The following is a 57,671-nucleotide window of genomic DNA, read 5'->3' as shown; positions in this document are numbered from 1 at the left end:
AGTAGGAGCACTTGGTGGCGCATTATTAGGGGGATTTTTCTGCTCAATGATTGAGCACGATACAGATGATGATGGTGTTGTTGATAGTAAAGATAAATGTCCAGCAACACCACGCGGCGTTAAAGTAGACTACAATGGTTGCCCAATTGATTCAGATAATGATGGGGTTCCTGATTATCGTGACCAGTGTCCAAACACACCATTAAATACTCAGGTCGATAATAGAGGCTGTACATTAGATTCAGACAATGATGGCGTAGCGAACATGAAGGATCATTGTCCAAATACACCTCCTGGCGTAAAAGTTAATGCCATTGGCTGCTCAGAGGCTCTTGCTCTTGAAGGTGTTCAGTTTGAGTTTAATTCCGCTAGATTAACAAGTACCTCTCATGAGTATCTATCGAAAGTTGCAGATAAACTCCGCTTACACAAAAATACTAAATTAGAAGTTTCTGGCCATACTGATAATGTTGGCAGTAATCGCTACAATATGCGCCTTTCACAGCGTCGTGCAGAAGCCGTACGTAATTTCCTTGTTTCTCGTGGAGTCAACAGCAACAACCTTAGCGCTGTAGGCTATGGCGAAGAAAAACCAATTACCAGTAACAGTACAGAAGCTGGCCGAGCAATGAATCGTCGTGTCGAGCTCAATGTCGTAGATCATTAATAAACAATAAGCGTAAAAAAACACCCATCACATGATGGGTGTTTTTTTACAAAATGAATCATCTGTAGATTATTACTAATATTAACTCTTGATTGGTAATGCGGGTAATCGACTAGCTTGCAAACTCTCTTTGATACGTTTCAAGTGCTTTTGAAAATCAACACCACGCTTCAGTGTTACCCCTGTAGCCAAAACATCCAATACCGTTAAGTGAATTATACGAGAAGACATTGGCATATATATATCAGTATCTTCTTGAACGATTACATCAATCGTTAACGAACATTCCTTAGCCAAGTATGAGTTTGGCGCAGTGATGCCAATTACTGTTGCCCCACTTTCCCGAGCAATTTTTGCAATCTCAACCAACTCTCGAGTTCTGCCCGTATAGGAAATGATAACAATGACATCCCCTGTGTTGGCTACAGAAGCCATCATACGCATCATCAATACATCATCATAAGCCATAACCGGAATATTAAAACGGAAAAACTTATGCTGAGCATCCATGGCAACAGGGCCTGAAGCACCAAGCCCTAAAAAACTGATCTGCTTGGCTTGAATCAAAAAATCCACAGCCCGATTAATCACAGATGCATCCATAGACTGAAGTGCTGCATCCAGACAGGCCATATTCGTCGTAAAAATTTTCTGTGTATACTCTTCAGCCGTATCATCAATTTCTACACTACGACTAACATAAGGGGTACCACTGGCCAGGCTTTGGGCCAATTGCAACTTAAAATCTGGGTAACCTTTTGCATCAAAGCTGCGACAAAAACGGTTAACAGTAGGCTCACTGACACTTGCTGCCTGAGCAAGTGCAGCAATACTATAACGCGTAGCGGATTGTGGATCTTTCAAAATGACATCAGCCACTTTGCGTTCAGAACGATTCAAATGTTCAAGGTTTTCGCGTATCCGCTCTATAAGATTGGATGACTGACTGGGTAAGGCCATAAGCAAATACAGATTTTGTTTAATTTACTAAATACTAGATGCTCCATCACACAAACGACAGCAAACCTAATCACTCAAATTTCAAATGAAAACTCAGTTAAAGCAAGCAAACCATAGGGGACTGCAGCATAATTGAGCTATAACACTGTCAACAATCAGGCAATGGATATGAATGCGGCTATGATAGCTTGAAGCCTATGCTTAAGCTACCTAACAATCGCCAATGAAGGGTAATTAAACCACAACATGCCAATATGTAGTAAACTTTACAAAATTATTTGCAAAACAACCATTCAATAGCTAACATTTGATCACTTTTGTAATTTTATAACCACATATCAAGTTACAAGTTACCGCAAACAGGTTGAGTTCATGTCCACAGTAGCCAAAACAAAATGTGATATCGCACTTTTTGGCGCCCAAGGTGACTTGGCACTACGTAAACTCTTTCCTGCGCTTTATCAGCTCGATAAAGCAAACCTGCTAGCCCCTCAGTTAAGAATACTTGGTTTAGCCCGCTCTCCGATTGATCAGGAAAATTTCTTAGAGACCGTTCGCATTCACCTACGCAAATTTACACCCACGAGCGAAATAGATGAGACTGTTCTCGCCCGCTTTCTTTCAAGACTGTTTTATTTCCGAATTGATTTTACTGATAGCACAGCTTATCAAGCGCTTCACCAAAAGCTGAGTGAAACCGATAACCCTTTAATTTGTTACTTTGCAACACCCGCTGCTATCTATGGTGAAATTTGCAAAAACCTCCATAACGCAGGCAGCATTAATAAACAAACACGTATCGTATTAGAAAAGCCAATTGGTTATGACCTAGCATCCTCTAAAACGATTAACGATGCCGTAGCAAAGTACTTTACTGAAGAGCAGGTTTACCGAATTGATCACTATCTTGGGAAAGAAACCGTTCAAAACCTAATTGCACTACGATTTGCAAATAGTTTATTTGGCTCTCAGTGGGATCATAATCATATTGATCATATTGAAATCACTGTTGCAGAAACAATAGGCATTGAGCACCGCTGGGGATACTTTGACCGTGCGGGTCAGTTACGCGATATGGTACAAAACCACTTGCTGCAATTATTGTGTTTAATTGCAATGGACCCGCCGAATGATTTAAGTGCTGACAGCATTCGCGATGAGAAAGTGAAAGTACTTAAAGCACTCAAGCCCATTGATACACACTCGCTAAACCACCACGTCATTAGAGGACAATATTGCGCAGGCAGTGTCCAAGGCGAACCTGTTCCAGGTTATTTAGACGAATCTGATAGCCAAAACGCTCAAAGTTGTACAGAAACATTTGTAGCTATCAAAGCACAAATTTGTAACTGGCGATGGGCAAATGTGCCTTTTTATCTAAGAACGGGAAAGCGTATGGCAGAAAAGCTTTCTCAAATCATTATTCATTTCAAAAGGCCACCCCATTACATTTTTGCCCCTGAGCAACGCGATATTGTTGAAAATAAACTCATTATTAGACTGCAACCTGATGAAGGTATTTCTCTTCAAGTTTTGACTAAAGATCAAGGCCTGGAAAAAGGAATGCGATTAAAACCAGGCCCACTCAAGCTTAATTTTTCAGATACATTCCATACCCAACGTATTCCAGATGCCTATGAACGACTGTTTTTAGAGGTTATGCAAGGCAGCCAATACTTATTTGTTCGCCGTGATGAAATTGAGTACGCCTGGGTATGGTGTGATCAAATTATCAATGGTTGGCTGAGCCAAAATGCTCGCCCACAAAAGTATCCCGCAGGCTCCTGGGGCCCTATTTCTTCAATAGCAATGATTACCCTTGATGGAAAGTCCTGGCATGAAGACTCCGTTTGAACAAGTACTTACAGACGTGACAGCCAAGCTGCAGCATCCCTTGCTTAGCTTCAGTGATAGTGAAAAGCTGGTCATCGCGTTGACTGATACCATCTCAGATACTTTGCAAATGAGCTTAAACGCTCGTAATCAGGCAACACTTGTTGTATCTGGTGGCAGCACCCCCATTCCATTGTTTAAGAAACTTGCTGCCTACGATCTAAACTGGGCCAATGTGAATGTCACCTTAGCAGATGAACGTTGGGTTGATGAAAACCATGATGATAGTAATACTCAACTGGTTAAAACACAGCTACTACAAAAAAGGGCTTCAGCTGCCAGGTTTATCGGCTTAAAAACACCGGCAGTTGATATCGATAGTGGACTGGATTCTTGCTCAACAGCACTGAAGCAGCTACCACAACCTTTTGATGTGGTTATTTTAGGTATGGGTAATGATGGTCATACTGCTTCACTTTTTCCAAATACCACCACGCTGAAAGAAGGACTTAGCCCAGCAACAGATAAACTTTGTCTGTCATGCCAACCGCCTACAGCACCTCATCAACGTATTACGTTGACATACCCGCTACTGTCCAGCGCTAAACAGGTGATACTGCATATTGCTGGAGAAGACAAACTGCTTACATTACAAAAAGCGTTAGCAGCTAAAAATCAAGCTGATATGCCTATTCGTGCATTTTTACAAGATCCATCCATTAATTTTGTTGTTTATTGGAGTCCTTAAGCTCATGCGCTCAGGATCAAACATGGCAAACTTAACACTGGCAACGCAGGTGACCGAGCAGATAGATACGATCTGTCAACAATCGCCCATAATGCCAGTGATTACTATTAATGACATTTCCGAAGCGCTGCCACTTGCTACTGCACTCCTCGATGGTGGTATTTCAATATTGGAAATCACCCTGAGAACGCAAACAGGTTTAGATGCTATCAACGTTATTCGTAAAGCACTTCCTGAAGCCATTGTTGGTGCTGGTACCGTAACCAATCCAACTATGTTAAACGCTGTAGCTGATGCAGGCGCTCAGTTTGCTATTAGTCCAGGTTTAACCCAGGAACTGTTACTGGCTGGCATTGACTCAACAATCCCTTTACTACCAGGCATAGCAACACCTTCTGAACTTATGCAAGGACGGCAACTAGGATATCAGCGTTTTAAATTTTTCCCCGCTGCTGCAGCAGGTGGTATTCCGGCTCTAAAAGCCCTGGCTGGCCCCTTTAATGATGTACAGTTTTGTCCGACAGGTGGCATTAATGCTGATAATGCGAGTAAATACCTCGCATTACCCAATGTTATGTGTGTGGGTGGATCATGGGTTGTTCCAAGTGATGCCGTTCGTAACAAAGACTGGCAGCGAATTACTGAACTCTGCAAACTGAGTATTCAGACGCTAAAACAAAGTTAATTGTTTTCATCGTTATTCAGCTGTCCTCTGAATAACGTGTCTCCTTCCCATTAATGGGAAACTGCTCTAGGACAAGTGTTGTTTAACACTACTCTTGGCATTTTAACTCCGCTTTATGCGGAGTTTTTTTTATCTTATAAATTTAAATAGCGCTTTTTGTACACCCTGTACTAAACCATTAAACAGCACGATTAACCCAACCTTTCTGAAGAAAGCAAGCCCTGAGTAGCACCTAATAAACCAGGATATTCAGCGAGTACAAGGTATGTAGGGACTGCACTTAGGTATTCTCTAAACCGTCCTTTTTCAATAAATGCATTTCTAAACCCACTCTGCACAAAGTACGCTTTAAATCTAGGAATGATCCCTCCAGCAATATAAACACCACCCAGTGCACCAATAGTAAGTGCAGCATTGCCTGCAACAGAACCTAAAATCTCAGAAAACAAATCCAGTGTTTGAGAGGCTATTTTATCTGAACCTTTACAACCCGCTGTTGTGATATGAGATGGATCAACCACTGAAGCCTGTTGCCCTGAAACGGCTGCCAGGGCTTGATATAAATTGGCCAAACCACTTCCTGACAGTATTCGCTCAACAGAAACATGCTCAAAACACCTATGCAAATACCGCCAAACTTCAACCTCTAACTCATTTCGAGGAGCAAAATCGACATGCCCTCCTTCTGTAGGAATAGGCAGCCAACCCTGCTGTGTTCTCACCAGGCCAGCAACCCCCATTCCTGTTCCTGGTCCCAACACCAGCTTAGGTTTATCATCAACAACTTTTCCCTCTCCAACCTGACAGAGATCCTCAGAGGGCAGCACCGGCAAAGCAAGGGCGAGTGCAGTAAAATCATTAATAACACGAAGCTGCTGTAATCCTAAACTGGCTTTCAATGTCTGCTTATCAAAGTGCCAATGATTATTAGTCATATGGACTTGAGCATTATGAACTGGGCAAGCAAAAGCAAGACAAGCTTTATCAGGTGAGGCACTTTGCTGAGCTAAGTAATGAGTTATCGCTTGGTCAATATTGTCATAATCTTTACAAGCTAAAACTTGAATCTGCTGCAACGATTGCGTTGTTAAATCAAACAATGCGAAACGGGCATTGGTCCCGCCAATATCCCCCACTAATGCAACTTGAGATGACACTGCTACCTCCTCACTACTATATATTCATTCATCAACAGTATGCTCAACCAATTACAACATAAAGCCAGATCTTTTTATTTTATACGCAAAGTGAAGGATAAAAATTATTTACCTTCATTAGCAAAATCAAAAACCGTTGCTCCTAATTCTGCACCACCCACCACCTGTCGCATTTGAGCAAATAGTTCTCGTCCCATTCCATGATGAAAATCAGATAAGTCTGCAACAACTGGTATGCGCTGTTGCCACTCCTCTGTAGAAACCTTAACCGTTAACTCACCCAGCTCTGCATCCAAACAAACAATATCACCATTTTTTAACTTAGCTAGCGGCCCTCCTTGTGCAGCTTCAGGATATACATGAATAGCTGCAGGCACTTTCCCTGAAGCACCAGACATACGACCATCAGTGACAAGTGCTACTTTATAACCTTTGTCTTGTAATACACCTAAAAATGGCGTTAATTTGTGTAGCTCAGGCATTCCTGTTGCCTGCGGTCCCTGAAAGCGAACAACAATGATATAATCCTGGTTCAGCTCACCACGCTGAAAGGCTTCAGCCATAGCTTCCTGACTATGAAAAATAATGGCTGGCGCTTCAACGACTTGATGCTCTTTAGCAACCGCAGATACTTTGATCACACCACGACCCAGATTACCCTTCAGTAGCCGTAAGCCTCCTTCTGCACTAAAAGGCTCACTCGCAGACCTCAATACATCAAGGTCATGAGATTCCTCAGGCCCTGAACGCCAGATAAGTTTGTTGCTTTGCAAGATAGGCTCTTGTGTGTATGCATCTAACCCTTTACCAATGACTGTATCCACATCGTTATGAAGTAGGCCAGATTGTAAAAGGGTGCGAATTAAAAATGCCATGCCACCTGCCGCTTGAAAATGGTTGATATCTGCCTGTCCATTTGGATATATTCGCGTTAACAAAGGAACAACTGTCGATAGCTCAGCAAAATCATCCCAGGTAATCTGTATACCTGCCGCTCGAGCAATTGCTACTAAATGCATGGTGTGATTGGTGGAACCACCTGTTGCTAATAAGGCGACAACTGCATTTATAACCGACTTTTCTGAAACGACCTTCCACATAGGTGTGTAATTTTCCGTCAAAGCAGTGAGTCGCGTCACCTGACGAGCAGCTTCACGAGTCAACTCATCACGCAATGAGGTCTCAGGGTTAACAAATGATGCGCCAGGTAAATGCAAACCCATGATCTCGATCAATAACTGATTACTATTTGCTGTGCCATAAAATGTGCAGGTACCAGAAGAGTGGTAAGATTTAGATTCCGCTTCAAGCAGCGCTTCACGACCAACCTTGCCTTCTGCGTAAAGTTGACGCACTCGGGCTTTTTCCTTGTTTGGTAACCCTGATGGCATTGGTCCTGCTGGCACAAAGATGCAAGGCAGATGACCAAAGCTTAATGCGCCAATCAAAAGCCCAGGCACAATTTTATCGCAGACGCCAAGGCAAAGGGTCGCGTCAAACATGTTGTGAGAGAGTGATATCGCAGTTGCCATCGCAATCACATCTCGACTGAAGAGGCTAAGCTCCATGCCTGGTTGCCCTTGAGTAACACCGTCACACATCGCAGGTACACCACCCGCGAACTGTGCAACGGACCCAAGCTCTCGAACGGCTTCTTTAATAAGGGCAGGGTATTTTTCCAGCGGCTGATGCGCAGATAGCATATCATTATATGCTGAGACTATAGCTACATCAGCTTGTGTTGAGAGCTTAAGAATTTGTTTATCCTGCGGCTGGCAAGCAGCATAACCATGAGCTAAGTTTCCGCATGAGAGTGTGGAACGCTGAGGACCTTGCTTTGCAGCTTGCTGCATCCGCTCGATGTAGGCTTTACGGCTTGCAGAACTTCGGGCAATGACCCGTTGAGTAACGCTTGCGATTGTAGGGTGCATTACGCTTCCTCATCAGTCAAAAGTAAGATAACGTTTTCAAATGGTAATATTACATAACTTATCACGGATTTCTCAGTAGTATTTATTGTCGAAAGCCCATTTTATTTGTAATATTACCAACATAATATAGCAGTCTTTGTAGGAGGATTCTTCCATGACCATTCGTGTTGGTATTAACGGTTACGGTCGCATTGGTCGCAACGTGCTTCGTGCTCTTTATGAGAACGGCTACCGCGATCGTATTCAAGTTGTTGCTATCAACGACTTAGGTGATGCTGAAATTAATGCTCACTTAACTCGTTATGACACCGTACATGGCCGCTTCCAAGGCGAAGTTCGTACTGAAGGCAGCACAATGGTTGTCAATGGTGACGAAATCCGCATTACTTCTGAGCGTGACCCATCTAAGCTTGATTGGGGTTCTCTAAATGTAGACGTTGTTTATGAGTGTACAGGTATCTTCACTAGCCGTGAAAAAGCCAGTGCTCACCTTGCTGCAGGCGCTAAAAAAGTCATTATTTCTGCACCAGGCTCTAACGTTGACGCTACTGTTGTATATGGTGTTAACGACAACGTACTACGCCAATCTCATGAAATCATTTCAAACGCTTCATGTACTACTAACTGTTTAGCACCAGTTGCTAAAGCACTGAACGATACAGTAGGTATTGACAGCGGTTTGATGACAACTATCCACGCTTATACTAACGATCAAAATCTATCTGACGTATACCACAGCGATATGTATCGTGCTCGTGCAGCTACTATGTCTATGATCCCAACTAAGACTGGTGCAGCCGCTGCAGTAGGCCTAGTATTACCTGAGCTGAATGGTAAGTTGGATGGTATGGCTGTTCGTGTACCAACAATCAACGTTTCTTTGGTAGACCTCAACTTTGTTGCTAAGCGTGAAACTAGCGTTGAAGAAATCAACGAAATTATGAAGAAAGCTGCCGATGCATCTCCAGTTTTGGCATACAACATTGAAAAACTGGTTTCTATCGACTTTAACCACAGCACTGTTTCTTCTACGTTTGATGCAACTCAAACACGCGTTAATGGTAACCTAGTTAAAGTTATGGCCTGGTACGACAACGAGTGGGGCTTCTCAAACCGTATGCTCGATAACACCATCGCATTAATTAATGCACCTGCATAAGCGTAGGAGCATAAGCCATGGGAAGCATTCGTAGAACTAAAATCGTAGCCACCTTAGGTCCTGCCTCTAATGACTTAGCAACATTAGAGAAAATGATCAAAGCTGGCGTTAATGTGGTTCGCCTGAATTTCTCACATGGCGAACCTGAAGATCACCTGAAGCGCGCGGAACTGGTACGTGAAGCCGCTAAACGTCAAAATGCTTTCGTGGCGATTCTTGGGGACCTTCAAGGTCCCAAGATTCGTATAGCACGATTCCAAGAAAGCAAAGTTGAGCTGGAAGTCGGCCAGACGTTTACTCTGGATAAATCTCTGGACAAGAATGCTGGAGACAAAGAACGTGTTGGTATCGACTATGAAGCATTAATCGCAGACTCCCGCCCAGGTGATATTCTGTTATTGGATGATGGCCGTGTTGAACTTCGTGTGACAGGTGTTACTGAACATGAAGTCATCACAGAAGTGCTGATTGGTGGTCCTCTCTCCAACAACAAAGGTATCAACCGCCAAGGTGGTGGTTTATCTGCCAAAGCCCTCACGGACAAAGATAAAGCTGATATCAAAGTCGCCGCCCAAATCGGTGTTGATTATGTAGCAGTTTCTTTCCCTCGTTCAGCAGAAGATATGGATGAAGCTCGTCAACTTTTGCATGAAGCTGGCTCTAAAGCGGGTTTAATAGCCAAAATTGAACGTGCTGAAGCGGTTGCTGATGATGAAGTACTTGACTCAATCATTCGTGCTTCTGAAGGGGTTATGGTTGCTCGTGGTGACTTAGGTGTTGAAATTGGCAATGCAACTCTCGTTGCTGTGCAAAAGCACATTATTGATCGCTCCAGAAGCTTGGATCGCGTGGTAATCACTGCGACTCAAATGATGGAATCAATGATCAATAGTCCAATGCCAACTCGTGCTGAAGTTTCTGACGTGGCTAACGCCGTTTTGGATGGTACAGATGCAGTAATGTTGTCCGCTGAAACAGCTGCTGGTAAATACCCAGTGCAAACTGTTGAAGCAATGGCTAGTGTTTGTGTAGGTGCTGAGTTACACCCTGCAGCACACCGTTCAAAACACCGCCTGGATGAGCCCTTCCAGAATATTGATGAGTCCATTGCTCTCGCAGCAATGTACACAGCTAACCATCTGCAAGGTGTAAAAGCGATTATTTGTATGACCGAATCAGGGGCTACTCCTCTGTTAATGTCTCGAATTCGCTCTTCTATTCCAGTGTTTGCCTTTTCTCGGCATAAAGATACGCAAAACCGTGTTGCCCTTTACCGTGGCGTAATGCCAATTCCATTTGAAACTGACACTATCCCAGGTAAAGAAGTTAACCGTAATGCAATTCAAGCACTCAAAAATGCAGGTCATGTAAGCACTGGTGATTTAATTATCATCACTAAAGGTGACCGCGCCCACTCTCAAGGTGGAACTAACACACTTAAAGTATTGTGTGTTGAGTAATGTTGTTCATGACATTGTGAATGACTGCATGACACTTATCCCCGTAAGGGGATAGTGATTTTGTTTTGAAGTAATATGCTCGCCATATTACTTCTGGGATGCCAAGCATCCCATTTCTCCCAAGTGCAAGGCTGTTATTCAGTCCTGTGGACTTTACAGGGACCATTGAGTCCCTGTCCTTTTTAAAAAGCTGTAGACTAATGGCTTTCCAGTGCCCCGCCTTTAATGCCATATTTTTTATCTATATTGTGTAAAACCTGAATCGCTTTAATAACGCCCTGCTCCTGTAGTTTTAAATAGTGCTCCTCAAACTTAGATACAACATGGTCAATATCAGGCCATGTTTTAGAAAACCCAATAAATAAATCATGTGTTGAGAGTACAGGCGACATAGCTTGTATATTCCTATACTGATGACCATAGTGAGATTTTAATGAATATTCAAATACTTCAGCAGTCGCAATTAATGCATCTAAATTACCTGAGAGCAAAGCATCAACAATAACTGTTTGGCTTGCATCGACTGTAGCAACCAGCCCTCTGCTATCAAGAAAACCTTTTGCTAACGCATCATTTGTAACAACCCCCAAGCGATACCGAGACAAATTATCAAGCATTAATTGATTTCTTTTGTTATATCGTTGGTAAAGACAAACAGTGCTTTTAGCAAGTGGAGGGGAAAACCTGAAGTGAGCTTCACGATCTTCTGTAAAATAAAGACCAATAATTCCTGTATACATCCCTTTTTTGGCTTGGGCTAATGCTCTTTTCCAACCAATATAGTCAATCCTGACTTGATATCCTGCTGAGTTTAAAACACTCTGCAAAACATCAACCATATATCCCTGCCGCAATAAACTAGGCCCAAAATACGGTGGCCATGGTTCTGTTGCAAAGATTAATAGCGGTCGCTCAGAAGCAAAAGATGGCTGGTAAACGATAACAGTAAAGATGAAAATAATAATCAGGTAGGTAGACTTCAAACTTACAACCCACAGCAAAGTAAACTCAATTGTTAGCAACTATAGTCAAGAATACATACTTACACAGCTGACTATCAGTTAAATAAGTTATCTAACACGTTTGAAGTAGAATGATATTGACTGAGTGTTAATTAATTTCCCATAGCGGCTTTTACAACGGCTACCAACCGGTGAGCGGCCGTCTCAGGCGTCATACTTGGATCTTTAAAAAAAGCAGTTATTACCTCGTAAATAGCACCCCCCGTATCAGATGTTGTCGCCATATACTGAGTATAACTTGGTAATAAATTCTCTGTTTTAGCCGCTGCTACCAATGACTGATGAGATAGTTGGGCACACTCATCAAACTGATCTAATGGAACATCATTTCGGACTGGAATTGAGCCTTTACGTAAATTAAAGGCTTTTTGAAAATCCGGATTCATAATTATTTTTGCTAATGCTGCTTGTGCTTTTTGCTTTTCAGGATCTTGCACATCAAACATCACAAAACTATCAATATTATAAATAAAGCTATCTTCAGTACCTGGAGCAGGAATACAGGTAAAATCCACCCCCGCCACTTTTCCAGCAGCCAAGAACTCACCTTTCACCCAATCCCCCATTATTTGCATTGCCGCACGACCTTCAATAACCATCTCTGATGCAGCATCCCAGTCCCGACCTTGTGCTTCATCATCATAGTAAACACTTAAACGCTTGAATTGTTTTAAAACCTTAATCATTTTCTGACTTTCAAGCGTATCAATATCATTTTCGACAAAGGCTTTATGGTAAAACTCACTACCGCCGATACCAAGCGCAACTATTTCAAAAATGATGGCCTGCTGCCATGCCTGATTACTTAGAGCAATAGGTGTAATACCTTTCGCCTGAAGCTTAGTGGCAACTTCATTTAGCATGACCCAGGAGGTAGGAATGGGCAGATTATATTTTCGGAACACATCCTTATTCAGCCAAATCCAATTAACCTTGTGAATATTAAAAGGGACTGCGACAAACTTACCATTATGCTGCATTATCTTAGAAACAAAAGGCGGTAATAGTGCAGACCAGTTTTGGTCTTGGCTCACAGAAGATAAATCAGATAAGAATCCCAATTTAGCCCATTCTTGAATTTCCTTACCTTTTATTTGAGCGGCTAATGGTGGGTTAGCGGCTAACACTCGAGACTTCAAAACAGTCATTGCTGTTTCTCCCCCACCACCTCTCACACTTGAGTCTACCCACTGGTAACCAACATTTGCCATTGCCTTTTTAAGCTCATTGACAGCACGAAATTCTCCTGCGGAGGTCCACCAGTGCAAAATTTCAACTTCTTTTGCAGCCCAAGAGGTTTGGGCAATTAACACTAATAACGAAGCTGTGGTGTGCTTTAGCCAATGACTCATCATTTACATCTCAATTAATTTTATATGTTGTAGGCTAAACAGCGAGAACTCAGGTTACAGCACTTATTCATCCTGTAAATTGAGGGTTAATTTATTTTCGGGGCAACGTCAACTCGGCGATTAACCCACCCTCTGGATGATTTTTTAAAATGACTTCTCCACCATGCGCTCGAGCAATACTACGAACAATGCCTAAACCTAATCCTCTTATACCTGATTTAGAGATATTTCCCTGACTACGATAATAAGGCTCGAATACCTTTTCCAAATCATCTTGCTGCAATCCTGGACCATAATCACGGATAGTAATGATGAGTTTTTGTGGAGAATCAACAACAGAGACTTCAGCTCGTTTGCCATAAGCAATAGCATTATCCAGTAAATTAGTTAGTGCTCGTTTAATTGCTAATGGTTTACCGATAAACATCTTACAATTATTGCCTATCAAACTGACTTCATGCCCAGCCATTGAAGCATCATCTTTTAACCGCCTTAGCATAGCCATAATGTCGATAGGCACCTGGTTTTCATGAACATCAGTCTCTTTTACACACTGCAAAGCCCCTTTTACCATTAAATCTAAATCGGCTAAATCCTGACAAAATCGTTCTCGCTGCATATCATCAGGTAACATTTCTGCCCGTAAACGCATTCGAGTGATAGGTGTTTTTAAATCATGGGAAATAGTTGCAAACAATCGTGCTCTATCATCAATATAACGCTGTAACCGATATTGCATTGCATTAAAGGCTTTTGCAGCCCGAACCATTTCCTGACTTCCCTCTTCAGGTAAAGGTGGCTGTTCAAGATCTCTCCCAAGCTCATCTGCAGCTTTTGACAGCCGCTCTAATGGTTTAGCCAGCCACGTCACAACCCAAAATGACACCATTAACAAAACGATCAACATCAAACCTAAAAATATCAGCCGCTCTGTGGATAAAAACTCTCGCTCAGAAATAAACGAAGGGTGAGGTATTAAAGCCGCCACATATAACCATTCACTCTCTGCCACCTTAATTTGTATCACCAGAATAGGTGGCGTTAACGGTTTCATTAACAGGCTATGATGTGCCCAGCGTGGAGGCAAATCTGTCAACAACACATCATTATTAAACACATGAAGGGTATCTGGATCAGAAAACTTGACAATAATCTGCTGATTTTTACCTAGCTCTTTCCTTAGCACTTTATTGAACTCACTGATCACAATATGGTGAATCCGTTTTTCTGGAAAGTCATTAATTAAAATAAGCTCTTTATTAATACTGACAAAAAAACGGCTTCCTCCCATATTACGCAACTGATCAAGAACAATATGCCGGTATTTCACAGGAAGAGAATTAAAAAATTTAACGGTTGAGGCCATGCTTAATGCCATATGCTCGGCCATTCGGCTGACTTCCTGCTCCTCAGCAAAGCGTGCCTGAGTCATCCAAATAGCACTACTAATCAGTTGCACTGCTGCTATGGCAAGCGCTAATACACTGGCTAAACGCCCTACTAACGATTTCGGCCAAAAGCGTCTAATCCAACTCATCAGCAACACTGACTTCTACAGCAAGCACATAGCCTGCGCCACGAACGGTTTTGATAATTTGAGGATTTTTCCCATCATCACCTAACCGATGCCTGAGTCGGCTGACATGAACATCAATTGAGCGATCAAAGGGGCTGGACTCCCTACCTCGGGTCAAGTCAGAGATCTCATCACGCTTGAGGATACGTTGAGGATTCTCAAGAAAAAGCATTAATAGTGCAAAGTCAGCGCCAGTGAGTGGGTACTGTTGTTCTCCTTCACGCACTAACTGCCTGCTTGTCGTATCTAATGTCCACCCAGAAAACTTGTAATAACGAGGACTGGTAGTAGGCTTCGTATCAACGGGTTGCTGGTGGGTCTCAACCCGGCGCATAATAGCCTTGATTCGGGCTAGTAACTCTCTTGGGTTAAAGGGCTTTGCCATGTAGTCATCAGCCCCCATTTCTAACCCAACAATCCGATCTGCATCATCAGAACTTGCCGTTAACATAATGATGGGTACCAATGACACCTTACGAATCTTTTGACACAGCGTAAAACCATCATCACCAGGCAACATAACATCTAAAAGGACGATATCGATATCTTCATCAGGAAACTGTTCAAATAGTGAGACACCATCAGCCGCCTCTAACACTGAAAATCCCGAACGCTCAAGGTATTCTCGCAATAACGTTCTAATTTCAGTATCGTCATCAACCACTAGTATTTTTTTGTTTTTATGCATATTAAGCCAAAATAAAACTATACAACCGTTACAAAAGTTTACCCACTCAGGCAACATCTATGGGGCATAGTCAATGAAAGACTGTGCTTAGGTAAACTTAATTTGTTACTCTCTGCAATCAACTATGATACCCCAGTAAAGGTATGAAACAATCTGGGCAGATGTTTTAAATACTATAACAAAATAACCACAGGAACACTTACCTACTGTTTCGAAGGCGAATAATTTCATATTCTTCTTTCGCCCAGCGCTCATCGCTTTGTAATCTAAACAGCTCACTTCGGATGTGAAACGCTCTCGAACGTAAGCGGCTCATCGAGTCCACTAGCTCTGATCGCTTTTGGGCATGATTCCCTTCATCTATAAGTTCTCGTTCTTTTGACCTAAGCTCAGTTCTTAATGAACTAAGGTCCTGCCTTAACGTTGAAAGTCTTTGCTTAATCGCATACCAGCGCTGTCTAGCCTGATACACGTTATAACCCCTTTGATAACCAGATAAAAAGCGTTTTTCTGAAAGGGCAGGACAGACACCTTGATATTGTTTTCCTTGTTCTCCTACTGCATACCCTCGGGAAACAGTGCAGTAATGCTGCAAACCTAATTGATAACCCGCTTGATATGCTTGCAAGTCAGGAACAACTCCATAGTCAGAACAATCTTTACGATAAGCACCAATTCTGGAGCTTAAATAGCCTTGAGTACCATCTTCAAACCCCACTGTGTGCCAATCAGCCATCCGACACTCGCTTTCTGTCATAACACTACAACCATTTACGAGTAATAACAGCAGAGCAAAAGCGAAAGAGTATAAATTGCTTCGCATAAAAATATTTACTCAGATCTTGTTTATGAAATTAATACTATACTCAATACAAAAAAAATTAGAGATGACTGTCTAGTAGTACATAACAGGTAACCTACCACTTTCAACTTACACTTGCTGTTAACACTCAGAGAAAATGACATTCTTTTTATATAAAACCAAAAAACCAAAAGCATTAGTTCAACATGTACAAACGTATTTAAAATAAGATAAAAATGCTAGAGAAATGGAACTTGCAATGTATATTTACTTATTAAAAGCCTTATTTATCTCTACTTCAGTTACTCATAACGTTATGAAACAGTTTCCTGGCACTTCTAAACATGAGTAGAGTCTACTTATCAACAGCTCGTTATTCTTTTTTACTATAATTATTTGCAATATGTTTTTTAATTGGTGGGCACTGTGTTTCAGCGTTGCAAAAAATACGTATACATTTTCTGTTGTATGGCTCTACTTTCAGGTTGTGGGAGCCAACCTTTTCGCGTAGAAAATCTTGCAAAATCTGATACCGACTTTGTCGCCGACACTGTTCGAGCAGAAATACGAAAACACCTAGCAACGCTTATGGAAAAATTATATAAGCGAAACCCTCGGGAGCTGTATAAATCTGGAGCAACAATAAAACAACGCCAAGCCCTTCTTTTTGATCACTATGGTCCAGTACGTTTACCTGAACTAAAACGAAAAGCAGGTACAGATGCAATCCTTCTCGCATTTGATGGCTCATTTACAGGTGACCGGGTCATGGCAATGATGGCTGGCTTAACAGATATGATTCGACAAAGCTATGACTATCATGATGAATTTTTCATTCTGGATGAACTAGACCAACAGAAACTATATAACAGCGCTCGAAACTTAGAAATTCTTGCCTGGCGTTTACAATCTCGAAAAAACACTTCTGGCAATCCATTCTTAATTACCAACTCCTTACAGCAGGATGCTATCAACCTTAGCTTTGAACGGCTTTTTGGTAAAATGATTATGCTGCAAGATATGATGGCACAGATCGTATCCAGCAAAAATGACCGAACAATCAACTTCTTGGTGAGAGGGGTAGCAACAACAACATTTCTTCCTATCTAGCCCAAGCCTACCTGGCAACTTTAATACTAACTAATGCAGTATAGCCACTCAATTAGCTATGAAGTCATAGTTGGTTGAGTACAGCTTTTTTGACTACATTTAACAATGTAGCCACCTAGCTGGCAGCTTATGGGGCACTCCATGAACCTGAAACGTATTCGTAATCATCACCTCCCCATTCACCGACTATTAATCTTGTCTTTTGAAGGTGATATTTACATGGCTGAGGTTCAAATTCATGACCGAAAATTCTTGGTTTTAAATGACAAAGATAATAAACCGCGAGTCTTTCCAAGCTTATCCAGCGTAAGAGATGCATTCAATGGGTTAGCTGTGTGTGATACTGAACATATACACTACTCAGCTTATGATGAAATGATAGGACTGAGCAACCATGACAGTGAAGGTATGGGGCAAAAAGATTTCTTCCCAATCAACAACCAAAGCCTTCATTGACCTTTAGTTGATTAGCAGCTCTATGTCATGCTACTGCTAAGGACGATAATCCCAGCGCCATAAAATACCATGCTTTGCTTTAAGACGTTCATAGCTTCCATCAAGTATGAGCTCTCTTAAACTATCATCAAAGTCATTCACCAAGGTCTCGACATGCTCATTCTTTTTACTGAATCCAGCATAGAGATTATTTTCTGACAACGGTGTTGGCAAAAATGCAACTAGGTCTTGAAGTTCAGGGGCCTTGTGAGCAATTTCAAAACGAGCGACAAATTCATCTTCTAGCGTCAAGTCTATTCGACGCTTAACAAGCTTGTACAAATTCACCAGGAATGTTCTTTCTGAAGATTTATTAAGCACAGGACTACTATCAAACTGAGGCTCATACGCATAGTCACGGACCACACCAATCTCATAATGTCTCAGGTCAGCAAAGTCTGTGCTAACAATCTTACTATCCACACGCTTAATAAACTTAACCCGGTTTGTCATATAAGGCTTGGAAAAGGTCAGCTTTTCTGCTCGCTCATCGCTGTACCAAACATCAAGTAACGCATCAAATGTGCCTTCATAAGTACCTTTTTAATGCTCTTGACCAAGGAAGTATAATGACATCAACCTCATAGCCCTTTCTCGACATGGCAACAGTAAACAACTCCGGAGAAAAGCCTTTGTTGAGTAGTTGTGTACCTGAATAAGGTGCCCACTCTGTTGCAGCAATTACCAGTGGTTCACTCCCACTCCATGCAGGAGCTACAAATAACACTACAAAGAATAAAGTCCACTTACTCACCATATTCTGACATCACTAATATCAACCTTTTCACTCTTTAGCATAGAACACAAGCAATGCTCTTCGCGAAGGATTTAAAGGCATGTCAAATGCTTAGTGTTCATAATTAAGAAGACATTATTGACTTCAAAAACTGAATTACTAACCGGTTAAAAATGGTTGGCTTTTCTGCATGCAGCCAATGACCTGCATTTTGTATTATTTTTACACCTGCTGCAGGAAACAGAGACAAAATAACCTCCTGGTGGCGTGGCAGTATGTAGTCGGAAGTACCACCTTTAATGAACAAAACGGGCTTTTCATAAGATGACTCACTACTCTGCCCTGCCATGATATGTTCATAATGCTTAGCAATAGCAGAAAGGTTCATTCGCCACTGAAAACCAGAAGCTGACGTTTTAACTAAGTTTTTTAACAAAAAGCTTCGCACCGCCGCTTCATTGACATAGGCAGATAAATCCTGGTCAGCCTGAGTTCTTGAGGTAATACCTGACAGTGTCAGCGCTTGAAGTCCAGCGAAAACCTGCTGATGATGTGGCAAGTAACGAATGGGTGCAATATCAGCAACGATTAACCCTGAAATACGATCAGGTGCTCGTAAGGCAACCTCCATAGCAACCTTTCCACCCATTGAGTGCCCCAGAATCATAACTTGAGTCAAGCTAAGCGAGTCCAGAAACCGAATGACGTCATTGGCCATTAACTCATAGTTCATCATTTCATGGTGAGGTGAGCGACCATGGTTGCGTAAATCAACGGAATAAACAGAAAATTCCTCCGCTAGCGCCTTAGCCACAGAGCCTAAGTTTTCTAGCGAACCAAATAGACCATGCAATAAAACCACTGGCGGGTTGCCTTGAAGCCCCTGGTGACGATAATACAGATCAAGCATACTGCCTCGAAAAACTGTGTTGGTTATTTAACCTTTGCGGTCAATTTTGCTTTAGCTATGCGTATAATCACTAACAAGGTTTAGTGAAAACAACCGTAATATAACATTACTAACAATGAGCGACTTACTCTTATTAACCTTTGAAGCTGAAGAAATGGTCAATAAACTTCAGTAAGTAGTGGAAAATCACATTGACGACACCATATTAAGCTAAACAGTTGCTATACACCAACCAAACAATAATTAGAGCACGAAGTATCAAGTGAACAAGCCATCCCTTCCTTAGGGCAGGTAAAGATTAAACTGCAAAGTTACTCACTAAATAAAAAATTATTGTTCATCTATTGCAACATCAAAAGCCTACAAAGGTCAGATCATTATATCTACAATTAACTTCACTGTTTTTTCTATGATTCGCTTATAAAATGCGACGATTAAACTAGATATAAAGCTAAAACTACCACTTTAACCAATACTGATTAAAACATCACAATATGGACAAAATTAGAGCAGACTTAAGCAATCGATGATATATTTTGCAGAAGGTTACTAAAGTTAAAATAATCTTTTTTGATGCAATGATTTTTAACTACTTACCTTAACGTAAAAGTTACCCCTTACGATAATTTATTTAGAAAACAAAGCATTTATCACTATACCTAAAACAATACGGAAATTACGAACTGAAAAGTATTCATTATTTTGAATAATACAATACCTTTCATACTGATCACACTTTATACAAAGGATCTGCATTAATGAAGTTATTACTCTCTACAGCATTGAGCATTATTATCTCTTTTTGCTGGAGCAACCTTGCCTTGGCTGAAGCTCGCTCAAATCAAAATGCCACTGACGCAGAAATCCGCCAAGAAGCTGCAGAAACCTGCAAGGAATGGGCAAGAGAAGATAAAGTTCCAGCAGAAAAGCAGGAAAACTACACTAAAAAATGCATTGCCTTTCTAATGGGTGAAGCCGACGACTTTAACCCTTAATCAAATTTCTAACTGCTGTGTAGATTTGCAAAAAAAGAACGCTCTGTTACAAAGCTGATTACACTTTTCTTTCTTTAACTATACGTCGCCAACATGCTAAACCATATAGCCTAAGCGGTTAAGTCACATTTAGCCTGCCCAGGCGCGACGTACTAGTTACTAAAATGAGCGTTTCTTATTAGTGTTTGCTTAACACTGAAATGAACGGTTTTGAGTCCCTTTAAAATAACGCCTATCGATTGCCAAAAATTAGTGTGTTTGTAATTGACATTAGCTGAATTTTGGCATATTGATTACCTTGAACCAACTCAGGATTACTGGTGGTTTACTCACTATAGAAATGCTATAGGTTAGTCACATTCGATAGGATATGGCCAATGAGTACTGCTACACTCAGTCAAAGCTTTAACACCGCCAAACGCTTCTTTGATGATGCACATTTTCCTTATGGATTTCAGCGGTCCGGCTTTTTCTCAATAAGAGAAGCTAACACTCTGACTTCTTTGGGTGATGCCTTAAAAGCACTCAGTGAGGGTTCTCGAGAACCACAGTCAGAGGAAGAAGCAAACTTTGTCAGGGTCGTTCGTGGTGAAGAAGCACCTTCAACCTTTGTGGAAAAAACATGGATAAAGTATCTCAATAAAATCAATATGGAAGATGCTTATACTGCTGTTTATTTTGATGAGGATTAGTTCCTCTAAATAGATAAGAAACGATTATTTTAGCTGTCAGATGTTTCATGCTACAGGCGATTGTATGGACAGCTCTATTTCACTCAAATGACAGGTTGATGGTAAACGTAAAAATGTAAGTATCATTACTATATTATTTTTACAATAGTACTTTTATATAAACTAACCTAAGGCTTACCACCATGGATTGTGGAAATGCTTCCTTTGCAAAAATAATTAACCAACTTTCCCCCAGCCGCTAACCCAATTTAGCGACTGGGGATTCGTAAATAAACAATGATTAGCTTTCAAACAAGCCTCAGAATTTAAACCCCTCTGTCTATTAAATCCTGATATAAGCCCACAATTTTGTTTAGCTCTCTAACAATAGAGCCCATTGATGATGCAACCAAATGCGGAACAAACTGCTTTTCATGATATTTACTCATTCCTGTTTTAGCATATATCCAATGTGACTTTATTTTTTTGGTAGCATTATTTATATCGGCGACATTAGTACTATTTTTACCAAGTAATATCACACCCACATGAAACTCTTTATTAAATTTGGATAATGCATCTTCTATTTGTGGATCTCTAAATCCCCAAGTATAAGCCGTATAATATAAAGCCATCTGTTGCGCTAAAATTCTTTGTTTAGCTGTTGCCATCAACATGTTTTTATGGCGTGATGAAATACCTTGAGCTACGGTTTCTACAAATTGACTACAGCTTTTATATAATTCAACATTTCTTACTAGCAACTGTTCTCCACCATACTTAGTTGCTTTTTTCGTTAAAAATGGCTTAGTCTTTTGCCAGTCTTGGTCAAGCTTTTCCATAGCACTTTTTAAACTTTCTGATAATTCCTTTTTCTTAAAATCTTTGAGCATGTTTTCAAAAGCTTTAATACTTTCGTCCATTTCAACTGACGTTTCAGCGACATCCACTTCAACGCCTAACAGCATATAATCCTTAATGGCTTGTTGAGTCAACATGCATTGATACGTTGCCTGATTAAAAAATAATCCTATCTCATTATTCACCTCTTGTGCTTTAGCACTATGAGGTAACATTATAAAAATAACACTGGTAATACCAAATACATGACGTATTAATGTCCAGGATTTCGTCAACATCAGTCTTGTGTTCCTTCTCATAAGTACCAATCTATACCTACTAAAATCCTTTATAATAGGTATACAATTAAACAACATCATAAACCGTTTGCCAGATCACAACAGCTTACGTCAAAGGGAATACATAAAGTTTCAGGGGTAATGACAACGGACTAACGACAAGAAAAGTTTAATGAAACGCGACTACTAATCCTGAGAATGCTACATTAAGACAAAAGTTAACATAATTAGTATTGATCTACTCTGTGAATAAGTTCAACAAAAGCACTCCCTCCTCAAAAAAAATTGATAACTAAGTTACACTTTACTTGAGTTAAAGAATCTTCACTGTAACGATACCCATAGCATAGAGTAGATCATGTATAAAAAAGGGCACTTATAAACAATAAGTACCCTTCACAAGCACAGTATCAAACCATCAAAAAAAGCGAATCAGTTTCATGACTACACTTTTCTATTACACTGCAATTGGCGCCTTAATATGCGGGTGAAACTGGTACTTCTCTAATGAAAAGTCTTCAAACGTAAATGCAAATAAATCTTTAACATCTTGATTGATTCGCATTAAAGGTAACGGCAGAGGTTTTCGCTCCAACTGTGTTTTAGCTTGTTCCAAGTGATTAGCATATAAATGAGCATCACCTAGTGTATGAACAAACTCACCAGGTTGCAGATCACACACTTGTGCAATCATCATGGTTAATAACGCATAAGAAGCAATATTAAACGGTACACCCAGAAAGATATCAGCACTACGCTGATAAAGCTGGCACGACAGTTCCCCGTTGGCCACATAAAATTGAAACAAACAATGACAAGGAGGCAGTGCTTGCTTGCCCATTGCTGCATTGTCTTTCGGTGATAAAGAAGTATCAGGTAATACCGTAGGATTCCAAGCGCTTACCACCAGTCTACGGGAATCTGGATTGTTTTTAATATCATGGATAAGCTGACTAATCTGATCGACGACCTCTCCATTAGCACCTTCCCAGGAACGCCATTGCTGACCATATACAGGACCTAGCTCCCCTTCATCTGTCGCCCATTCATTCCAAATGGAAACACCATTTTCCTGTAAATAGCTGATATTGGTATCGCCTTTTAAAAACCATAACAGCTCATGAATAATTGACCGCAGGTGACATTTTTTGGTTGTTATCAGGGGAAAACCCTGTTGCAGATCAAACCGCATTTGATAGCCAAAAACACTGTAAGAGCCTGTACCCGTCCGATCATTTCTATAAACACCATGCTCATACACATGTTGCATAAGGGCTAAATACTGTTTCATCTTTATTTCACCTGTTCACTGGCTACCGACGCGTGATGTTGCATATACGACCGATCATCTGAGTTCATTCCATCCACCAACGCGCGACAGTGGTATGCATAAACAATAAAGGCAATACCCAGGATAATCATAGGCACTGTGAGTAACTGCCCCATCGTCAACCAATCAAATGCGATAAAACCCAAATGACTATCTGGCTCACGGAAAAACTCCACAGTAAAACGGGCTAATCCATAACCTAATAAGAAGAGACCTGAAACTGCCATACGGGGTCTCGGCTTACTTGAGTACCACCATAATGCGAGAAATAGTAAAACCCCTTCTAAGGCGCATTCATAAAGCATAGATGGATGACGAGGTAATGAACCACCTTGGGGAAAAATCATTGCCCAGGATACATCAGTCACTCGGCCATAGAGCTCCCCATTAATAAAGTTACCTACTCTCCCTGCAGCTAACCCTAACGGTACCATAGGTGCAATAAAATCTGTCATTTGGAAAAATGATTTATTGATTTTTTTACCATAAAAATACATCGCAATGAGTACACCAAGTAACCCACCATGAAATGACATCCCGCCATCCCATACCTTAAATACTTGTAATGGGTTCTCCAGCCAAGCATCAAAGTGGTAAAACAGCATAGAACCAATTCGACCACCTAAAATGACACCAAGTGCGATATAAAACAGTAGATCTGAAACCTGCTCCACCTGCCACAGACCATTTGAACGTTTGGCCCGATACGACATTAATGCCCAGCCCCCAGCAAAGCCAACTAAATACATCAAACCATACCAATGTACTTTTAAAGGGCCTAACTGTAGTGCTATAGGATCTATATCATGTACATACACAGCGTAATCCTTCTCCTCGTCGTGAAGAATAATGAGTCATCCAGGCATTATAACGCTCTTAGCAGCCTGCTTCGATGGCTATTATGTGAACAGCAAGAAATCAATACCCACCATAAACAAGACAGCCGCAAATGCCAGTTGCAGTTTATCTTCTGGTAATTGATGCGCAAACTTAGCACCGAGTTTTGCAAACCAGATACTTGTTGCATTGATGCCTAGTAACGCAGGCCAATAGACATAACCTGTTGACCACTCAGGTAAGCCTTTGTGTCCCCACCCATGCCAGCCATAACTTATCGCACCAACAGTCGCTAACGGAAAACTGCAAGTTGCCGCAATAGTTACAGCTTGCTGCATAGACACATTATGCCAACGTAATGCTGGAACAGTCAGGGTTCCACCACCAATACCAAAAATGGCAGAGATTGAACCGATCACTCCACCATAAGTGACCTGTCGTGAAAACCCTGGCAGCTGTCCAGCAACATGACCAACAGAACTCTTTGCTTTGCATATCATCATCTGAGCAGCCATGACCATAGCAAAGACTCCAAAAGATCTTATTAGCCACTCACCACCAATGAAGGTTGCAAGCCAGCCGCCCAACCCACTCCCCAACACAACACCCACCACTAACCCAACAAACTGTCGCCAAGACAGTAAACTTTGACGTAAATGGGCAATCATTGAACTTGATGCAGTAACAGCTATAGAAGCCAGTGAAGTACCAATGGCCAAGTGGGTTACAACTGCCGGGGAAATTTCTTGGAAGGAAAAACTGTATAAAAGCACTGGTACAATAATTAGCCCCCCTCCAATGCCAAATAAGCCAGCTAATATGCCCGCCAAGGCACCCAAAGTAAGATAAAAGCTTAGTAATAACATGTTTTTGTAGAAACTGGGTGAAAGGAGTAAAGCGTTGACGTTAAAGCGTTTTACTACGCTTTACTAGGTGTAATTATTTTTCCTAACCCTTTTTTACGTAAAGCCAGTTCAATAGTACTGCTAATCAAATGAGGGTTATCCATTTTCAACACAGACTGTAAAAGCTCTTTGGCCCAGCTAACTGAAATCTGCCGCAATAACCATTTAACTTTAGGCAAATTAGTTGCGTTCATTGACAGTACATCAAACCCCATAGCCACTAAAAGCAAAGAAGCGACAGGATCACCAGCCATTTCTCCACAAATACTTACGGGCTTGCCTACACGATGCGTATCTCTCACAACAGCTTGTAATGCTGTCAACACTGCAGGATGAAACGAGTGATAAAGTTCTGCTACACGAGGATTATTCCGATCAACTGCCAATAAATATTGGGTCAGGTCATTACTACCAATAGAGATAAAATCAACACGACGTGCCAACTCTGAAACCTGATACACAGCGGCTGGCACTTCAATCATCACGCCAATAGGGGGCAATACGACATTCCCTCCCTCATTGACTACTTCACCATAAGCACGATGAATGAGGTGTAAAGCATCATCCACTTCAGAAACACTGGATATCATAGGCAACATAATGCGTAAATTATTTAACCCAGCACTTGCCTTAAGCATGGCTCGAATTTGCACCAGAAAAATTTCAGGATGATCCAGTGTCACTCTGATGCCTCGCCACCCTAAGAATGGGTTATCCTCTTTAATTGGAAAATATGATAGTGATTTATCGCCACCAATATCTAACGTACGCATAGTGACAGGGTTAGGTGCGAAGGCTTCAAGCTGACTGCGGTAAATTTCCTGTTGCTCATTTTCACTGGGAAAGCGCTCGCGAATCATAAACGGTACTTCTGTCCGGTAAAGTCCGACGCCCTCTGCTCCCCGGTCAAGTGAACGCATAACATCCGTAATGAGCCCTGTATTAACCCACAGGGGAATACGGCAGTTATCCAGAGAGACACAAGGTAAATTTTTAAGCGACTCTAAACCCGCAATGAATAGCTTTTCTTCATCAACGACTTCTTGGTAATAAGCCCTTAACTCATCTGAAGGACTTAAATAAACCCGTCCAACATTACCATCAACAATTAGCTGTTTGCCATTTAGCTGGGTATAGGGTAAATCCAACGCACCCATAACAGTTGGGATTCCCATAGCCCGAGCCAGAATAGCTACATGAGAGTTCCCAGACCCCTGAACAGACACCAGCCCTACTAGTTTTTCCTTGGCAACTTCACCAAGCATGACAGGTGTTAACTCTTCACTTACCAAAATGGTTTGATCTGGATACTGGATATTTATCGTCTGTTGCTCTTGAAGATAGGCAAGTACTCGACGACCAAGATCCTTCACGTCAACTGCACGTTCCCGTAAATAAGGATCTTCCATCATTTCAAAGTTACGCACATGCTCATCAATAACACGTCGCAAGGCACCTTGTGCCCACTGACCTTGGCGGATTAAGTCACTGATTTCGGCACCTAACGCATTATCGTCCAACATACGTAGATAGACATCAAATAATGCCTGCTCTTCAGGACGAATATGATCAGCAAGCTTCGCTGAGGTCTTACGCAAATCATCTCTGACCGACTCAAGCGCATGTTGAAAATGAACTAGCTCAGCATCAATATCTTCACAGGTTTGATCTGGAACACCACTTAAGTAAGCAGGAGGTAAAACCGCCACGGCAACACCAATAGCCACTCCAGGTGCACCAGCCACACCATTAAAACGAGCAGCCTGTTTCAACTCCCCGATTTGAGAGTAACTATCCTGCTTAATGGCCCCTGTGGCTTCTGCATGGGCAATAACACCCGCTAATTGGGCAGACATAGTGACTAAGAAAGACTCTTCACTTTCTTCAAAACATCTACGTTCACGTTGCTGAACAACCAATACGCCTAAAATTTTTCGGTGGTGAATAATCGGTACGCCTAAAAAGGCATGGAAAGGTGCTTCTCCCGTTTCTTCCAGATAACGGTATTTGGGATGAGAAGGAGCATCTTCAAGGTTAATGGGTTCTTCACGCAAACCAACTTGGCCCACAAGCCCTTCAGAGCGCCCAAGCCGAATGCCTATTGCTGACTTTTTCAGCCCTTCTGTCGCTCGCAAGGTATATTCATTGGTATCTTGATCAAACAAGTAAACCGAACAGACCTCCGTATTCATTGCTTTACGGACTTCAGCCACAATAATTGCCAACGCAGACTGCAAATCATGCGCTGCATTTACATCCTGAACAATCCTCCGCAATGTATTGAGCATCGTGTGTCAAATCCAGTTCATAATCAATGATGCCACAAACCCAGATGGCACTTAAGATTTACATTGTTCTTCCACTTCACTGAATGCAGTGAACGTTTACTTGTATCACTCCTGGCTAACGCGGTAAAGTCGAGATGCCAGCTCTTTCATAGCTCGCCGGTACACTTCGCGCTTAAAGGTAATCACCTGTCCTAGAGGATACCAGTAACTCACCCAGCGCCATGCATCAAACTCTGGACTTTCCCCTTGCGTGACACACACTTTACTATCATCCACTAACAGCCTAAGTAAGTACCATTTTTGTTTCTGACCAACACAAATAGGTATCGTATTATAGCGCACTAGACGTTTTGGTAGCCGATACCGCAACCAACCTCGTGTGCAACCAATAATCCCTACATCCTCAGGCAACAAGCCTATCTCTTCATGTAGCTCACGATACATTGCTTGTTCAGGGGACTCTTCTGGGTTAATTCCACCTTGAGGAAATTGCCAAGCATCCTGCCCTCGCCGTTGAGCCCATAATACTTGTGCATCATTATTAATGAGGATAATCCCCACATTAGGCCTGAAACCATCAGGATCTATACCGCCTACGCCACATTGATTTTCGGGACGGCTCTCTACCATAGCCTGCATCGCAATATCGTGTTTTTATCATCTGAGTCATTGTTCCACAAACCACTACCCTAGAGCAATTCTAATCAGGGCTTCAGCCCCTCAGTGATTGGTGCCTCTACACTAAGCATAACAAAAAGTTTTTCTACAGCTTTAAACATCTCTTCAACAATACGCTATACCAAGCAACAAACTAACGTACATATAAAACAATTGTTTTAGTAAGAGTAGTTATTCCGTATGATTATTACATTTCTTTGTATCAGGCTTTTCCTACTGAAATTTGTTAATTTTTATCCCACAGCTTAAAACAAGTATCACTGCATACATTATAAGCAGCAAGCATAGCCTAACTTATACACCACTATCTTCATGATGGTTAAAGGCAACGAAACGATAAAATAACATAATTTTAGAAAAAACGATCAACTATACCCAAAACGAAGGGTTTTTAGGGGCAGCCGTCAAGTGATGAAGCCCCCGGAGCTTATATTAATAAATGACTGGGGTGAAGAGTGCCGACAACAAACCCTAAAAATGATTCGTGAAGGGTATATGTATCTTTTTAAATTTTTTGCTGGTAACAGGACATAGAAATTCCACAAAAAGTACATACCTATTAATAGGTAATATTTATTCTTTGTAGCGTTTTAATGTCATTATTTTTTTAAAGCCTAACAATCTATTAAAAAAATTTCTATAAATCAAAAGGCAACTTTATTCTTTCACATATAGTCTTAACAGTACCTTATCTATATTTCCGATACCAACAACTAATTTTTATCACGTCCAAGGCTTACCACACGACAATAAATTTCACTTTAATAATTGGAGCGCCTTATGACAGACAATATCAAAAAACAAAAACATGAAGAGCTCCTTCTTTTTTTGTTTTTGACTGTTGTGCTTGCACCATTATTATCTATCATTTTTGTGGGTGGCTTTGGCTTTATTATTTGGATAAGCCAGATATTAACAGGCCCACCAGGCCCTCCTAGTTAACACTCCCTCTATGATTTACGCACTCCTAACAACAAATAATAGTCAAGAGCTTGTTTTCCATAAAAAATAATGGAATGACTCCATGCCAAATAATACCAGTTTATTACCGCACATTAGCAGCATCATTATTTACTGTCTTCCAGAAAAGAATAAACAAGTCATCCCTACGCTTCAGTCACAAACAGGCACAGAAGTCTATGGCACTGATGGAAAAGGTAAAATTATTGCCCTTATAGAATCGCCAGACTATTCAAGTTTAATGAATAGTCTAAAAACACTCAGCCATTTACCTTATGTAATTTCCTGCCAATTAGTTTTTCATTACGCAGCTGACGAAGAGGTTGTCCATGAGTTTTTCTAGAAGAGCCTTCATTAAAGCACAAGCAGCCTTTGCTGCTGCTACTGCTGCAGGGCTGCCTATTACAGCAGAAACCAGCAACATTATTACCTCTGCTGAAAAAACCTCTTTGCATTGGAATAAAGCAGCATGCCGTTTTTGTGGTACAGGATGCAGCGTTCATGTTGCGACAAAAGATGGACGAGTAGTAGCGACACATGGTGATATCAAAAGCGAAGTCAACCGTGGGTTAAATTGTGTCAAAGGGTATTTTCTTTCTAAAATTTTATATGGTGAAGACCGCCTAACCCAACCCTTGTTACGTATGAGTAACGGAAAATACGATAAAAACGGTGAGTTCACGCCTGTGTCTTGGGAACAAGCATTTACCGTGATGGCCGATAAATTCAAACAAGCACTCAAGAATAAAGGACCGACTTCTGTTGGTATGTTTGGTTCTGGTCAATGGACTGTTTGGGAAGGATATGCTGCAGTCAAGCTCATGAAAGCTGGTTTTCGCTCCAATAATATTGAACCCAATGCTCGTCATTGTATGGCAAGTGCTGTAGCTGGTTTTATGCGGACATTTGGGATTGATGAACCTATGGGGTGTTATGATGATCTTGAACATGCTGATGCATTTGTCCTTTGGGGATCCAATATGGCAGAAATGCACCCCATTCTTTGGACTCGGCTCACTGATCGACGACTTAGTTATCCCCATGTAAAAGTCGCTGTATTATCAACCTATGAACATCGCTGTTTTGAGTTAGCTGATATTCCCGTTATTTTCACGCCCCAAACAGACTTAGCTATTCTCAATTTTATTGCACATTATATTATTAGTAATGATAAAATAAACCATAATTTTGTGAATAAACATGTTAATTTTCGCTTAGGTAATCAGGATATTGGCTATGGACTTCGACCTGAGCACCCGCTACAAAAAAATGCGGAATTTGCTGATAATCCTGGAGGTTCAAAACCCATTACCATTGACGAATATGCTGATTTTGTTAGTAAATATACAGCCGATTATGTTTCCAAGTTATCAGGGGTATCTGTTGATAAACTAAACCAACTTGCCGAGCTTTATGCAGACCCCAAAATAAAAGTCACCTCATTTTGGACGATGGGCTTTAATCAGCACACTCGAGGCGTATGGTGTAATAACCTTATTTATAATATTCACTTATTAACAGGAAAAATTTCTTCACCCGGTAATAGTCCCTTTTCACTGACAGGACAACCATCCGCTTGTGGTACTGCCCGTGAAGTCGGAACATTTTGTCATCGACTACCCGCCGACATGGTTGTAAAAAACCCTGAACATAGAGCAACTGCAGAAAAAATATGGAGTATTCCCAATAACATTATTCCAGAAAAGCCAGGGTTTCATGCTGTTGAACATAACAGAATGCTAAAAGATAGTGTTATAAATGCTTATTGGATTCAAGTAAATAATAATCTTCAAGCAGCAGCAAATCTTAACCAAGAAGGTTATCCTGGTTATCGAAATCCTGACAATTTTATTGTTGTGTCCGACGCCTATCCCACTGTTACAGCCCAAGCGGCTGATTTAATTTTACCAACCGCGATGTGGATAGAAAAAGAAGGTGCCTATGGAAATGCCGAACGACGTACCCAGTTTTGGCATCAACTCGTTAAAGCGCCAGACGATGCTAAATCCGACTTATGGCAACTTGTCGAGTTTTCGAAGTACTTTACTACTGATGAAGTATGGCCAGCGGATATCTTAGACAAAAATCCTAATTTTAAAAATAAAACGTTATTTGATGTATTATTTAAAAATGGTCATGTGGATCAATATTCATTAAAAGATATAGCCGAAGGCTATGATAATGATGAATCTCAAGCATTTGGTTTTTACCTCCAAAAAGGACTTTTTGAAGAATATGCAACCTTTGGTCGAGGCCATGGACATGATTTAGCAAGCTTTGAAGCTTACCATGAAACACGAGGTTTACGATGGCCTGTGGTTGATGGTAAAGAAACCAAATGGCGTTACCGAGAGGGTTTTGACCCTTATGTTAAACCAGGACAAGATATTTATTTTTATGGTAAGCCTGATGGTAGAGCCATCATTTTTGCTTTGCCCTATGAACCTCCTGCTGAATCACCCGATAACGAATATGATTTATGGCTTTGCACTGGGCGTGTACTGGAACACTGGCATTCAGGTTCAATGACCCAACGTGTGCCTGAACTTTTTATGGCATTTCCTGATGCCGTCGTGTACATGCATCCCGAAGATGCACGATCACGGAGTTTACGACGAGGTGACGCCGTTAAAGTGGTTTCACGCCGAGGAGCCATCCAATCACGGATAGAAACAAGGGGGAGAAATAAACCACCTAAAGGTTTGGTTTTTGTTCCCTGGTTCGATGCCAGTCAGTTAATTAACAAAGTTACACTCGATGCCACTGATCCTATATCCAAACAAACGGATTTCAAAAAGTGTGCAGTTAAAGTTGTCAAAGTATAGGCTAAGGGTGGTTAACCATGAATAAAATTAGACTACTTTTTCCAGCACTACTATTAATCGCAATTGTTGTTTTTGCCGAAGAAAACATTACGACACTGCGTCCTAATCAAGCAATTACTGAAGAAGCAGAGCCACCCTCTATGGCAAACGTGTTAAACACAGACATTCGAAAAGAACGCAACTACCCCATGCAACCCCCTATTATTCCCCATAAAATTCGTAATTATCAGGTGGACTTAAATACCAATAAGTGTATGTCATGCCACAGTAGAGAACGTACGCAAGAATCACAAGCACCCATGGTTAGCGTTACTCATTTTATGGACAGAGATGGGAATTTTAGGGCGGAAATATCACCACGACGCTATTTTTGCCAACAATGCCATGTCACGCAATCAGACTCAACGCCTATGGTTAAAAACCAGTTTAAAGATATGTATGAAGTAATTGAAACCAATAAAAATTAAGGCATCATTGTGTGGAATAACATTAAACACTACTGGAAACTCTTATGGCATCCTAGTATTCATTTTAGCCTGGGTTTTCTGACTATAGGTGGATTTATTGCTGGTATTATTTTTTGGGGAGGCTTTAATACTGCCATGGAGTTTACCAATACTGAAACGTTTTGTATCAGTTGCCATGAAATGCGTGATAATGTTTATAATGAACTACAACATACTATACATTTTACCAATCGATCTGGTGTTCGAGCAAAGTGCTCAGACTGTCACGTGCCACATAACTGGACTGATAAAATTGCACGAAAAATGCAAGCATCAAAAGAAGTTTGGGGTAAATTATTTGGCACAATTAACACCCGCGAGAAGTTTTTAAATAAACGTAGGGAGCTAGCAGAACATGAATGGGCCAGACTAAAAGCAAACGACTCATTAGAATGTAGAAATTGTCATAACTTTGATTATATGGACTTTACTGCCCAAAGCCAACGTGCTGCACAGCAACATTCAACAGCACTCGCAAGTGGTGAAAAAACCTGTATTGATTGCCATAAAGGTATCGCTCACGAACTGCCTGATATGTCAGGGGTGGAAGGTTGGTAACTACGTTTTTCTTCAATTCAATTGCTGACAAATAAATGCAAATTCTTCTGGCGTATTACAGTTAAAAAAATACTCTTCATTTAACTCTGGCAACTGAATACATTGAAATTCCATTAACATGGATTTTATTGATGCAGATTTTAAGCCTTGCATAGCATCGTTTAAATAATCTACAACTTCTTTAGTCAAAGACAATAACAGAGGTAAGGGATAACCTAAGTATACGACAGGTACATTATTTGGATTATTCGTTATCAACAGTTTACTCAGAACTTCTGGCTTAAGCAACGGCATATCGACAGGTATAACTAATAACCGCTTTCCTGGGTAACGCTTAGCAATAGCAAGAATTCCACCTAGCGGACCTCTTTTTGGATAGATGTCCGATACACCCTGCTTACCACTGACAATTACCTCAGTCAGTGGCAGTGATGCCATTAGATTCTCCGCATGTGCCAGTAAATTTTTCCCACTTGGTAATACTAATTGCGCTTTATCCTGTTTCATTCGCGAGGATAAACCTCCCGCTAAAATAACCCCAATGGTTTCAGGATTCCCATCCACCCCTTCAAACATTGACTGACTCCCTCACATTTCTTAAACAAATGACTATAATGGCCTGCTAAGTTGTTTCCATAAAGTAGGTGAATATTGTGGCATTAGCACTTTTTGATCTTGACCATACCTTAATCAATGGCGATAGCGACCTGGCCTGGGGCGAGTTCATGGTAGAACAAGGCATAGCCGACGCTAGCTTTCTGGATGCTCATGAAGCCTACTTCGATCAGTACGTACAAGGTACCCTGGATATTGATGAGTTTTTAAATTTTGCACTTGAACCATTAGGCAAACATCCCAGACAAGCGCTGGATAACTGGCACCAACGCTTTATGCAACAAAAAATTGAGCCTATGTTTCAACCCAAAGCTGAAGAATTACTCAACTATCATCGGCAACGAGGTGATGTCTTGGTGATTATTACTGCTACCAATGCCTTTGTCACTACACCTATTGCCCAACGACTCAATGTGGACCAACTCATTGCTACCACACCTGAAGAAGTCAACAACGAATATACAGGGAAGCCTTTTGGTATACCGTGCTTTCAGGCAGGTAAAGTTAAGCGTTTACATGCTTGGCTGGAACAAACCCATCACAGCTTGGCAGGCAGCTTCTTCTACAGCGATTCCCACAATGATTTGCCATTACTGGAATCTGTAGAGAATCCGGTTGTCGTTGACCCTGACCAACAGCTTAACCAAATAGCCGAACAACGAGGCTGGCCTGTTATCTCGCTGCGTTAAAACAGTTAAGCAGCGTTACTCCCACTGGCACACTCATACTTTGCCAGTGGGTATACCTTAAAAAAGCAGCTTAATATACGATGCGCGCAAGAAATGCTTTGAGATAGTCAGTCTCAGGTATAGCAGGTAGCACAGGATGGTCAGGCCCTTGATGTCCTTGTTCTAATATCTGTAAGTGACGATCTAAGTGGCGGCTACTTTGACGTAACGTATCCAATAATGTTTCCCGTTTTAGATGCATTGAGCAAGATGCTGACACCAAAATTCCATCCCGAGTTAACAAGCGCATGGCGAGCTCATTAATTCTTCGATAGGCTTGTTCACCTGCGGCTTGATCTTTACGACGCTTTATAAATGCAGGAGGATCAATAATAATCACATCAAACTTTTCTTCTTCGTCCCGCAAATCCCGCAACGCATTAAACGCATCCGCTTTAATGGTATTAACGCGACTGTTTACATTATTCAGTGCCGCATTTTCTCTGACAAAATGTAACGCATGCTCTGATGCATCAATACACAGGGTTTCACTCGCACCTGCAACTGCAGTTTGAATTCCCCAACCACCAACATAACTGAATACATCCAGTACACGCTTATCTTTTACATAATTAAGTACACGCTGACGATTCATCCGGTGATCATAAAACCAACCAGTTTTCTGCCCATCAATAACTGGAGCCATAAAATAAGCATTATTTTCTATCAACTTAACCTGATTAGGCACATCACCGGCACCAATTTCAGTATACTCATCTAACCCTTCTATTTGACGTACTTGTGAATCATTTTTGAACAGAATACCTTTAGGGTTAATCACCTGCTGTAATGCTGCAATGATATCTTCTTTTATTGCTTCCATTCCCGCTGTTGCAATTTGCACAACAGCCACATCATCAAAGCGGTCAACGACTAATCCAGGAAGATTATCACTATCGCCAAACGCTAACCGATAAAAAGGCTTATCGAACATTCGATCTCGCAAAGACATCGCAACATTCAAACGGTGAACTAACAGCGACTTATCCAGCTTGTATTGCACATCTCGACTAACAAGTCTCCCGCAGATCAGCGTGTTTGGATTGATATAAGCAATACCTAAGGGTTTTCCTGCTGCATTTTCCACCACGACCTGTTCGCCTGGCTGAAACTGCCCTAAAGGAGTTATTTTTGTATCCACTTCATTGCTGAATATCCATATATGACCGGCGCGTAACCGTCGATCAGCTTTTGCCTTTAAACGAACCAAACCTAGGGACATACAGTTGATCTCTTTTGTGTATTAATGCAGTTGGCAACTCTGGTGATAACGTACACCTATTACGAAAACAGCTAACAATCACTATCACCTACCATCTTACGCCTTGTGGTGCACTTTCTGTAACAGAAGTGACTGTCATCAAACGTCAATGTCAACGACATAAGTGTTATAAAAACACAAACCTAGCGCAAGATTTTTTGTCATTTGCTGAATAGTAACCAAAGATAATAACAAAACTGTTGCTGTAATTGAAAAGCTAAGATAAGTTGTGATTATTTAATACTCAACAAATAGTGTATTTTGGTAAGTTTACCCATTATCAAGGGTATAGATGGATTAGCAAACCATGTTATAAGGAGAAACACCATGGCTGAAGTGGTTATTACACTACTAGCTCCTGATCGCCCAGGTATTATTGAAACAATTTCTCAAGTTATAGCAGCTCACGAAGGTAATTGGTTAGATAGTAAACTATCGCTCTTTAATGGTCAGTTTGCAGGCATAGCACATATTTATGTACCCAATAAGTTCCTCCCCTCACTGACTGAGCAGTTTAACCAATTAACAGCTCAAAAAATTGCTATTCACCATGCAGTAATCGACCAAGCAAACACCTCCGTTCAAAAAGCCAGCGCCGAACAAGAAAAAACTTATACACTACACTTGCTGGGTAATGACCGACCAGGTATTGTCAGAGATATCACCAAAATTTTGCTTGAGTTTAAGATAAACATTACTGACATACAGACAGAACACACTTCTGCGCCAATGTCTAACGATGCAATATTCAAAGCATCTGCAGTATTACGAGTTCCTCAAAGCGCCAATATTGATCTTATAAAGTCCAACTTAGAAAAGCTTGCGAATGAACTCATTGTTGATGTAACACTAGATAATGAAAGTGAATCATAATTTTTATGATTCACTATTAATTTTAGAAATACTAAGAACCTATTATAATCGCTCAACTTGCATACCCATTGATGCTAATTCAGTCAGTACACTTTGATCACCAATTAAATGTCCACTACCAATGACAATAAAATAGTGTTTTGGCTCTTTTAAGAGTGTGCTAATTTTTTTTGCCATTTTTCTATTACGCTGCCAGATAAATCGTTCAAAATAGGGTTTAGCCTTAGGCTCTGATAATAAAGGCTCTTTAATTAACAATAGTTCCAGTTGCTTATCATCACCTTTTTTCCAGCTATCTACTAAGGCTGCCAACGCGCTATCCATTGTTTCAATACTGCGTAGTGTTTCACTCACTAAAGCATCTGCATCATCAAGCTCTAAAAACAGGCGTAACTGTTCAACAAACGTTTCTAAACCTACTATTTCCTTGTTACCTTGTGCACGTTGCATAAAGTGCCTGTCGATACCATCTTTGGCCTTATATCCCAGTTTTTGTATATACCTGGACATTATCTGCATCATTAACCAGCCTGGACTGGTATGCTCAACAGAGGCCAATGGTACATTTTCTTGTTGTAAATACTGTTTCAGCTTACTATAAACAGCAGCATCAAGATGATCTTCTATTGTCTCTCCTTTAGGCAAGCGCGTTTCCTTTGCTAATATCTTAGCGATTTTTTTGCTATCCAACGCTTCTGCATCAAGTTCTCCAACCAACACATCTGACTTTTCAAAAGCAGCCATGATCTCTTTACGTAATGGATAGAATGATTTATCAGCAAAATGAATCGTTCCCAAAACATGAGCTGACCCTACAGAGCTTGTGACCCGCCAAAATAACCCCTTATCTTCAGCAGACCAGAGAAAACCTGAACTAACTAGCAATAATGCAGACAGTCCCACCTTTAAGGTATGTGAAAATCTCATAGAACACCTACACACTACATATAATGACTAATGTTACTGACTATCCTTACCTGATGCGAATTGCCTATTTCCTTTTTAAAGCGGCGAAACTGTCTTATATATACCCAAAGCCTTGCATATACGCACAGCGAAGGGTACAACTAAAAAGAACTCGAAGTTATAAAGTGTCCATCACTTTGATAAATACTCAGGTTTAACTTCAACTAAAGATGCCAGTACTTGATCTATTGTCCAGTTATTAGTGACCCAAATAACTAAAGCACTGCTAACAATAGCCTTCTCCCATGCTGGCAATTTTGTTAACTTCTGCTGTTGATAATGTTCAATAATTAGAATAACGGGTAAAAATCCTGCGTATTTTTGCTCACACTTACGATTAGTGCCTTCTAACTGTGCAATTGAACAACCAAAATACAGCACAAACTGCCAAGGTCCAATGGTTTGCAAATATGGAGCACCAGTTCCTCCGACAGCAGACCACACATTCTCAGCTTGAGCCTCGGTTAAAATAGTATGAGCAGGCATAGGCCGGCTCTGCCACACAGACATACCATAAAAATACAGCAAGTAAGGTAACATCAGGGTAGCTATTAAGAAAAGCAACACCAAACGCTTGAGTAACTTCACTTTATCTCGACCCTTAGCGATTGTGATTTAAGGGGTATTTTCAGGGGAAGCTGTCAGTGATGAAGTCCCAGGAGCTTATATTAAAGTGACTGGGGTGGCAGTTAAATGCTCCTGCATAAACTGCATTCACACCATCCTTGGTGTTCAAGAACGCTGACAACAACCTCTAAAATTGATTCGTGTAGGGTACAAACTACTTTTTGAATATTAATGGCCACACGTCCTGTATTGACACCCTATAAAAACAATCGTTATGGCAATAATATTTACTCTGTTATACAGCAAAGTCTTACAGCAATCATATACATAACTTTACACAACTAAAACGATATTTCGTAGTTTACATTTAAAGTTTTAGTGAAATAATCAATACATTACAAGCCTGCCTCTTGGCCGTCTAGCGCCAAATCGGCTAATCAAACTATTTGATTAGCCGGGTTTCTTTTTATTTCACCTTTTTAGTTTTCACCTTTTTAGTTTTCACCAAGAAATAATATAACCAGTCTTATTTATTATTAAGCAAACATTCACGTTTTATACTATTCATGAAGGATATAGTACACAACATAACCAACAAATAATGTGCAATCCACATAAACTCTTTAAAAACATAAAGTTACAACTATCACTCCTCTGGGAACTTTTATTTTGATTGTTAGCCTTAGTACCTATGTTAAATAATAAATAACGTGAACTAAGTTGAACTCGTATTTCTGGTAATCCTAAAATTCATAAACAACTTGACTTATACTTATGATAAATGCCTTTTTTTATTCTCGATAGAGGAGTTTTTTAATTCCTCATGAATAATTTTTTTACTACACGCGGTAACCAAAATTAAGGCTCTCAGTATGAAGAGCGGTGATAACTAATCCAAAAAAGTCATTTGGAAGAAGTATATGTATATTGATAAACACTCAAAGCCAGTACATTACATGAATAGCAGATACCCTATTCTCAATTATCCTACTAGTGCAAATGATGATGTTTTACTTATGCATGAGATCACTGACAGTGAACGTTCTCTGTTAGATGCTATGAACCAAGCTGTACATTTATTACCCAAAGATGCTTCCCTACAACAATGCCATGATGCAGTAACACGAGTAGGTTATTGCCATGGACTGTCACGCTTACAAGCCATCGCATTTTGGACAAGAACCCAATTTTTTATTTTTGAACCGTGATACAAATCACAAAAATACATTACACTTATTAAGAGAACTGGTTAAAAATTCTCCTGCGGCAAATGGGATGTGATTTATTCACCACTGTTATTATTTGCCCGCTATAAAATATTTTTTGCGAAGGTAAGTGTAATGATAAAAGGCATTTTGGCGATTTTTTTAGCCTTAGCCATGTTGCTACCAATGGGTTATCGTTACGGAAGGAGTCTCTGGTATCCCTTTTATGTCAAAGTGGTTGGACAACGCACAGTTGAAGACGTCATCCATAAGTATGGGTACAAAGCGCAGTCGCGTCTTAAGCCATACTTCACTTCAGCAGGGCTTAATTTTCCTCCCCAAGAAATCAGCCTACTCACGATTAAAGATCAACTTCAAATGGAGCTCTGGGCTAAACAAGACAATAACTGGCACTATGTCAGAACATATCCCCTATTAGCCAATAGTGGCACTAAAGGTCCAAAGCTCAAGCAGGGTGATAAACAAATCCCAGAAGGGTTATATAAAATAACGCTTTTAAACCCAAATAGCCGTTTTCATTTATCAATGAAACTCAATTACCCTAATAGATTTGATCAGCAGCAGGCTGTAACTGATGGTCGAACTCGACTGGGTGGTGATATTTTTATTCATGGTAAAGATGTATCTATAGGTTGTTTAGCCATTGGTGACCAAGCCATAGAAGAGTTATTTACCTTGGTACATAACATTGGTAAGCAGCAGGTAAGTGTCGTGATTGCACCATCTGACCCACGATTACAAGCGTTAAAACCTCCAATAACTTCACCAAGATGGACCAACCATCTTTATCATAAAATTGCCAACGCATTTACGGACTACCATCACCCCGTAGTTTCAGCTAATCACTATCCTTGATCTTTCATATTAAACATCCCCCATAAAAAAACCGCCCTAAGGCGGTTTTTTTATATTCCACTAAAGTAGAAAAACAATTAACGCTGCCACTGCCAGTTATCAATCTCTTCTGGGTCAATGCCATGCTTCAGAATATATTCCTTATGCTCAACCAGTCGTTTTAGCATTTCTGTGGTCACGGTCGCGTGCTCATCTTCACTAATAACACCTTGCTGGAAAGCTTTATAAGCTAAGTCGATGACCATATGATACCGGGATGTTCCATTTCTCACCCCCATATCAAATGGTGTAGTTGTTGAACCATTCTCTTCATAGCCTTTAATTCTGAAGCGTTTTGCACCAGCATAGTTAAAGACCAACTTCTTAATGGTGTTTGGATAACCATGGAAGTTAAATACAACACCTTTATCTTTGGTGAAAAACTCATCGAGTAAATGCGCTTTTTCTGCATATTTCACCGAGCCCAAACCACCTGAAGTCAACTCTGTAACACTAACAAAGCGTACTTTTACCTGTGGCAACCGTGCTCTAATTAACATCAATGCAGCCAAACACTCTTGAGTTACATAGTCACCACAACCTGCAAGTACTACATCAGGATCTGCATCTGATGCAAAATCCCAGGTCATAATACCTTCTTGAGCTTGCTGACGAGCTTCTTCCAGAGATAACCAGACAGGCAATTCTTTTTTACCTGCAACAATAATATTTAGCTTATCGCGATCAACAAAAGCCTGTTCTGTGTAAACCAACGTGGAATTAGCATCTGCAGGCAGATAAGCAGAAACAATCTTTGGATGTTTCTCCAACATAGACGCTAGCAATGAAGGGTTTTGATGCGAGTAACCGTTATGATCCTGCCTTTCCAATAGAGAGGATAATACGACATTGCAAGAGGGTACTGGTTTACGGAAGTGTACGTCTTGTGAGGCATGAATAAATTTGCAGTACTGATCTGCCATAGAAGCAATCACTTGTGCAAAAGACTCATAAGTAGGGAACATACCAAAGCGCCCTGTTACGGTATAACCATGCAACATACCAAATAACAGGTTTTCAGAAAGCAGTTCGATAATCCGGCCTTCACGGGCAATATCTTTGTCCCAAGACTTAATTGGCCACTGCCAACTGCGATTGGTTACCTCAAATACAGCTTGAAGTTGGTTAGAGTAAGTCTCATCTGGACTAAACACACGTAAGTTAGACTGAGCTTCGTTCAAGCGAATAGCTTCGCGTAACCACTCCCCCATTTTTAACATTGAGTAACCACGCTCACCACGAGGTACATCATGCCCATAAGCCAACGTTGCTAAATCAGGCAATGCTAAGTTTTCAAGCACTTCACCGCCATAAGACAGTTTCTGTTTACCCATCGCAAGCTCAGGTGAAGGAATTAATCCTAGAATGTCCTCATCAAACTCAATACGCTGATCATCACAAATACGATACAACTCATGGAAGCTATAGCTGGCAAGCCATTCACCCAATAACTGTAAGTGTTCTGGGTTTTCAGCACATTGATTAACGATGACTTGGTGAGAGTCACAATTACCTTCAAGTTTTTTACCATCAGCTTCTTTGGTACCTGTCCAGCCTTTTGCTGTCTTCATTGCTATTAAGGGCCAACGAGGACACTCAACGTCTTCACCATCACGGGCACGCTGCTGAATATCAGTAATGAGGGCATAAGCTTCATCCATCGCTTTTGCCATTTGCACATATATATCTTCTTCTCGCTCATCATCCACAACAATGACATGGTAGCCTAGTCCAGTAAATTCCTGAGTAATTTCTTCATTGGACATACGACCTAAACGTGTTGGCCCAGAGATTTTATAGCCGTTAATATGAAGCACTGGGAGTACAACACCACTCTCTTTGGGGGAAACCAGACGGTTTGCATACCAGGATGCAGCAAGAGGTCCTGTTTCTGACTCGCCATCACCGACCAGACATACCGCAATGAGGTTGGGGTTATCAAGCACTGCACCCCAAGCAACTGCAAGCGCATAACCCAATTCACCACCTTCAAGGATTTGTCCTGGTGCTTCAGGGTTAGCGTGAGAAGGATAACCATAGGCTTGAGAGAACTTACGGCAAATATCCCTCATTCCGTCTTCGCTATATGGGATGACATCAGGATAGTAATGAGATAATGAACCTTCAATGAATAAATTAGCTTGTACCGCAGGAAAGCCATGACCAGGGCCAATCAAGCACATAAAGTCACGTTGGTGCTTTACGATAAGTCGGTTAACGTTCGCATATAAAAAGTTAATGCCTGGGCATGTTCCCCAGTGACCTAATAACCGCGGTTTGATATCAGCATGTTGTAAGGGACGTTTTAAGAGCAGGTTATCTTTCAGGTAAATCTGTGATACAGAAAGATAGTTCGCAGCACGCACAAACTTCTTGAGCGCTTTTACTTCATGTTGCAAAGACATAACTAACCTCAGGCTATAACTACTACTTAAAGACTGACGGACTTTCAAAAAGACAGACAATGCAGTGCTATACCACACGTTACTGTGTGTGGATAAATAACCATATCCAAACCTTGCTCTGCTGCTTTTCAGAGCCACTTGAATACAACATTGACTGCCGCTAGGGTAAAACTCATATGCCTAAACACAGTTTTACCCTGCAAGAAAAAGAAATTTACGGACTGATTTAAAAAAAGGGCGGAGTATTACACGTTGATAAAATAAGTGAATGATCCAAGTCAGTGTTTTAGAGAAGCCATTCTAAATCATGGTAAGCTCAAGGATGCTTATGAGAGAATAACCTAACATCTTAACTCGCGAGAAAAGCCAAATGGTTAAATGAAATAAAGCCATTACACCATCGCAATATAGGCTATAACATGAAGCCTATTTCCCGAAAAGACTATTAAAAAAAATTCACAAAAAAAACCATTTGTTTACAGGATCAATACAAAACTAACGTTAAAAAACAAATAATCAATTATTTTTTTCTATTCCGAGTAACCCATCAGGTATGTATAAAGCAGTCTGCTATAATTTAAAAACAAATATACCCTGCATTATGTGTATATATTAAACGTCATATAGCCTGTTTTTATCACATGAAATCTGAGTTCGAATTCGAAAATACACCTTATGAAATAGTTGTTAAAGGTATCCCCCTCACTCCTGGTTTTCAACCACGGTATTTTTCTAACGAAAAAGACATTAGCTTATTTGTTGAGCACTTATTTGCTCAGTACCCTAAAATTACAGAGCATTTACAGCATTTTCCACCATTAAAACATTGCCTGAATCATGAGCAATTAGCTAAAAGCCTCACACAATTATTAATTCGAGGAGATCTTTGCGTAGCCCGTAAAAGTGCACTTTCGGTAGTTGCAACCTTTCGCACTGACGAAGCACCCGATCCTTCATTGCTTACGGGTGGAAGTGAGTTCATCGCAGCTTCTGATCTAGGTGAGGCAAACCAGAATCGTTATAAACTCGTTATTGAAGTAGCAGGAATAAAACATTCAAATGTTCAGCGTATTCACTTATTTGCTAATCGACAACATGACTTGCCTTCAAGTGAGCTACCGCCAACAGAAAGTACACTAGACAGTGACAAATACCGCAGTTTAATTATTTTTAACCATATACCCAATCACCCACGCCGTTTTGGCTTAAAAATACCCATGTATAAGGAACCACCCTTATACTTGCCTCTGGCGGATAATGTACTACCCGTTCAAAGCAATACAGAACAGGATGAGTGGGATAATATCGTTATTCCCATTAAACCTTTAGGATTAATGAGTGCGGTTCAATGTCGATCACATTCAGATCTACTACCTGAAGGCTGGTTATATGTTTTTTGGCAAGGCAAATTATGGCGTGAATTACAAAGTGTTAAAGGAGGAATGCTGAAAGATGTTCGAGTTCACTTTTACCGGCAACAGTACTTTGCAAAATTTATAAAAACCGTAAATCCTGATCAACGTGAAGCAAAAGGTCGATGGCTGGACACGCTCTGGATACCTTATCGTATCAAGGGGGAATGCCAAACGAACGACTCTAATATTGTTCTCATCTTCAGTCACCGTCAGTGGTCATGGGAAAAAATTCTTACTTATGAAAATAATCCCAACAAACTCTCAACAGAAGGTACCTCTCTGGCCGAACTCCATCACTATTCACAGGTGGCGCATTTTGATGCCATGAGCGGAGCCATAGGCCCGATTACACAAGCATTGCTAAATCAGGAAAAAACGCCCTTAGAAATTAAACAAGGACTCAACGAGAAGTTAATTCCCCGCTTTGGCAAACATCGTCTCATTTTAGATAAATTTCGGGATAATAAAATTCCTGTTGTTTATCTCAATGTTGTTGAACAACGACTAGTACTTCACTTACAAACCACTGGGCTTACGAATACTTACTTTTCAGATCGTTACCTACTACGAAGCAAAGACCCTCAGTGGCAACATACCACCACACCAGCGTTCACCCGTTGCCCTAAAGTACACCACCATCCAGAATGGATTGAATTGATTTTTGATGACTTACCCATGAAAGGCTTATTTGATTTAATTTTAATACCAGAAGACGCCCAACAAGTGCCGGCTTATATTTTCAGGAATAAACGTTTACAAGACTTACTTGTGCTGAATTTACAGCAGACAACCTCTTTATTGGCCGATACCCATAACGATGGGTAACACAACATCAAAAAACACATATACCCACAGCAAAAGGGTATAGCTACCTCAACTCAGAGCACACGTTTACTATGGAAGCCATCAACCAACTGGGCACTTGTCATGCGTTAAAAGTGCAATACCTATGTTCTGCAGAGTCTTTAAATGATAATTTAATTGAAGGTTCAATCCAGCCCCTTGCCAATACACTCATACTCACAGAAGAGCATCATGGGATTACAGATGAACCTTATTTGGCATTGTGGACGACCAACGAGCAGGGACAACTATTTCACCTTAATATAGATGGCTCTATCGGCCACCCCATTTATCACTTGTCTTCTCAAGAACCCGCTCAATTAGTATTTATTCCCCCCCCCCTTTATGGACAGTGGTTTTCGCTATTTAATACCTCTCTGCCCTTAGCGTTAATAAAGCAGCTACCTAAAAATTGGCTAAATACTGGACTCACCATTAACTTACACCACCAGAAGCTAAACCACCCAGAAACCAGTAAAGAACCATCAAGTGCAGATCACTTAAACTGGAAAAAGCAACTCGTCACCTCAGAAATTGATGCACTTATTATTAATCGAAACAAACTTCTTATTTTATCTTTTGCTCCAAATTCATTTACAACAAAAGATAATGTGTACGTAGAAGTGCGCCACCAAGGGAGTGAAGATAATCCTCCCTTTCTACAAGATATCCCTATCTATGTCACCCCAACTGGCTTTGCTACAATTATTATTGAAGATAAACAGTCATTTATATTCAATAATGCCCTACTGAACTTTACCATTTACAGTAAAGCTAAAAAGCTAACTTTGTATTCATTTACTGCACAAGCTTCATTTTTATTCACCACACCTACAGCTGATATTTGTCTACTTAATGCCACCCCACCTTCACTGTTCAACCAATTAGTACAACATTTTCCTTACTGGCCACAACAAATCGCAGCTTTAGAAAAGCACACTCATCATCAGCGTATTTATCATTTTCAATCAGCAACGATTAATGGCTCTATACCTTGTAAAACCGTAACCCAACTAATCCCTAATATTGCTGACTTATTAAAAAACATCAAAAACAAAAATATTAACTTACAACATACCATTCATTATTTTGAAGCAGAATCATTACTATCAAATTTATTTAATAGTGATTCTTCAACTACTCTAGACTCTTCACAATTTAAGGCCACTAAAAATATATTTCCCACTTCACCACAGCAACTATTCTCTGAAAAAAAATTACACACCTTAGTAAAACTGCCTCCCCAGATTAAACTCAATGAAATTTCAGCACAGCACATGAAAGTGTTGATTAATAACGCAACACCAGGCATTCCTCAACGCTATCTACACAACTACACTGACAGCGAAAACAAACAACGGCAGTTGCATGGTTTCGGTATACCGACCAAAATGAATGGTCTAACCGATCTTCTTGATTTTACGCTCAACTACTACACTGAACTTAACAGCCGAACACATCAGCAAGCTATACAACAATTTATTACGCTTGCCAGGAAATACCAGCAATATGGTATTAGTACTTCCACAAATGGTGTAATGTGCAGCTTACGTTTTACTTTTTACTATCAGCAACCTCAGTCTACTTCACTCCCTATAACCCAACTACAATCCGTTGCACGGTTATGGCAACAATACCCTAATGCCGAGATTACCATTCACGGTTTTACTGACACGATTGGCTCTTGTGAAAAAAATGGATTACTTGCTTCACAGAGAGCCCAGGTTGCAGCTTCAATATTAATTAAACATGGGGTTCCCAAGGATACTATTCAATTAATTGCAGGAGGCGACTTAAACCCTATATCTGGTGATGCAGGTGAAGAAATGACTGCTAGCCGTCGTCTGGATATTTTTATTTCTCTACCCATTCCACTTTATGCACTTACACTTAATGAAGAAATACTCGCACAATTACAACACACCTTGACCGAAGAGCTTTTACAACGCCTCAGTTTTTCTGCCACAGCGGCAGAGTTTTTAAATATTTTATCTCAACTGCGCAAAGGTGCTACCAGTGTTACAACAACTCAACACTCAACAAACCATGCATGGTTTTCCTGCGAACCTGATGCGAAAACACAAGAAGGGAAAAAACGTTTACCGTTATACCACCATATAGACCGTATTTTACAAACACAATTTGAAACATCGCTAAATCAACAAAGCAATTACTTTGCCTTATGGGAACGTAGCCACGTTAACCGTACATTGTTACAAGTAACTCCATGGTGCGCTCAAGATAACCTTCCCCCTCAAGTCTCAGTGATATGGCTCGAAAACCAACTTCGGCTACGATATGAGGTATTTTGCAGTCTACAGCAATTACTTATTTTTGCAGCCTGGCAAGCCAAACAAGAAAATTGCGCCCAAGAAGAAAGCATTATAAAGCTTAAACTAACGGAATTTATTCAACAGTTTTTGAATAAAACGTGGTATTGGCCAACACATTCCCCTATTGATTACAGTCTTGCTCAATACTGGTTAGACGACATAATGCTTGTAATAAATCACAATAGCCAGACTAGTAACAACCAAACGCCAAAAGCCCAAATAAGCTACCAAGCAACACCACGCACTCAATTTTCACTACCACCCGGTGAATATTGGTTAGCCTCAAACGTAAAGCTTTTAAACCCTTCCAACGTCACAACCTTTTCTGCAGCGGAATTAGCAGGACAAATTCCACCTTTACCCACTATTGAGCATCTGCCTTTTGATCGAAAAATATTTAAATATACCGCCGTCTATGCGCGTGAAGCAGGCAGCGCTAAAGATAAACCATGGCAGCCACTGGGTGAGTTTTTAACACAACAACAACGAGAAACCCTATCGCCTTTTGATCAGCTTAGGGTGCTCATTGTTATTAAAGATCAAGACACGCTATCCCAGGAAAACCCTCAATGGCTTGAACAACCAATTACCCACCCATTACCTATTAAGCTGCAAGCAATTGCCACACACCCTACGCACTCACAACTAAGTTCACCTTTATATGAGATGACTTATCAGCTAAATGCAACCAACCTATTACCTGAAGAGCAACGTTTTCAAGGTGATTTTGGGGCTGTTTTTTTTCCACGTTACGCAGTCAATAATGAAATTATTTTAGGGCAAACACCTTTACCCTTCATGTCATCGCATTCTACCAATCCACAAATCCCGTCAGCAGATAACCAGCACCTGTCGGCCTCAAAACAGAATGAAAAACAGATACTTGAGCAGTTTCAAGGCTATTCCTGGTTAACAGGGTTAACCATTGAAATACCTATTGCTACACAACAAACACGACGACTTATTCGGGTTTATGGTGAAGATGAGTTACTTGCCCAACATACAACACCCGTCTTAGGAGCCAGTGGCTTATGGCCAATGTCAATTGAATCATCACGCTTAACACCTTGCTGTGATGCAACAGGCACCATTATTAAACAGGAATATCAAGAGCCTGTGCTATTATCCCTCATAAAAAATAATCGTTGCCCTGCTATATTACCAGCTGACAGTCCTATATCAGGAATAGCTCGTGCATCCACACTCTTTAGGGTGAATCAACAAGGTCGTTTTACTGCATCGCCATTTTATGCTGCAAAATTTAAGGACAGTCCGTTATTTGCTGACCATGACGTTGATACTAATGAAGAGTTACTCCATGACTTTGAATGGACACAAGCTGTAGAACTAGCAGGCTTAGTCGCATGTAGTGAATTAAATATTCCCCACAATCCTATATCTGACTGGCGCCAATTACCTTTTAACCTTGCTATCACAGAAAAAGTCGTACAACCTCAAACAACTGGTGCCATATGGCCTGTAAATGGAAGCCTTTACTACTTAGGAACGATTCAAATCAATAATGACCAACCTCAGTTTGCGCCTTCTGTAAGCGAAGTGTTTGCTGAACGACTTAATTTAACCCCCTTGCTAAGTACATTAGCAAGTTATGACAATGTAGCCGTAAAACAGTTACACGAAGTATTGGGTGAACAGCTCTGGAAAGCCGCTCAACAACACCCTATTCATATTTTTGGCGGTATAACGTCACTTCAGTATTTTAACCCTGCTGGAAAGCGTGTCTTTGGTATACGACCTTTAGCATCAGCCGCTTCAGCTGGAGACTATGTTCAGCAACGTATGACGCATGCTGAAAAAATTAATATTCATAGTGATCACCCCACTGACTTTTATTATCAGATTGGAGAACTCTGTTTTCCTCAAGATAAGGTAAGTAGTTACTCTGCTCGCTGTATATCCTTGCGTTTACCTGCCCCCAGCAGCTATTTTTCACCACAAATGCCTTGGACACAGTTTCCCAATTCCGCTGAAGTTAACATGGCCCGTCAGCATTTACTGCATAATATTCAACGTTGTAATCAACGACAGTTGCAACTTGATGCTCAAGATCTACCGATTATACCCAATGCCCCCTATCCCATCACAAACCTAATGCGCTGGCTATACTACTGTGAACTCGATAAAAAATTAAATACCCACTATACGCGCTTGCTATTAAAACATTGGTTTGCTACTGATCTGAATCAATTGGACTTATCACAGGTGGCAGGAGCGGCTACATCGTAAGATATAATAGTCATCTACCTGTTGAATAATTATTTTTAAGACATCATTGTATCTATAGATCAGGGTATATTTTCATTTTAAGCCTTTGTACAGTTTTTTATAGGAGTAAATATATGTCCCCCAGTCATCAAGTTGTTATTGCTGATACGTTACACGTTGATTTAAAAACCAACCAATCACGTTATCTTCAAGGCGAAATGATTACTGGTTCGCTTACCTTCACTCACGATGAACATTATCCGGCTGATGACTTAGCAATACCCAGTAATTTTGAGCTTAACCTTGGCAACATTGAAGCTTGTTTAAAAGAACATATAATTGAGCAGTCTAAAGCTTCCTCTTCCCCTCAACTGAGCCAAACAGCTAAAAAAACACTGCTTTGTAATTCACTAAAATTAAATTCAGGAGAAAATCAGTCACTTGAATTACAGTTTGAGCTGCCTCATAACTGCCGAATTACAGATCAACAGCATCAATGGTCCATAACATGTTCATTTACACTAGAGCAGCAAATACACACCATTGAACAGCCCATACAGATTGCCCCTGCAGAACCACTACTCACAATAGCGAATGCCTGCATTTCAGAAGGTGACTTTACTGAATTTAACTACCACTGGAATCAACAGCAAGGCTATATCAGTGTACAGTTCACGCCTTCTCCAGAGCTCTATAAAGAAATTGACCATATGAAACTACGGCTTTCATTAGCTGAATCAGGTGAGGTTAATGGATCACTATGGGTTAATTTGCAAGAAAAACGCTGGCAGGACTATTTCAATGCCCTGTTTGATAAGGATATCAAACGCTGTGAAATATCCTTCGACACAAACGAACTCAACAGTGCTCAACAGGTTTATGCCAAAGTTAAAGAAAAACTCACTCACCTATTAAATCAAGTAAAGTCACAAAGTTAAGTGCCTTTCTTTAATATGCACTTCCTCAATACCTATCTTTACCCATGCGCATAATGGTATGCATATAAAAAAACGGACATGAATATGTCCGTTTTATAACTTTCGAAAATCACTGTCAGGCTTTGCTAAATTATTTCCCATGCACCATCAGCGCCTTTACAAGTATCAAAGCTTTCGTTTCCAGATTTTCCTTTATTATTAATTTTCATGTCCAAACTACGACACTCTGTATTCACCGCCATCGAGTCTTCAACAACATCCACGTCTTTAAGCTCAATATCATCAATATTAATGCTTTTTGGCTGCTGATTTGAGTTTTCATTGGTTTTTGCAGTTTTAAGTACAGTTTGCTTTTCCTGAACAGCTACAGGCTTTAATAGTGATCCATGAACATAACCAATGGTAACGCCCTTCTTGGCAATCATAACCCAGTTGCTGGGTGTTTTACCGACAGCAGTCACTTGTTCGCCTGCAGCCAAACTCGTTACCCGATAACCTTGTTTTTCTGGGGCATTACGCACATTTGAACGCTGTTTGGCCTGAAAAGTTTTACCAATAAGCGTTAGATTCATCACTTTTACAACACGCTTATCACGATAATAATTAACATTCCGTGTTTCTTTGCGTGAATTCCGTGTGGAAATAGTCGCTTCAGCGCCTGTACGCTGACTACGCCACTGAACATCTTCACCGTCTTTTGCTGTATTTAATACCGAAATAGACTTTTGTTCGAGTGCAATGCGGTCTTGCTCATCCAAGTAAGCGCCCAATTGATTGCCTATATAACCTCCCAATACTGCACCTGCAGCAATGGCAACTTTTTTGCCTCGCCCCTTACCCAATGCAGACCCTACAACAGCACCTAAAACTGCACCAACAGCGGTACCGATCTCTTGTTTATTACCCTGAGTTGAGCAACCACTGGATACAACCATGGCTACGCAGAGAAAACTGCTGATCAAGACTTTTTTCATTGCCACTTCTGTCCTAGAAATACGATGATAGGCATATTTCCACTAGGCGGATTTTTATGCCAAGTAAAACTTTTGTATAACACCCTTCTTCTGGGTGACTTATATCCTTCGTTATGGATATAGCTAAAGAAAAAGGATTTTACTGACAAATGAACAAAAACAATTCATAAGGACTGTTAATGATTGTTCCTTTTGTTAAGAATGTGAAATACATTAAACAGTATTAATGACGTACCCCAAAAAAACAAATTAAAGCCTAAATGAAAGCTTTCAAATAAGACTTAAAAAATTCATCCATTACACAAGATGTAATTTCCACTTAGGTTAACGAACCCAAAAAGTACAATCGTTCATTTAGCATTGTATTTTTTGCTATAAGTCTCACTATTTTTTCTACTATTCAACAAACGGATCCAAATATTTAATGTAAGATAGTTAAAAGAGTTTATTTGAAGCACATTCTTGTAATTAAGGGTTTTTGATTATTTCTCTTAGTGAGACTTGTTTAATGTGCATAACCTGACGAAGTTAACGCTATTCTTAGAGCTATATCCTTCACTGAAGGTATATGTAAATTAAAATGACAATTGCTTTACAGTTAAAAGGTGATCGTAAGTCCATTTTGTAAGTGATACAGCACTTTATGTACATTCTTTTAACAGGTCAGTAAAAACCTTAAATATGACACATAAAGTGGATATAAAATGTATATGAAAAGTACACAGCAATTGGAACTGCAACTCACTTTATATGAGTAGTGTGTATAACCTTATGTATTTATATTTTTCCTTGTTACTTGCAGTATTACTTCTACTAGTTCCAGTTTTTATCTGGCATGCACTTCATAAAGAAAAGCTGAACCCTGTCAACAAACAGAACGTAGAGAACTATCCATTTGAAGTGCTTCAATCCGTATTGAATCAGCATGATCCAAAGTGGTCTTCATCCCACCTTGAAAAACGGGCTGAAGAATGTTTGATGGCGCTATGCCGTTTTCAGTCTCCCTTAAGCTTACATAGCTTTATCAGTCAACGCTTGCTTAGCAAGATCAAACAGTCACAAAAACCTGCATTTATACACCACCTCATAAGAGCAGGAGAATTCACGATCAAGCGAATTGAAGTGATTCAGCTGAATGAGTTTACTGAGCCCAGCCGTGATTACTTTGCTTGTAAGATTCTCACGAGTCATAATCACAAACTACTATGTTCTTATCGTTGGTGTGACAAAGAGTGGATGATGGATGGTTTGGCACCATTCGACCCTCGATTAATTGGTACCTCACAGAGCCAAACTTATAACTTAGCGTGTTACTACACATTTGAGCACGATGCCAAGTTATCTAAGTCCTAAACCCTGTTAAGCCAAACTAACCATTTTCATCAAGAGCAATGACCTCATCAAGAACGTAACTTACGCTGTTGCACTACTGCGATAGGTGTCCCGCAGTGTTCCTCCAGTCTTAACTGAACCAAACACTACAGAACATATTAGGAATACAGGTTATCGATATAACCTAGATAAATGGAAAATCTAGAAACACTGCTCAGCAAATGCTTTTACATGCTGTTCTGCTAATGTTCGATCTGTGGGGATACCAGTAACATTTTGTCGGCAACGGTTATTGGCAAATACAGGATAGATGTGCTGATCGTATATATGCACTGCAGCACTATCTTTTGCCTGAGGATTTCTGAACAATCCAGCATAGTCAGCAGAGTACAAATACTCTATAGCTGTACCCTTAACCAACTCCTGCCATACGCTTTCCGCTTCAGCAACCCGGGCCAAAGCCTGTTCATGTTCTGCTTGTAAACGCGCACCATCATTAATCATAGCTTTGGCAAACGCACGAATGATTGGGTGCTCAAAAGAAGAACCCCGAGCACGAATAATCGTATTTAAGGTTAATAACGCACTTTTTTGTTCCTGTTCATCAGGACAGAAGAGCAATACAAGTCCACAGGGTCTGAGTGAGAATGTAATAAACGCTTTAGTCGGACTAATTGCCAGGCAGAAAGGTACGTTTTGTTCCACAAAAGGCTTTATTTGTAGATCATAACTTTGTGCCATCACCGACTGATAACCTTTATCCGCTAAGTCTCGGGCAAATTCAAATCCAGAATATGCGCGATCCAACACCACAAACTGCCCTTTATCTGCTGCAGCTTTCGCCCGTTGACGTACAACATCAACAGAACGCACCATGCCTGTCGTATTCATTGGACCCGCTTGATAAATAGGCAATGTGTTTTGCTGATCGATAATACCATCTTGTGCAAACTCAGCAAATTGTACACGAGCAACCTTGGCAATCGCTTTATAGGCTGGCCAGCCTAACTCTTCAACACCCAATGTATTCAGTGCAGGATTTTGCATTAAACCTAGCTCAACAGCGGTTTTGACAGCCCCCGTACCCGCATCTGACACTAAACCCAGCTTAAACTTTGACCAGTGTTCCTCTGGAACTTGCTGCCAGTTTAAAACGGCTTCTTTTAAGCTTTCGAGCTGCGCATTAGAGTTCTTATAATCCCCAACGGTGCTTTCCTGAACTTCTTTAGTTGCATACTCAAGTAATGTGGATGATGAAGCCATGGCTTTTCCTTCACCATCCAACACAATACCTATACCATAGTTATGGCCTTGCTGATCACGTTCACAAAGAATCTTTGCAATCTGATTAGCATCGCGACCCTCTTCTTGTAAACGTTGAGCACATTCAAATACCGATTGTCCAAATTCCTGAGCCATGGTGTGTGTTCTCCAAACCAACACAAAAAACAAAGAAGCGTATTCATGATTTCAAGACGACTACCTGGAACATGCGCTTTTAAAACGAGCGTCATATCACTGCCGTCTAACGACAAGTTATACTAATCAGACGTAACAACTTACGTAATGACTTAAGTCCACATTATTACGCAGCGTCTCCCCCGTCTTAGAAAAGTATATCGTCTATAATGCTTATCCTGCCGCAATTTGCCAATACGTACAATTAAAAAATACACAGACACTTAACGTGAACGGCTATCGCTATTATTCACCTATTTCTCACACTTAAAGCTGTTCATTTGTTGATAATTACCTAGATGTGAGCATACACTGACTTTATTGTCTCCTACCACTTGCCATGTAAGAACGCTTTCATTCGATCACCCAGCAATCAAACCTTCAGTACAGAAAACTAAAAAACGAAAAAAAATGGTTGGAGGAAAACCTGCAACCACTTTTCTATAAAAAGCCAAGGATATAAAATACATATCTATTTAATTTTTATTATTTAAAGCGTCCTGACCCTACGCCCCATACCCATATCAAAGAGCTAAATAGTGCCCCTATAAGTCCAAGGCTATACATTGTACGCCAGCTTGTTTTCATTGAGTTAAGTACCTTAAAGTCCTTAATATAGATAGTTTCACAAGCTCCATTGCCAGTATCATCTCGAGTGATACTTGTCCCACGTTTACCCAAATGATTACTGTACTCTGATAGCCAACCTTTTAAATAAATCTGATCCCCCACTTTTACATCAGCAATTTGATCCCGAATTAATTCATCGACAGCAACTACGTGATTATTAGATAACTGATTATCTTTAAATAAACCTGCTTGCAGTGAGTCTTTAGTTAAATAATTACAAGTAAATTCACCATTCCAAAAATCAAACTTATTCAAGTCAACCTGTTTGGCATTAACTCCCCAAACTACACATAAATCAGCCACATTAATATGGTCTTCAGCACGTTTATGCAGCCCAAACTTTCCATCATGGTGATTTAAAGAAACAACTAAACCATTTAATTCATACTCATATAAAGGACTTACCTCATACACCACACCACTGCGCATAAGTTTAAATGACTCTTTATTTACTTTTTTCTGCAACGGTTCTTTTGTCACCTGAGGATCAATAATCCTCTCATTAGGTGCAGGAAAATCATCCCTAAACCAAAAACCTACCGCAGCCATAATTACACTTACGTAAAATGTCCATTTTACTAATTTATATAATGTCGTTTTTTGTTTCACAGGCAACTCCCCATCAACAGTTCGTTAATATGCCCTGCGAATTACCGGTATTCTGCAGCATCATAGAACGTGACATATTATGTCAAAAGAGTACTTACCTGTTCAAGATTCAACCGACGAACTGCAATCAATATACTTGGCGCTTGAAGGCAAAAGGATATAAAGTTAGCAACCACTAACTTATTATGGAATAATCGCACCAATTAACCACTTAAATGTTTTTGTAGACATCATTCAGGCAGGTTAATACCCTTATACATACGATAAGTTCTAACAGATAAAAATGGAACAAATATGCTAAAAAGATATTTTATTGCCATTCTATTACTAATAACGTCTTATCACGTTGGAGCATTTACAGGTGAAACTCGACGCTACTTTAAAGACTGGCTAGTAAACTGTTTAAATGATGCTAACAATACCTGTCGTTCAGTGACTCATGTTAGAAATAAAGCATTATTCCCTTATGGCGATGGCACTATATTTCAATTTATTGTACAGCAACAACCAGCTACAAATAGCACCAAAACAGAAATTATCTTTTATCATGTCTTAGATAACGCTTATCCTGCAGATAACGCGACATTCATCATCGATGATACCCAGTCTTTTCAATTTAAATTACTTCCAAGTGAAAGCCTAAACGAGCGCAAGCTCTCTCAAGCTGATACAGAGTCAATATTAAATGCTTTAAAAAAAGGACATACATTGACAATACAATATACCAGCCAATCCAAAGCACCAGTTGAAATTAAAGTTTCACTAAGAGGAATTACTGCAGCGTTACTTTTTGCAGAAGAACATATCAATAAATAGTTTTTAGTATTTTAACATGCTGTGTATGTTTTGACTGCTGTTAATTAAGCATTCCACAAAAGTATCCCAATTACTACTGAGTACATCATAATAAAAGGTTCTCATTATTTATAACTGAAAGAAAACATAAAAAACTAGCATGAGCTTAATCAAGAATGTGAAAAACTGCATGACCAGCCGCAAGGAAGCGGTAGTTCAGTCTCCAAAGAGGGATTCGCCGTAAATTATTAAACTAAATGGTACGACTGGTATATTATGTAATCACCTATGCAACACTTAGAGATTCAAATTAGAATTAAAGTACTGCCAAACAACCAAAACCAAAGTGCTATTAATTGAAAGATTTAATATCTTATCTTGGCTAAAAACTTTGATCACATGGATGTCACTTACTTTCAATATGACAGTTGACCATAGATTTACTTGCACTTTGTGACAATAAATACGTAAAATTCGTGATTTACATTATATATTTAACTAAAAATAAATGTATCCCTAATAATTTTTTGTATAGTAAAGACTCCTTACAACTAACTATGAATTTATCTGGGAGATTAACTATGGGAATAGTTACTTGGATCATCTTAGGCTTATTAGCAGGTATTTTAGCTAAGTGGATAATGCCAGGTCGTGACGGTGGTGGTTTTATTATTACCACTCTTTTAGGAATTGCTGGTGCTTTTGTTGGTGGTTACGTAGGTAGCTTATTTGGCTTTGGCAGTGTTAATGCTTTTACTATAGAAAGCATATTAATTGCTACTGGAGGTGCATTTATTATTTTACTCTTGTACCGATTCATTAAATAACACTAAACAGATAAAAAGCCTGTCATTTCTAAAAAAATGACAGTTTTATTCATTTTTTAGTCTCATTTTCAATTACATTTCCCCTGGTTATCACTGACGATATCAAGAAGTAATCATCGCCAATACACCATAAAAATTTTTCGCCAACACTCTAACTTCATGGGACATAGTTTGGCTAGGGCCTGTTAACACTAATGTTGTTACAATAGGCTCATGGAGATTACAACAGAACAATTTAAAATGATTGAATACTTGCTGCCTGTTCAGAAAATAAAATAAAAGGACACCCATTATTTATATAGCCAACTAAAAGTTCATCTAATAACTGTTACTCAACTCTTTTCCAAGCAACTCAGAAATAACTTACATAAGTCTGACCAAAGATGTGAAAAGCATTATCAATCTGCGGTAAGGTGCAGCGGGAATAGATTCATAGTAACCGCCAAAGCAACCACACCCTGCCATCCATCAAAGATCTTTTGTATTGTTCCTATTTTTAAATAGGAGTCGTACATGAAAAAGCGCACAAAAAAGTAAAAGGACATCCACTATTTATATAACTAATTAAAAGTCAACCCAATAACTGTTATTTAACTCTTTTCCATGCAACTCAGGAATAACTCAAATGATCTTAATCAAGGATGTGAGAAGCAGCTTTCGGAATAAACTGTCTGCAGGGATGGATTCACGGCGTGTTTGTAGAGCGACTCAGCGGCTGATGCCAAAGCGTCATTTTGACTCATGACATTCTGCTACATCTTATGTATATACGC

The 57,671-nt window shown here is 40.2% G+C and carries 50 protein-coding genes and 1 pseudogene (1 of these 51 running past the window's edge); 26 read left to right on the top strand and 25 right to left on the bottom strand.

Annotation, left to right across the window (positions count from 1 at the left end):
- Nucleotides 1-667, top strand: partial view of an OmpA family protein gene (locus KCG35_RS06270; protein WP_215818822.1) — the 3' portion only. It extends 173 nt beyond the left edge of the window; 667 of the gene's 840 nt are visible here — the last part of the coding sequence; the start codon falls outside the window, past its left edge; it ends in the stop codon at nt 665-667.
- Between the two features lie 81 nt (nt 668-748).
- Here KCG35_RS06270 and KCG35_RS06265 read toward each other — a convergent pair whose 3' ends face one another.
- Complete coding sequence (locus tag KCG35_RS06265) at nt 749-1,627, bottom strand: MurR/RpiR family transcriptional regulator (protein WP_215818821.1); 879 nt, start codon at nt 1,625-1,627, stop codon at nt 749-751.
- 372 nt (nt 1,628-1,999) lie between these two features.
- Between KCG35_RS06265 and zwf the strand changes: the two genes are divergently transcribed.
- The 3 genes from zwf to KCG35_RS06250 are packed head-to-tail and all read left to right on the top strand — an operon-like array spanning nt 2,000 to nt 4,893.
- Nucleotides 2,000-3,481, top strand: coding sequence for a glucose-6-phosphate dehydrogenase (zwf, locus tag KCG35_RS06260; RefSeq protein ID WP_215818820.1), 1,482 nt, complete (start codon nt 2,000-2,002; stop codon nt 3,479-3,481).
- The gene (gene pgl / locus KCG35_RS06255) at nt 3,465-4,208 is read left to right on the top strand and encodes a 6-phosphogluconolactonase (protein WP_215818819.1); all 744 of its coding nucleotides are present in this window, start codon (nt 3,465-3,467) and stop codon (nt 4,206-4,208) included. The genes zwf and pgl overlap by 17 nt, the downstream gene beginning before the upstream one ends.
- A 22-nt stretch (nt 4,209-4,230) precedes the next feature.
- Nucleotides 4,231-4,893, top strand: coding sequence for a bifunctional 4-hydroxy-2-oxoglutarate aldolase/2-dehydro-3-deoxy-phosphogluconate aldolase (locus KCG35_RS06250; protein ID WP_215818818.1), 663 nt, complete (start codon nt 4,231-4,233; stop codon nt 4,891-4,893).
- A 191-nt stretch (nt 4,894-5,084) separates the two neighbouring features.
- Here KCG35_RS06250 and KCG35_RS06245 read toward each other — a convergent pair whose 3' ends face one another.
- Both KCG35_RS06245 and edd read right to left on the bottom strand, forming a co-directional pair.
- A complete protein-coding gene (locus tag KCG35_RS06245; RefSeq protein ID WP_215818817.1) occupies nt 5,085-6,050 on the bottom strand; it encodes a glucokinase in 966 nt (321 codons plus the stop codon).
- A gap of 104 nt (nt 6,051-6,154) precedes the next feature.
- Complete coding sequence (gene edd / locus KCG35_RS06240; RefSeq protein ID WP_215818816.1) at nt 6,155-7,981, bottom strand: phosphogluconate dehydratase; 1,827 nt, start codon at nt 7,979-7,981, stop codon at nt 6,155-6,157.
- Nucleotides 7,982-8,135: 154 nt separating this feature from the next.
- Here edd and gap point away from each other — a divergent pair, with 154 nt between their 5' ends.
- The gene (gene gap, locus KCG35_RS06235; RefSeq protein WP_215818815.1) at nt 8,136-9,140 is read left to right on the top strand and encodes a type I glyceraldehyde-3-phosphate dehydrogenase; all 1,005 of its coding nucleotides are present in this window, start codon (nt 8,136-8,138) and stop codon (nt 9,138-9,140) included.
- Nucleotides 9,141-9,157: 17 nt separating this feature from the next.
- Nucleotides 9,158-10,600, top strand: coding sequence for a pyruvate kinase (gene pyk, locus KCG35_RS06230; protein WP_215818814.1), 1,443 nt, complete (start codon nt 9,158-9,160; stop codon nt 10,598-10,600).
- Between the two features lie 197 nt (nt 10,601-10,797).
- Here pyk and KCG35_RS06225 read toward each other — a convergent pair whose 3' ends face one another.
- From KCG35_RS06225 to KCG35_RS06205, 5 genes are all read right to left on the bottom strand, one after another.
- On the bottom strand, nt 10,798-11,583 hold the full coding sequence (locus KCG35_RS06225; RefSeq protein WP_215818813.1) for a substrate-binding periplasmic protein: 786 nt from the start codon (nt 11,581-11,583) through the stop codon (nt 10,798-10,800).
- Nucleotides 11,584-11,714: 131 nt separating this feature from the next.
- Nucleotides 11,715-12,977, bottom strand: a complete 1,263-nt coding sequence (locus tag KCG35_RS06220; protein ID WP_309227308.1) for an ABC transporter substrate-binding protein — start codon at nt 12,975-12,977, stop codon at nt 11,715-11,717.
- A gap of 88 nt (nt 12,978-13,065) precedes the next feature.
- On the bottom strand, nt 13,066-14,511 hold the full coding sequence (locus tag KCG35_RS06215) for an ATP-binding protein (protein WP_215818812.1): 1,446 nt from the start codon (nt 14,509-14,511) through the stop codon (nt 13,066-13,068).
- Nucleotides 14,498-15,238: a response regulator gene (locus KCG35_RS06210; protein WP_215818811.1), complete on the bottom strand. Its 741-nt coding sequence runs from the start codon at nt 15,236-15,238 to the stop codon at nt 14,498-14,500. Before KCG35_RS06210 ends, KCG35_RS06215 begins: the two co-directional genes overlap by 14 nt.
- A gap of 199 nt (nt 15,239-15,437) precedes the next feature.
- A complete protein-coding gene (locus KCG35_RS06205; protein ID WP_215818810.1) occupies nt 15,438-16,061 on the bottom strand; it encodes a DUF2799 domain-containing protein in 624 nt (207 codons plus the stop codon).
- 447 nt (nt 16,062-16,508) lie between these two features.
- Here KCG35_RS06205 and KCG35_RS06200 point away from each other — a divergent pair, with 447 nt between their 5' ends.
- Nucleotides 16,509-17,150 carry a hypothetical protein gene (locus tag KCG35_RS06200; protein WP_215818809.1) on the top strand — a complete coding sequence of 214 codons (642 nt, stop codon included), beginning with the start codon at nt 16,509-16,511 and terminating at the stop codon, nt 17,148-17,150.
- A gap of 141 nt (nt 17,151-17,291) precedes the next feature.
- On the top strand, nt 17,292-17,606 hold the full coding sequence (locus tag KCG35_RS06195) for a DUF6482 family protein (RefSeq protein ID WP_215818808.1): 315 nt from the start codon (nt 17,292-17,294) through the stop codon (nt 17,604-17,606).
- Nucleotides 17,607-17,642: 36 nt separating this feature from the next.
- Here KCG35_RS06195 and KCG35_RS06190 read toward each other — a convergent pair.
- From KCG35_RS06190 to KCG35_RS06180, 3 genes and pseudogenes are all read right to left on the bottom strand, one after another.
- Nucleotides 17,643-18,164, bottom strand: a pseudogene (locus tag KCG35_RS06190) (substrate-binding periplasmic protein); the annotation flags it as partial.
- Between the two features lie 10 nt (nt 18,165-18,174).
- A complete protein-coding gene (locus KCG35_RS06185) occupies nt 18,175-18,402 on the bottom strand; it encodes a hypothetical protein (protein ID WP_215818807.1) in 228 nt (75 codons plus the stop codon).
- A 103-nt stretch (nt 18,403-18,505) separates the two neighbouring features.
- Nucleotides 18,506-19,291 (bottom strand): alpha/beta fold hydrolase, encoded by a 786-nt coding sequence (locus KCG35_RS06180; RefSeq protein ID WP_215818806.1) that lies wholly within the window; start codon nt 19,289-19,291, stop codon nt 18,506-18,508.
- Between the two features lie 758 nt (nt 19,292-20,049).
- Here KCG35_RS06180 and KCG35_RS06175 point away from each other — a divergent pair.
- Both KCG35_RS06175 and KCG35_RS06170 read left to right on the top strand, forming a co-directional pair.
- Nucleotides 20,050-20,286 (top strand): hypothetical protein, encoded by a 237-nt coding sequence (locus KCG35_RS06175; protein WP_215818805.1) that lies wholly within the window; start codon nt 20,050-20,052, stop codon nt 20,284-20,286.
- Nucleotides 20,287-20,663: 377 nt separating this feature from the next.
- Complete coding sequence (locus tag KCG35_RS06170; protein ID WP_215818804.1) at nt 20,664-20,978, top strand: MaoP family protein; 315 nt, start codon at nt 20,664-20,666, stop codon at nt 20,976-20,978.
- 305 nt (nt 20,979-21,283) lie between these two features.
- On the opposite strand, the gene KCG35_RS06165 is transcribed toward KCG35_RS06170, so the two are convergent.
- The 6 genes from KCG35_RS06165 to rppH form a co-directional block, all read right to left on the bottom strand.
- A complete protein-coding gene (locus KCG35_RS06165; RefSeq protein WP_215818803.1) occupies nt 21,284-22,096 on the bottom strand; it encodes a hypothetical protein in 813 nt (270 codons plus the stop codon).
- 457 nt (nt 22,097-22,553) lie between these two features.
- Nucleotides 22,554-23,387, bottom strand: coding sequence for a thymidylate synthase (locus KCG35_RS06160; protein ID WP_215818802.1), 834 nt, complete (start codon nt 23,385-23,387; stop codon nt 22,554-22,556).
- 2 nt (nt 23,388-23,389) lie between these two features.
- Nucleotides 23,390-24,244 (bottom strand): prolipoprotein diacylglyceryl transferase, encoded by an 855-nt coding sequence (gene lgt / locus KCG35_RS06155; RefSeq protein WP_215818801.1) that lies wholly within the window; start codon nt 24,242-24,244, stop codon nt 23,390-23,392.
- Nucleotides 24,245-24,325: 81 nt separating this feature from the next.
- Nucleotides 24,326-25,129: a sulfite exporter TauE/SafE family protein gene (locus KCG35_RS06150; RefSeq protein ID WP_215818800.1), complete on the bottom strand. Its 804-nt coding sequence runs from the start codon at nt 25,127-25,129 to the stop codon at nt 24,326-24,328.
- A 53-nt stretch (nt 25,130-25,182) separates the two neighbouring features.
- Complete coding sequence (gene ptsP / locus KCG35_RS06145) at nt 25,183-27,456, bottom strand: phosphoenolpyruvate--protein phosphotransferase (protein WP_215818799.1); 2,274 nt, start codon at nt 27,454-27,456, stop codon at nt 25,183-25,185.
- A gap of 105 nt (nt 27,457-27,561) precedes the next feature.
- Complete coding sequence (gene rppH, locus KCG35_RS06140; RefSeq protein ID WP_215818798.1) at nt 27,562-28,086, bottom strand: RNA pyrophosphohydrolase; 525 nt, start codon at nt 28,084-28,086, stop codon at nt 27,562-27,564.
- Nucleotides 28,087-28,914: 828 nt separating this feature from the next.
- Between rppH and napE the strand changes: the two genes are divergently transcribed.
- From napE to KCG35_RS06115, 5 genes are all read left to right on the top strand, one after another.
- The gene (napE, locus tag KCG35_RS06135; RefSeq protein ID WP_215818797.1) at nt 28,915-29,076 is read left to right on the top strand and encodes a periplasmic nitrate reductase, NapE protein; all 162 of its coding nucleotides are present in this window, start codon (nt 28,915-28,917) and stop codon (nt 29,074-29,076) included.
- An 82-nt stretch (nt 29,077-29,158) separates the two neighbouring features.
- Entirely contained in the window at nt 29,159-29,437 is a 279-nt protein-coding gene (locus KCG35_RS06130) for a chaperone NapD (protein ID WP_215818796.1), read from the top strand.
- Nucleotides 29,424-31,919 carry a nitrate reductase catalytic subunit NapA gene (napA, locus tag KCG35_RS06125; protein WP_215818795.1) on the top strand — a complete coding sequence of 832 codons (2,496 nt, stop codon included), beginning with the start codon at nt 29,424-29,426 and terminating at the stop codon, nt 31,917-31,919. The genes KCG35_RS06130 and napA overlap by 14 nt, the downstream gene beginning before the upstream one ends.
- A gap of 17 nt (nt 31,920-31,936) precedes the next feature.
- Nucleotides 31,937-32,386 carry a nitrate reductase cytochrome c-type subunit gene (locus KCG35_RS06120; RefSeq protein WP_215818794.1) on the top strand — a complete coding sequence of 150 codons (450 nt, stop codon included), beginning with the start codon at nt 31,937-31,939 and terminating at the stop codon, nt 32,384-32,386.
- Nucleotides 32,387-32,395: 9 nt separating this feature from the next.
- Nucleotides 32,396-32,983 (top strand): cytochrome c3 family protein, encoded by a 588-nt coding sequence (locus KCG35_RS06115; protein WP_309227307.1) that lies wholly within the window; start codon nt 32,396-32,398, stop codon nt 32,981-32,983.
- A gap of 12 nt (nt 32,984-32,995) precedes the next feature.
- On the opposite strand, the gene mobA is transcribed toward KCG35_RS06115, so the two are convergent.
- A complete protein-coding gene (gene mobA / locus KCG35_RS06110) occupies nt 32,996-33,559 on the bottom strand; it encodes a molybdenum cofactor guanylyltransferase (protein ID WP_215818793.1) in 564 nt (187 codons plus the stop codon).
- A 77-nt stretch (nt 33,560-33,636) separates the two neighbouring features.
- Here mobA and KCG35_RS06105 point away from each other — a divergent pair, with 77 nt between their 5' ends.
- Complete coding sequence (locus tag KCG35_RS06105; protein ID WP_215818792.1) at nt 33,637-34,287, top strand: histidinol-phosphatase; 651 nt, start codon at nt 33,637-33,639, stop codon at nt 34,285-34,287.
- 70 nt (nt 34,288-34,357) lie between these two features.
- Here KCG35_RS06105 and KCG35_RS06100 read toward each other — a convergent pair whose 3' ends face one another.
- Nucleotides 34,358-35,548 carry a class I SAM-dependent rRNA methyltransferase gene (locus KCG35_RS06100; protein ID WP_215818791.1) on the bottom strand — a complete coding sequence of 397 codons (1,191 nt, stop codon included), beginning with the start codon at nt 35,546-35,548 and terminating at the stop codon, nt 34,358-34,360.
- 14 nt (nt 35,549-35,562) lie between these two features.
- Between KCG35_RS06100 and KCG35_RS06095 the strand changes: the two genes are divergently transcribed.
- Nucleotides 35,563-35,763 carry a hypothetical protein gene (locus tag KCG35_RS06095; RefSeq protein ID WP_215818790.1) on the top strand — a complete coding sequence of 67 codons (201 nt, stop codon included), beginning with the start codon at nt 35,563-35,565 and terminating at the stop codon, nt 35,761-35,763.
- Nucleotides 35,764-35,914: 151 nt separating this feature from the next.
- Nucleotides 35,915-36,460: a glycine cleavage system transcriptional repressor gene (locus KCG35_RS06090; protein WP_215818789.1), complete on the top strand. Its 546-nt coding sequence runs from the start codon at nt 35,915-35,917 to the stop codon at nt 36,458-36,460.
- A gap of 42 nt (nt 36,461-36,502) precedes the next feature.
- Here KCG35_RS06090 and KCG35_RS06085 read toward each other — a convergent pair whose 3' ends face one another.
- Together KCG35_RS06085 and KCG35_RS06080 are read right to left on the bottom strand one after the other, a co-directional pair.
- Nucleotides 36,503-37,387: a TraB/GumN family protein gene (locus KCG35_RS06085; protein ID WP_215818788.1), complete on the bottom strand. Its 885-nt coding sequence runs from the start codon at nt 37,385-37,387 to the stop codon at nt 36,503-36,505.
- 171 nt (nt 37,388-37,558) lie between these two features.
- On the bottom strand, nt 37,559-38,014 hold the full coding sequence (locus tag KCG35_RS06080) for a hypothetical protein (protein ID WP_215818787.1): 456 nt from the start codon (nt 38,012-38,014) through the stop codon (nt 37,559-37,561).
- A gap of 935 nt (nt 38,015-38,949) precedes the next feature.
- Between KCG35_RS06080 and KCG35_RS06075 the strand changes: the two genes are divergently transcribed.
- Both KCG35_RS06075 and KCG35_RS06070 read left to right on the top strand, forming a co-directional pair.
- Entirely contained in the window at nt 38,950-39,201 is a 252-nt protein-coding gene (locus KCG35_RS06075) for a hypothetical protein (RefSeq protein WP_215818786.1), read from the top strand.
- A gap of 132 nt (nt 39,202-39,333) precedes the next feature.
- Entirely contained in the window at nt 39,334-40,074 is a 741-nt protein-coding gene (locus KCG35_RS06070; RefSeq protein WP_215818785.1) for a L,D-transpeptidase family protein, read from the top strand.
- 77 nt (nt 40,075-40,151) lie between these two features.
- Here the strand turns inward: KCG35_RS06070 and KCG35_RS06065 are convergent, their stop codons facing one another.
- On the bottom strand, nt 40,152-42,518 hold the full coding sequence (locus tag KCG35_RS06065; protein ID WP_215818784.1) for a phosphoketolase family protein: 2,367 nt from the start codon (nt 42,516-42,518) through the stop codon (nt 40,152-40,154).
- 641 nt (nt 42,519-43,159) lie between these two features.
- On the opposite strand from KCG35_RS06065, the gene KCG35_RS06060 reads away from it, so the two are divergent.
- The 3 genes from KCG35_RS06060 to KCG35_RS06050 all read left to right on the top strand — a co-directional run bounded on the left by KCG35_RS06060 (nt 43,160) and on the right by KCG35_RS06050 (nt 50,273).
- Complete coding sequence (locus KCG35_RS06060) at nt 43,160-44,758, top strand: hypothetical protein (protein WP_215818783.1); 1,599 nt, start codon at nt 43,160-43,162, stop codon at nt 44,756-44,758.
- A gap of 71 nt (nt 44,759-44,829) precedes the next feature.
- Entirely contained in the window at nt 44,830-49,356 is a 4,527-nt protein-coding gene (locus tag KCG35_RS06055; protein ID WP_215818782.1) for an OmpA family protein, read from the top strand.
- 113 nt (nt 49,357-49,469) lie between these two features.
- Complete coding sequence (locus tag KCG35_RS06050; RefSeq protein ID WP_215818781.1) at nt 49,470-50,273, top strand: hypothetical protein; 804 nt, start codon at nt 49,470-49,472, stop codon at nt 50,271-50,273.
- Nucleotides 50,274-50,398: 125 nt separating this feature from the next.
- Here the strand turns inward: KCG35_RS06050 and KCG35_RS06045 are convergent, their stop codons facing one another.
- Entirely contained in the window at nt 50,399-51,247 is an 849-nt protein-coding gene (locus tag KCG35_RS06045; protein WP_215818780.1) for a YMGG-like glycine zipper-containing protein, read from the bottom strand.
- A 771-nt stretch (nt 51,248-52,018) separates the two neighbouring features.
- On the opposite strand from KCG35_RS06045, the gene KCG35_RS06040 reads away from it, so the two are divergent.
- Nucleotides 52,019-52,600 carry a hypothetical protein gene (locus KCG35_RS06040; RefSeq protein WP_215818779.1) on the top strand — a complete coding sequence of 194 codons (582 nt, stop codon included), beginning with the start codon at nt 52,019-52,021 and terminating at the stop codon, nt 52,598-52,600.
- 180 nt (nt 52,601-52,780) lie between these two features.
- Here the strand turns inward: KCG35_RS06040 and KCG35_RS06035 are convergent, their stop codons facing one another.
- On the bottom strand, nt 52,781-53,998 hold the full coding sequence (locus KCG35_RS06035) for an aminotransferase class I/II-fold pyridoxal phosphate-dependent enzyme (protein WP_215818778.1): 1,218 nt from the start codon (nt 53,996-53,998) through the stop codon (nt 52,781-52,783).
- A gap of 525 nt (nt 53,999-54,523) precedes the next feature.
- On the bottom strand, nt 54,524-55,276 hold the full coding sequence (locus KCG35_RS06030; RefSeq protein ID WP_215818777.1) for a hypothetical protein: 753 nt from the start codon (nt 55,274-55,276) through the stop codon (nt 54,524-54,526).
- Between the two features lie 294 nt (nt 55,277-55,570).
- Here KCG35_RS06030 and KCG35_RS06025 point away from each other — a divergent pair, with 294 nt between their 5' ends.
- Entirely contained in the window at nt 55,571-56,092 is a 522-nt protein-coding gene (locus KCG35_RS06025; protein WP_215818776.1) for an invasion associated locus B family protein, read from the top strand.
- A gap of 560 nt (nt 56,093-56,652) precedes the next feature.
- The gene (locus tag KCG35_RS06020) at nt 56,653-56,898 is read left to right on the top strand and encodes a GlsB/YeaQ/YmgE family stress response membrane protein (RefSeq protein WP_215818775.1); all 246 of its coding nucleotides are present in this window, start codon (nt 56,653-56,655) and stop codon (nt 56,896-56,898) included.
- Nucleotides 56,899-57,671: the final 773 nt, after the last annotated feature.

The organism is Zooshikella harenae (genome assembly GCF_018837975.1).
Lineage (GTDB): Bacteria > Pseudomonadota > Gammaproteobacteria > Pseudomonadales > Zooshikellaceae > Zooshikella > Zooshikella harenae.
This window is presented reverse-complemented; position numbering and strand designations above follow the sequence as displayed.

Excerpts from the sequence above, each read along its gene's own strand:
- KCG35_RS06070 (WP_215818785.1), top strand. The coding sequence starts at position 39,334 with ATGATAAAAGGCATTTTGGCGATTTTTTTAGCCTTAGCCATGTTGCTA.
- KCG35_RS06205 (WP_215818810.1), bottom strand. The coding sequence starts at position 16,061 with ATGCGAAGCAATTTATACTCTTTCGCTTTTGCTCTGCTGTTATTACTC.
- pgl (WP_215818819.1), top strand. The coding sequence starts at position 3,465 with ATGAAGACTCCGTTTGAACAAGTACTTACAGACGTGACAGCCAAGCTG.
- zwf (WP_215818820.1), top strand. The coding sequence starts at position 2,000 with ATGTCCACAGTAGCCAAAACAAAATGTGATATCGCACTTTTTGGCGCC.
- KCG35_RS06025 (WP_215818776.1), top strand. The coding sequence starts at position 55,571 with ATGCTAAAAAGATATTTTATTGCCATTCTATTACTAATAACGTCTTAT.
- KCG35_RS06050 (WP_215818781.1), top strand. The coding sequence starts at position 49,470 with ATGTCCCCCAGTCATCAAGTTGTTATTGCTGATACGTTACACGTTGAT.
- KCG35_RS06210 (WP_215818811.1), bottom strand. The coding sequence starts at position 15,238 with ATGCATAAAAACAAAAAAATACTAGTGGTTGATGACGATACTGAAATT.
- KCG35_RS06040 (WP_215818779.1), top strand. The coding sequence starts at position 52,019 with ATGTATTTATATTTTTCCTTGTTACTTGCAGTATTACTTCTACTAGTT.
- KCG35_RS06220 (WP_309227308.1), bottom strand. The coding sequence starts at position 12,977 with ATGATGAGTCATTGGCTAAAGCACACCACAGCTTCGTTATTAGTGTTA.
- KCG35_RS06215 (WP_215818812.1), bottom strand. The coding sequence starts at position 14,511 with ATGAGTTGGATTAGACGCTTTTGGCCGAAATCGTTAGTAGGGCGTTTA.
- KCG35_RS06085 (WP_215818788.1), bottom strand. The coding sequence starts at position 37,387 with ATGAGATTTTCACATACCTTAAAGGTGGGACTGTCTGCATTATTGCTA.
- KCG35_RS06150 (WP_215818800.1), bottom strand. The coding sequence starts at position 25,129 with ATGTTATTACTAAGCTTTTATCTTACTTTGGGTGCCTTGGCGGGCATA.
- KCG35_RS06160 (WP_215818802.1), bottom strand. The coding sequence starts at position 23,387 with ATGAAACAGTATTTAGCCCTTATGCAACATGTGTATGAGCATGGTGTT.
- napA (WP_215818795.1), top strand. The coding sequence starts at position 29,424 with ATGAGTTTTTCTAGAAGAGCCTTCATTAAAGCACAAGCAGCCTTTGCT.
- KCG35_RS06195 (WP_215818808.1), top strand. The coding sequence starts at position 17,292 with ATGAACCTGAAACGTATTCGTAATCATCACCTCCCCATTCACCGACTA.
- ptsP (WP_215818799.1), bottom strand. The coding sequence starts at position 27,456 with ATGCTCAATACATTGCGGAGGATTGTTCAGGATGTAAATGCAGCGCAT.
- KCG35_RS06165 (WP_215818803.1), bottom strand. The coding sequence starts at position 22,096 with ATGTTGACGAAATCCTGGACATTAATACGTCATGTATTTGGTATTACC.
- rppH (WP_215818798.1), bottom strand. The coding sequence starts at position 28,086 with ATGGTAGAGAGCCGTCCCGAAAATCAATGTGGCGTAGGCGGTATAGAT.
- KCG35_RS06180 (WP_215818806.1), bottom strand. The coding sequence starts at position 19,291 with ATGCTTGATCTGTATTATCGTCACCAGGGGCTTCAAGGCAACCCGCCA.
- KCG35_RS06120 (WP_215818794.1), top strand. The coding sequence starts at position 31,937 with ATGAATAAAATTAGACTACTTTTTCCAGCACTACTATTAATCGCAATT.
- KCG35_RS06065 (WP_215818784.1), bottom strand. The coding sequence starts at position 42,518 with ATGTCTTTGCAACATGAAGTAAAAGCGCTCAAGAAGTTTGTGCGTGCT.
- KCG35_RS06060 (WP_215818783.1), top strand. The coding sequence starts at position 43,160 with ATGAAATCTGAGTTCGAATTCGAAAATACACCTTATGAAATAGTTGTT.
- KCG35_RS06045 (WP_215818780.1), bottom strand. The coding sequence starts at position 51,247 with ATGAAAAAAGTCTTGATCAGCAGTTTTCTCTGCGTAGCCATGGTTGTA.
- pyk (WP_215818814.1), top strand. The coding sequence starts at position 9,158 with ATGGGAAGCATTCGTAGAACTAAAATCGTAGCCACCTTAGGTCCTGCC.
- KCG35_RS06250 (WP_215818818.1), top strand. The coding sequence starts at position 4,231 with ATGGCAAACTTAACACTGGCAACGCAGGTGACCGAGCAGATAGATACG.
- mobA (WP_215818793.1), bottom strand. The coding sequence starts at position 33,559 with ATGTTTGAAGGGGTGGATGGGAATCCTGAAACCATTGGGGTTATTTTA.
- KCG35_RS06185 (WP_215818807.1), bottom strand. The coding sequence starts at position 18,402 with ATGGTGAGTAAGTGGACTTTATTCTTTGTAGTGTTATTTGTAGCTCCT.
- KCG35_RS06170 (WP_215818804.1), top strand. The coding sequence starts at position 20,664 with ATGAGTACTGCTACACTCAGTCAAAGCTTTAACACCGCCAAACGCTTC.
- KCG35_RS06055 (WP_215818782.1), top strand. The coding sequence starts at position 44,830 with ATGGAAGCCATCAACCAACTGGGCACTTGTCATGCGTTAAAAGTGCAA.
- KCG35_RS06200 (WP_215818809.1), top strand. The coding sequence starts at position 16,509 with ATGGCTCTACTTTCAGGTTGTGGGAGCCAACCTTTTCGCGTAGAAAAT.
- edd (WP_215818816.1), bottom strand. The coding sequence starts at position 7,981 with ATGCACCCTACAATCGCAAGCGTTACTCAACGGGTCATTGCCCGAAGT.
- KCG35_RS06175 (WP_215818805.1), top strand. The coding sequence starts at position 20,050 with ATGAAGTTATTACTCTCTACAGCATTGAGCATTATTATCTCTTTTTGC.
- KCG35_RS06035 (WP_215818778.1), bottom strand. The coding sequence starts at position 53,998 with ATGGCTCAGGAATTTGGACAATCGGTATTTGAATGTGCTCAACGTTTA.
- KCG35_RS06100 (WP_215818791.1), bottom strand. The coding sequence starts at position 35,548 with ATGTCCCTAGGTTTGGTTCGTTTAAAGGCAAAAGCTGATCGACGGTTA.
- KCG35_RS06130 (WP_215818796.1), top strand. The coding sequence starts at position 29,159 with ATGCCAAATAATACCAGTTTATTACCGCACATTAGCAGCATCATTATT.
- KCG35_RS06020 (WP_215818775.1), top strand. The coding sequence starts at position 56,653 with ATGGGAATAGTTACTTGGATCATCTTAGGCTTATTAGCAGGTATTTTA.
- KCG35_RS06075 (WP_215818786.1), top strand. The coding sequence starts at position 38,950 with ATGAATAGCAGATACCCTATTCTCAATTATCCTACTAGTGCAAATGAT.
- napE (WP_215818797.1), top strand. The coding sequence starts at position 28,915 with ATGACAGACAATATCAAAAAACAAAAACATGAAGAGCTCCTTCTTTTT.
- gap (WP_215818815.1), top strand. The coding sequence starts at position 8,136 with ATGACCATTCGTGTTGGTATTAACGGTTACGGTCGCATTGGTCGCAAC.
- KCG35_RS06090 (WP_215818789.1), top strand. The coding sequence starts at position 35,915 with ATGGCTGAAGTGGTTATTACACTACTAGCTCCTGATCGCCCAGGTATT.
- KCG35_RS06265 (WP_215818821.1), bottom strand. The coding sequence starts at position 1,627 with ATGGCCTTACCCAGTCAGTCATCCAATCTTATAGAGCGGATACGCGAA.